The following is a 57,671-nucleotide window of genomic DNA, read 5'->3' as shown; positions in this document are numbered from 1 at the left end:
TCCCCATGCACTGCATGTTCCATAACACCTGCAGCTCCAACTACAGATGGAATTCCAAGGCTACGGGACATAATAGCTGTATGCGATGTAGGTCCACCAATATTGGTTACAAATCCTTTAACAAATTCTTTGTTTAATTGTACTGTTTGTGATGGGCTTAGATCTTGAGAAACAATAACGACTTCCTCGCTAATATTAGCTAAATCAGGTTCTTCTAAGCCATTTAAAACGTATAAAAGTTTTTTAAGTACATCTTTGATATCAGCGGCCCTTTCACGCATATATTCATCATCCATCATTTCAAAAGTACTTGCAAAACTCGTGTAAAATTCTTTAACAGCATATTCTGTTGTTTCAGAATTATTTTTAATATTATTTTCAATTGTTTCAATAGCAAAAGGATCATTGACAAAGCCAATATGTGCTTCAAAGATTGCAGCATGTTCTGGGTCTTGTGCCAGTTTTTTAGTTTGCTCAATTTTTGCTACAACTTTTTCTCTTGCTTCTTGATATAAATTAAGTTCACCTTGTACATCATTAGTTTTTTGAGTAATTTCAACCGGTAATTCTTCGATTTTGAAGATTTTTGAAATTGCTACACCTTTTGATGCTCCGATACCTTTAATATTCATAATATACCTCTCATATATTTTTAATTTGCTTTAAATTCTATAATGTTATATTTTAATAGAAAATATTAATAATTAAATAGATTATACAAAGAAAAATAAAAAAAGGTGGAATTGTTTCCATATTTTATTTTTCAAATATTAATTTAATTAATTCTTCTTTATTTAGGATTTTATATTCTCCTTCAGATAAATCATTAGACAAACTTAAAAACCCTATTTTAGTTCGTTTTAAGTCTGTTACAGTATATCCAAATTTTGCAAACATCCGTTTTACTTGGTGAAATTTCCCTTCAGATATTTTCAAGTTTGCATGAAATTTATCTAAAATAGTTAAGTAAGCTGGTAAAGTATAAAAATCTCCAAGGTCAAACCCTGCTTTGAAAATATTTATCAAGTTTTTATCTAAGGGTTTATCAACTGTTACAAAATACGTTTTCAATAAATCTTTTTTAGGGCTTGTTAACTTATGAGTTAAATTGCCATCAGTAGTAATAATTAATAGGCCAGTAGTATCCAAATCAAGGCGGCCAATTGTATGAATATTATTAAGTGATTTTAAATGTTCAGGCAGTAAATCAAAGACAGTTTGATGCATTTTATCAAAATTTGCACAAATATAACCTTTAGGTTTATTTAAAATCAGATAAATTTCTTGATTATTTTTTATAATTACATCATTAACTATAATTTGATCTTGTAATGCAATTATTAAACCTGGATCTTTAGCAATTACATTATTTACTTTAACTTTACCTTTATTTATTAATTTTTTTGCTTCATTTCGTGAATGATTAGTATTATGAGATATAAATTTATCAATCCTTTGTTTCATGTTTAAATTATAGTTCAATAAGTTAAAAATAACACTATTTGATAATAAAAAAAGTTATATGAAGATTTTATCTTTCATATAACTTTTAACTACATTTTAATCATTATAATATTTCTTATATTCGTTGTTATACCAATTATAGAGCTCAGCTTTAAACTTCTCTAAATAAGCGATTTCATCATCATTGTTTCTAGCGACTTTTATATTTTTAACTGTAATATCTTTATTTTTAGGAAAACTAAATACACCTCATGTTGTATGATAACTTAATGCAGCAGGTTCAACTCTAGGTATTACATCATCAATTATATTTAAAACTACTGAGTTATTCTCTTCAAAAGGCACGATGTATCAATATGCAAAATTAGAAGTAGAATCTGTGATATAAATATCATTGTTTTTTAAAAAATCATACACGTCTTGATTTTTTAAATATACTTTTTGAAAATACTCTCTTATTTCAGTTTCATCAGTATGTACATCATTACGATTATTTAATTCTTGAAATCTTTTGATAATAATTTGATCAAAATCATCCTTGTTTTGGATTTTAATCCAATCATGGAATTTTTTACTTTCAGCAACAGGATCAAAGAACCCAAAATTAATTATATTATAGTTACCATTCATAATTTTGTCAAAATTTTCGTTAGCTGTAGGAGGTATAAATCTAGCTCTAATTATAAATTTTGTGAATTTATCAAAAGCTTTCTTATAAATTTTTTCTATATCATCTTTAACTTTTTGTTTTCATGAAGCTTGTGGAGTTGTATATGTATATGTATTTGTGCACGAATAAACAGAGACTGAAATTAAAATTGATATTGAAAATAATACTATTTTTTTAATTTTTGATAACATGTGTAACCGCTATTAAATCCTCTACAGAATTATTAAATGTATTTTTATTGTATTTTTTTATTCTATATCTATATTTACCTGGTGAATTAACTTTAAACTCAATAAGTTCATCATTAGTTTGAGCAGCACTAATTTTTGTAGTTGTTACTCAAGATCCGTTTGAATCCAAGTGTTCAAGATATAAATCATAATCAGTAAACAAATTTCCACCTTGGCGCTTTATTGTTTCATCTTTTTTCAGCCTTGTTTCATTAATATGTGATTTATTTCATTCGGCTTGTTCATAAGTTGGATTAAAAGCCTTAATGGAAGGAAATGCATAATTTCAATAACCTGGACTAAGTTCATTATTTTTTAACTGTCCAGCATTAAAAGTTCAGGAACTAGAAATTTTAATTGTTTGATTTCTTTCTAAATTCAACTCTTGACTTGTAAATATAAAACCAGTTTCTTGTGTAGGGTGGATTTTAATTGTTGAAGAGTTATTCGCAGCATTGAGCATTTCACTAAAGTCAACAGTTCCGGCCCCATATTTTTGTTCATAACCACTTGATTTATAAATTAAATCATCAAGTTGTGGGCTGACTGCAGAAGCTGATAATATTGCTTTTATAAGTGGGGTTTTAAATTCACTATCATTTATGTTTGGCTTCAGTGCGAGTAAACTAGATATAAGTCCTGTTACTACAGGTGCTGCATAACTTGTACCGTTCATATACATTAATTTCGGATCGTCATATTTAGAATCATAAAAAATATTATAAAACTTAGCAGGAGCAACTACTAATGGTTTTGCCAAATTACTGTAAGAATCTTCTAATTTATAATTACTATATTCAGCAATTACATTAGTTTTTCTAGTATAACTTGATGCAAAATCATGAAGTGACCCAACCACTACAGAGTTAAAGGCAAGTGTTTTATTTGATATCAAGTGTTTTGAATGTTTAGCATCATTTCCTGCAGACATTACATTTATAACACCATATTTACGAGAAATATAATCAAGGAAATAAGCATTTTCTGTATATCCCATATAGTTTGCTCCATCCTTCTTTTTACCGATAGATGGTCCATAACTATGATTAATTACTCTTATACCATTATTTATCATTTTATTAATTGCTCGGTATCATTCATTATCGTTACTAAACGTGGATAAATGGACATGAGTATTTTTATCAATTCCAAAGCGACTTCCCAAAATCATAGAAACATTTGTTGAGTGATTTCTATATTTATAAGCATCCTCACCTACTCCGCTTGAGTTTAACTCATTTATGTTAATACCCTTATCGAAAAATTCCTTATATTTCTCATTAAATGATCCTTTCCACACTTCTAAGACACCAACTTTAATGGTAGGTTTGTTAGGAACATATATATCAGAACCACCCTTTACAATTCATAAATTTTTTTGGGCTGAATCGTGGAATTCTCTTAAATTTTTGCTAGGTGCTTGATTATTGTATGGGTATGCTCTACTGTAATAATCACTTTGATTATTTGTTCAATATAGATTAGGCTTAATTTCATTTTTGTACAATATGAATTTAAAAATCTCAGGCCAGTTCTTTATTTTTGCAACTAACTCTTTTCTATCTTGTTCATTATTAAAATACAGTCAAATAATTGGCATAATTGAACTAGTTTTTATGGACTTAAAAACCAATCCTGTATTAGTTATTTTTTCTTTAAAACTATTATTAAATTGTTTTATAAAATCTTCATTTGCTGATTGAAAACCAGGATTTAATAACAATTTAAGTTCAAAGTTATTATCAATTGCTATTTCTTCTTCTAATCTATTATAATTTTGGGCACTTATAATTGATTGACCTCTAACTTCTAATTTATCATTAGCAACATTTTCATACCAATTAGTTATTTTTTGCTCAGAATTATACGGAGCAATTGCAAATAAAGTTGCTAATCCTGTTAATGTTGTAACTGGTCATATAACCAATTTTTTCAATTTTAATTTAGTCATAATATCTCCTTAAATATTTATGTATTTACTTTAGCGAAAAACTTTAATATAAGCATTTTAATTAAAAGATAAAGTTTTTTTGATTCGCTTATAATAATTATAACATATGTGATTTCTGGATTTAGTTAATTTCATAATATCTACTAAATACAAGAATTAATACTTGTTTATTAAATAAATAACGTTAAATTAATTTGTCATCAGTATATATAAATGTTATTTAATTTTTTGGCACTATACATAAAGCTAAAAATAACATTTATTCATATGATTTTTGTTATTATTAATTTTAATGTATAATTTATATACTAAAGATATTGAACTTACACAACTAATAGGAGTATAATGAAGAAAAAAGTTATTGCTTTTTCAAGCGATCATGCAGCTTTTGCATTGAAAGAGCAGCTAAAAGAATATGTAGCATCACTAGGTTATGAAATTGTAGACTTAGGACCTGATACTGATGCTAATTCAGTAAGTTATGCTGAACAAGGTCATAAATTAGCCAATTACATTACTAAAGAACAACCAGATTTTGGGATTGCTATGTGTGGTACTGGGCTGGGCATCTCTTATGCTTTAAATCGTCATAAAGCAATTAGAGCAGCAAGAGTAGTATCACTTGAAGATGCTCACTTAGCAAAACAACATAACAATGCTAATGTGCTTGTATTTGGCGGGCGTCAAGTATCATTTGATGAAGCAAAGGCTATGGTTGATGAATATATTAAAACAGAATTTGAAGGTGGCAGACACCAAGTTAGAATAGAACAACTAGACCAGGAGGTGTAAAATGGAAGACAAAAAAGAATTAAGACCTGTTTGACATATCACAAAAGATAAAGAAAAAGATAAATGAAGAGTGTACCGTGAAGGAGCTGAAAGAGCGACTAGTTTATTCGATACACAAAAAGAAGCTATTCCTTATGCAAGAGAATTAGCTAAAAAACACAGTGGAACTTTTTATATTCACGGAGAAAATGGAAAAATCCGTGATGGCAAAGGCTACAAAGACAAATAATTTTATTTAGAAAACCAAGCCAATTTTACTTGGCTTGGTTTTTTCTAATTATTTTTTGTGGAGTTTGCTCAATTTCTTGTTTTGCTAATTCTAATTTTTGATTTAATAAAATAATAGCATGTAGCAAATTTTGTTTTAAAGTATTTAATTTAGCATCAAGGTTTTTAATATATAAATCAAATTTACTACGGCGCACAACTAATAAAAGTAGTTTGTTATAAAACTTATGTTGATTAGAAGGTTGTTTAGGATTAAAGTTGTGAGTTTCTAAATTTTGAATGGCTTTATTTAAATATTCCATTAATTGTTGCAAAGTCATATTATACGAGATTTTATATTCTGTATGAGCAATTTCTAGGTCTTTAATCCAACTAGATAATTTATTAATTTCATTAATAATTTTAGATTTATTATGGTTTAACTTCGTTATTTTATTAATAATTTCTGTGGTTTGCTGGCTATGCATATCCACATAATGTAATTTTAAAACATCATTTTTATTATAAGCTAAAATAACTGCTAAGATATCATCAATTTGTTTTTGTGTTAAGGGTTTAGATATTTTAAGGTTGCGAGCATAAAAACTATTTTGACAAGCAATGATTAAAGCACCTAGGCATGCTGCAATTTTTCCTTTGCTATCATTATCTTGAAATTTAATGCGCTTGGTAAGTTTATTGGTTTGCATATTAATTATAGTTTGAAAATTATCATCTTCAAATTCATTTAATGGAACTAATTTATCAAGTGAAATTGAGCGCCCTTTTGATAAGTCATTTGATTCAACATTAAAAAACTTTGTTAATAATTTTGATTCAAGCGAATTATTTCAAGAATAAAATTCAATTTGATTAAAATCTAGATTTTTAGTATGCAATAAAATCCTCAAATCTTTTAAAAATAATGTTTTTGCTTTAGTTCAAAAAACATCAAAGGGTTTAAACTTTACAATGGGTTTAAGATCAAAAGTTCGCGAGACTGTTTTTAATTTATTTTTTGAGTTTACAACACCAAGTGTATAACAAAAGGGCAAGTCAAGCTTTTGATCTTGTAATTCTTTAAAATATACATAATTTAAGGGAGTTAAATAATTAAAAGTAATAGCTTCAAAATCAATGTAAATTTTAGTTTTCATCTTTTAAACTATATTTATGATATTCTAAAGATTTATTGATTAACTCTTGTTCTAAATCTGGAAGTTGATTAAGTTCTTGTTCTAATAATTTTGCAACTGCAAGAGACGGCTTAGTTACAGGCTCTTTAGGTGCAAATAATTCACAAGTTTCGTTAGCTTGAACAATTGATATTTGGTATGTATTAATATCTTTAGCAATTTGAATAATTTCATTTTTATCAAATGTTAATAAAGGTCGTAAGATTGGTAAGGTAGTCACTGAGCCAATCACGTGCATTGATTCTAAGGTTTGCGAGGCAACTTGTCCTAAATTTTCGCCGTTTGAAATACCTGATATTTTATTTTTTAAAGTTATTTGCTCTGCAATTCTGTAAAAACTGCGGCGCATTAAAGTTATTTTATATGATTCTTTTGACACAAATGCAATATAATTCATCAAATGAGAATAATTTGCAATAATCAAATTACTCGTAATTTGATATTTATTTAAGGTTTTAACTATGTTGTGAATTTTATCTAATGTTAATTGATCAGTTTGCGGCGGAGTCATAAAACTTAAAAAATCAACTTTTAAACCTCGCTTCATTAATTGCCAAGCTGCAACTGGGGAATCAAAACCTCCTGATAATAAATGTAAGATTTTACCTGATGAACCTACAGGCAGCCCCCCTAGTCCTTTGATATAATTGCTAAACATATATGAGGCTTTTTGTCTTACTTCTAAATAAAAAATTTGATCAGGATCATGTACATCCACTTTTAAATCATAATTTTTTAATAAATATGATCCTAAATTATGATTTAACTCATTTGAAGTATATTCAAAAGCTTTATAATTACGCCTTGCGGCTATTTTAAATGTTTTAGTATTTTTATTCAATAAAACATTTAATGATTGTTTAAATTTATCTAAATTATTTTCAAGAACTAAAACTGGTGAATAAGAACTTATTCCAAAGACATATTTTAAATTTTCTAAATTTTCTTTGGAATAAGTTACATACATACGGTCAAATTCTACTTCTGGTGCTTCGCCTAAGATATGCTTTATATTATTTGCTAAATAATTAATAAAAGTTTTACGATTTTTCTTTTTTAAGACTAATTCTCCATAGCGAATTAAGATTTTTTGATACATATTACCTCCTTATAATATATGATAAAAATAGTCAACACGTTGACTATTTAGAATGTTTGGGTCCTTGTTGCGAGATTTCTCTTTTTAAATCTCAATCAATGCGGTATAAATAATCGTCAATTGCTTCAGCAAGTCCGGCTTGTTCTACGCTTGATGTATAATATTTAGCATATTGCATAGTTTCGGGATCTGTATTTTCCATTGCATATGAATATCCAGCCATTTGGAACATTGAAATATCATTTTGACTATCCCCAATTGCCATTGCATCGCTAACATCTAAATTAAAAATCTTTTCACAAAATCATTTAAGACCTGAACCTTTTGAAATACCTAATTTAGTTATTTCAATATGTCTTGCTAATAAAACAATGTTAAGGTTAATTTTTTGCTCTAATGCTTTATCATAAAATGCTTTTAATAATTTAGGATCACCATAAATTTCAATTTTATGCAAATCATCAGGAATTAAGCCACCTTCAATCCATGCTTCATATTCACAAAAATCTGTAAAGAATTGTTTTTGTTCTTTAGTTGCATCTTTTAAAAAAAATCTTTCTGTCCCAAAATAATACAATGGTAAGTTAAATTCTTTAGCTAAAGATCATATTTTTTGAGCCTCATTATGATCAATATATTCAATATTTAAAATTTCTTGATTTAAATTATCATATAAAAATGCACCATTAGAAAAAGATATATATCTTGCGCCCAAGGTTTTTGCAAGTTTTTTAATTTTTGGGTATGGCCCATTTCCTGTGCTAATTACAAAATTAACACCTTTTTGAACTATTTCATTAACTTTTAATTTATTTTTTTCAGGTAAGATTTTTGATGGAAATGGATAAATTGTTCCATCAACATCACTAAAAATTGCTGCGTTTCTCATATTAATTATTATTATAAACCATATATATTTTATTTGGTTGCAAATAACTAAAATAATTTGCATTATAAAAATATTAAATAGCTTTGATATTTTTATATTTTGTAATATAATAAACAAAACAAGGTATAAAGAAGGTGGTAGCTAGGCAGCTTTAACCATCGCCAACCTGCACAAAGTGTAAGGTGGATAGCCAGAAGTTGGATCAACTTAACATACTGTAAATGTCTTTATACCTCACATAAAAGAATGCGAGGTTTTTATTTATGAAAAATTTATTTACTAGTGAATCAGTGGGGCGTGGGCACCCTGATAAATTATGTGACCAAATCTCAGATGCAATTTTAGATGAGTATCTAAAATTAGACCCTGATTCAAAAGTTGCTATTGAAACATTAGCAAGTGGCAATATTATTTTTGTAGCTGGAGAGGTTCAATCAAAAGCGGATATTTATGTTGTTGAAATAATTATTAATATCTTAAAATCATTAAATTATTTTACCAGTCATACCAGTATTATTACTGATATACGCCGTCAAAGTCCAGATATTTCTCAAGGAGTTATTTTAGATAATAATGAAATAGGAGCAGGTGACCAAGGGATTATGTTTGGTTATGCCACTAATGAAACTAAGGGTTATATGCCCTTAGCTATTACATTAGCCCATGAATTGGTCAAAAAAGCTGAAACTTTAAGAGTTAGCCAGGATTTTAAATGAGCTAAAGCTGATATGAAATCACAAGTTACTTTGGATTACACTGATCCAAAGCAAATCTTAGTTGATACAGTTTTAATGAGTATTCAACATAGTGAAAAATATGTTGAAAGTGAATTTAAAAACTATATTAAAGAAAAGATTATTAAACCAGTTTTAGCAAAGTATGATTTGGATACTCCAAAACATACTTTAATTAATCCTACAGGTAAATTTGTAGTTGGCGGACCAATTGGTGATACTGGATTAACTGGTCGTAAGATTATTGTCGATACTTATGGCGGAGCATCTAGGCATGGTGGCGGAGCTTTTAGTGGCAAAGATGCTACTAAAGTTGATCGCTCTGGTGCATATGCTGCAAGGTGAGTAGCTAAAAACTTAGTTGCAGCAAATTTAGCTAGTAAACTTGAAATCCAAATCTCATATGCAATTGGAATCGCAAAACCAGTTTCAATTTTGATAGAAACTTTTGAAACTGAAACAGTTTCAAAAGATATTATTTACCAAATTGTGCACCAATTATTTGATTTAAGACCTAAAGCAATTATTGATACTTTAGAATTACAAAAACCAATTTATGCTAAAACAGCCTACTTTGGACATTTTGGGCGTGATGATTTAGATCTACCATGAGAAAGATTGAATAAAGTAACTGAGATTTTGGAATTAAAAGAAAAATTATTAAAAAGATAAAGATATTAATTCTTTATCTTTTTATCTGTTTATTTGATAGTTTTATTTCTTTTTTAAATATTTTTTTAATATAAAAAAATTAAAATTATTTCTTTTGTGCCTATATAATACGTTTTGGGGTTAATTTAATATTTTATATATATATATATATATATGCTATAATTAAACCGTGACAAATAATATTTAATTGAAAGGAATTTTATATAACACAAACATGAAAAACTCAATCCAGAACATGAAGGATAAATTGTCAAAATTAACTAAGAAACAATTAATCCTTATTGGTGGAGCAAGTGCATTAGGTATTTCTATTTTAACTACCATTATTGCAGTTAGCGCAACTCCAAGACGTTCACAAGTTGAAAATGTGGAAACAAAATATCGAAAGGACCATCAAGAAGTATTATCTAAAACAGAAGATAACATTACTTTAGAAGACAAATTTAAAGTAAATGTTGCACTAGTTAAATACGATGAACTCAGTGAGCAATTTAAAGATAAGTTGATTGCTGAGAAAAATCTTTTGGCAAGATTATTAGTTAAGATCACAGCTTTAGAAAATAATGCTAATAATCAAAATACTCCTCCTGTGAAAACAGATAATCCTGGCACAAATGAGGATAATGCTGAAAAGAACTTTAAACAAAAACATAATCTTATTCTTGGTAAGTCAGTTTTTGATATTACCACTAGTGATAAGCAAGATATCAACAATGCTTTAAGCGATTATAGTTTATTGGAAACTAGTACTAAAGCTAAGTTAAGTAACGAAAAACGAAATCTAGATGATAAAATAAAACGCGTTCAAGAACTTGAACAAGCTGAAAGTGATGAAAAAATACGTAATCAAGCAATTGATAATTTTAAATCAAAACATGCAACAATCTTGAATAAAGAATTAATTAATATCACTATAAGTGATAAAGATCTAATTAATGCCGCTTTAAGTGATTATGAACTTTTAGTTGATTCTGTTAAACCAAGATTAACAACTGAAAAACGTAATTTAGACGAAAAAGCAGCTAAGGTTGCAGAACTAGAAAAAAACCAAAATAACACTACTGGTGCCCAACCAGAAGATCCACAGCAAAATAATGGTTCTAATGGTGGCACTGTAACTCAGCCTGAAGAAGTTAAAAAACTCAAAGTTATTATAAATACCAAATCATTAATAACCACAGGTAATGGTGCAAATACAGATATTCGTATGTATATTGATGGTTGAGATAAACAAGATATGATTAATTATCTTGGTTATTTAAAACATCATGCCACTACAGAAGAAGTTACCACTTTTGCAACTAAGATGGCTGATATATACAATAACTCAGGATTATTCAAATCTGGTGGTAGAAACCAAAAATGAAAAATAACGTTATTTAAATCAGAAACAGATCAAGTTGCCTCAAGAGAACACCCGGTAGTTGGTTCAGTTAGTCCAAATGACCGTAATCTTGATTTAACTAATTATAAAACTTCTCAAAATACCACTATTACGATTCGAACTAATGAATTTATTTCAAATGTTAACTGGAAATTTAATGCTGATGCTCGTTTGCGTAAGTCTTTTGAATATACCATTTACAAGTATGATTGGCCTGCTTACCAATACACTAACGGCCAAGTAGCACCGAATTTTGCTGAAGTTGAAACAACAACAGTTAATGAATAAAATAAGCTACAAATCACCTAAAATACATTTTTAGGTGATTTTCTTAACTTTTTTATACAAAGTTGTATAATTTTTAAAGCATATTTTTTTACACTTTATATATATATATATATATATATATATATATATGCAATAGAAAGGATAAACATGAGTCAAGAGACTAAAAAGAAAAACAACAAGAAAAAAGCCATTATTATTGGTGGTGCCGCTTTTTTAACAACAGCAGCTGGTATCACCGGAGTTTTGGGCTATACAACAGTAACTAAACATAAAGAAAATGTTACCACATTTGACAACTTGAAAAAGTTAATTCAAAGTAAGTTAGAATTATTATCTGATGAAGATAAACTCATTTTAGGTGCTTCAGTTGATATTGAAAATATCAATTTTAGTGGAGTTCTAAGCAAAAAAACTATTCAAGAATTACAAAAGATCAATGCTAATTTAAATCAATATGCTTATGTGACAACCCAAGAAGTGCTTGAGGATGCTTCGGCAGCTTCTGGAATTGAAAGAGAATATTTCCCTGCATTAGGTAGTGAAGAAGAGTTTGCGAGAAATATAAAAAATCGTGATTTAATTAAAGCAAATAAAAATAACATTGCTAAGGCAAAAGATATTGAAGATAAAGATAAAGTTCGTGCATCTTTTAAAGATTTATTTGATTCTTCTAAAAATCCAACTGCAACTGAAGAATCATTTGTCAAAGCAAGTGCATTAATTAATGAAACTTTAGAAAAAGAAGCAAACCAAAGAACCACACTTGATGCTTTTAATTCAAGTGTGGTTGATAAACTATCTCCTGAAAACAAAGCTGAGTATTTAGATGAATTCAATAAAGCTAAAACAATTAAAGATAAAGAATCATTAAAAGGTTCACTAGAAAAATATAATGAAGCTTTATTACTTGCAGATCAAATTGAAAATCCAATTCAACGTCATAAATTATTAGAAAAAATTAGAAATGCTAATTTAAATGAATTACCAACTATTTTTGCTCAAGTTCAAGAACAAGTGCAAATTGATTATGTTGATGTAAAAGAATCATTTATTAAACAACTTGATTTTTTAGATAATGAAATTAAGGATCCAACTTTAAGAGATAAACTTGCACAGCTTAAAGCAAATACAAATGCTGATGATTTTATTAAAAAAGCACAAGACTTAAAAGATGAATATGAAAAATTATTAGAGGCTAATTCTGGAGAAGGTGCTTTAGCTAAATTCAAAAAAGATGAAATTGAGAAAATTATTAACAGTTCAACCTTTGATCAGCAAACTAAAGCAAAATTATTATCAGATCTCGAAAACGCATCTTCAAATACTGATTTAAATAACTTACGCACGGAAGTTATTAACCAAGTTAGATTACAAAGAGCTAAAGATAATACAAATGGAGTTTTAGACTTAATTAATGAACCATTAAAAACAAAACTAAAAGCAAAATTAAATGATTTAGCTTCAGTTGAGGATGTTAAAAAACTTCAAGATGAAGCATATAAAATTTATGATGATTCTAAAAAAGAATTTGACAAAGCAGTAGCTAAATTAGCAAATAATTCTAAATTAAAAAATAGTATTTTAAAAGACGTTATTGATCAAGATAATGTTGATGCTTACAAACGTGCTTTAGATTCAATTAATGATGTTTTACGTCAAGAACGTGATGCAGTTTTAAAATATGCTAAAGCCAATGATGCTTTATTAAATAATCCTGAATTTAAAGCAAAGTGAATTGATAATTTTGATGCAACTTTACCACTTAATTCATCGGAATCAGAAGTATTAGCAAAACTTGAAGAACTAAAAAAAGATGCTCTCAATTCTATTATTGATTCTAAATTACAAAATCAATTAGCGAATGTTAAAGAAAATGAAGCAATCAAAAAATTAAAAGAAGAAATTCAAGCATTAAGCAAAAATACAACTTTACCATATGAAGAAAAACTAGCACAATCTCAAGCAAAACTTAAAGAATTACAAACTGAAGTTAATAAAGCAAAATTTGCTCAATTAACAGATGGCGCTCTTAAAATTCCTGAATATAAAGAAAAAGCAAAATTATTAGCTGATTTAGAAGGTAGCGATACTGAAAAATTCTTAGCAATTGCTGAGTTTAATAACTTAAATAGAAATATTGAAGATAATGAAAATCTTGCCGCTAATTTAGCTAATATTACTCAGCTAAAAGAAGTATTAGATTCATATAATGCACAAAAAGATAAAAAATCTCCAACGGAAACCAGGGATATTCTTCTTGGTGCTTTAACTAAAATAAAATCTGATTCTTCAATTCCGGAAGACAAGAAAAAAGAAGCACTTGCTGCAATTGCTAAAGACCTTGGTTTTAAATTATCAAATGAGAAAAAACTGTCTTTAACTACTGAACCAGTTAATGATGCAACAATTGATAATTTATTAGATGAATTACAAAATAAAACACCACTTCGTAATCAAATTGCAAGTGTAATTCGCCAAGCTGGAGCTAACGCTTCTACAATTTTTGATAACCTTGAAGAAATTAATAATAAATTACTTGATCCAAATACAACTAAAGCTGAATTAGAAACAATTTATGAAAGTTTAGCACCAAAATTAAACGATGCATTTGCTGAAAATACAGCCTTAAAAGGTGATTTATTAGAATTATTAGGGGGCGCTAATGATTTAATAAGTGATTTAGGTGAACAATCTGGTGCCCAAAACTTTGATTTCATTAGTGATTATTTAAATCCTTCATTAGTTAATAACTTAACTAATACTAAAAATAATATTGCTAATGCTAAAGAAAAATTAGCACAAAACAAAGCGAAACTAGCAGAATTAGTTAATAATCTTCCAGATGGACATGAATCTAAGAACCTCGATTTAGAAGCATTAAATCCTGGTGAAGTGCAAGATAAATTAGCACAGTTAGAACAAGAAGTAACTAATGCTAAAAATGATTTATTAAAGAAAATTTATGACTTAGATTATGGTAACCCTAATAAAAAAGGTTTAGCATCATTAGCACAAGATATTAAGAGTCTTAACGATGTTGCTGCTATTGAAGCAAATATTGAAAAATCATCACAATTGCAAGAAGTTAAAAAAGAAACAGCACAAGAACTAGAAAAAATTAATGATCAAGTTTTAGTTAATGAATATCTTAAAAAACTTTCAACTGCTCAAGATAAAGACGCTGTTGACCAATTATTAGTTGAAGTTAAAGAAAAACTAGCTCAAGAAACTAGCTACGTTGCCCAAACTAAGGCAACAATTCAAGACAAATTAGCAAATATCCAAGACCCAGCAATTATTAAATTATATGAACAAGAATTAGCAAATCCTCATTCAATTGGTTCAATTGATAATTTATTGGCTAATGTTAATAATTATTTAGCATTACAAGAATCAAGAATTCAAGATTCACGTCGCGAGGGGCTTGCCACTTTAGCTAAATTAAGAATTGATAACCCGCTTCGCGAAGAATTGGAAAATGCGCTAAATAATGCTTCAACTTTTGTAGCCTTAGCTGATATAACCAAGCAAGGTCAAGATGTTTTAGATAATTTAAATAATGATTTATCTGATGCAATTGCTAAGCTTGCCCCTGAGCAACAAGCACAATTTTTAGAAGAACAAAAAACTTTAGAAACTCAAGCAGACTTAGAAGACAAAATTGCTCAAGTTAATAATATTTTAGCAAGAGCTAAAGATAACTTAATTGAGTCAATTAATAGCATTTTAAATACACAAGAAGTAGATAATTTAAAACATACATTATTAGCTAAAGCTAATAATGCAAGTAGTATTAGTGAATTTAATGCAATTGAAGCGGAGTTAGTAGCTGCTTTAAATACTGCTAAAAATGATGCCATTGATTTTGCCCAAAAACTAGATGACAAAACAGCTTTAAGTGAATTAATTAATCAAACAAGTGATTTTGCCACAATTAAAGCTTTAGATCAAGCGAATAAGACTAAGTTAAATAATTTATATAAAACAGCACAAGATGCTTTCAAAATTATTGCTGGTTCACCATTACAATCATCATATGAAAATAAATTAGCAACATTATCAAATATTTCTAGTGAAGCAGAATTAAATAACTTTATTAATCAAGCTCGCCAAGAATTAGCCGATGTTAAAGCAAGTTTACAAGCCCGTATTGATGCTTTAGATGATCCTGTGCAAAAAGCAGCTTTACAAGCGCGTTTAGACAATGCATCTAGCCTCGCTCAAGTATCAGCATTAACTCCAGCAATAACCTTACAAGAAGCAAAAGAAGTCCAAATTGCTAAAGTACGTGCAAATGCTACATACCCAGACCAAATTCAAGGTTTTATTGATAAAATCAATAATGCTAGTTCATTAGAAGATTTAGAAAGAACTACACAAGAAATAGCAACTAAAGAAACTTACAATAAAGAATTAGAAAAAGATAAAACACCTGTTAATGATTTACTTGCTAATATTAATGTTAATAATGAGTTAAAGGCTCAATTACAAGAACAATTAAACAACATCCGTGATAAAAATGACTTAGCGCCATTACAAACTCGTATTAATGAATATATTGATCAAAAACGTGCTAGCACCCAAGCTGCAATTAATCGCCTTGAAGGTGATGAAACACTTAAAACTTCAATGCAACAAGCAATGGGTGATCAAAAACAAGAAAGCAAACTTGATGAAATCATTGCTCAAGCCAATGCTGCATTTGATGGTGTAAAAGATAATGTAAATAACGAAATAGCTAAAATCAAAGACCCAGCTAAAAAAGCTGAGTTTGAAACTGCTTTATCAAACCAAAACACTATTAAAGATTTAAACAACCTTAAAGAGCAAGTTAAATTAGAACAAGATAAAGAAGCTCTTAGTGCATTACTAAAAAATGTTTTAGATCAAGCGGCAAAAGCAAGCTTGGATCAAGAAATTAGTGCTTTAACAAGCAGAGGAGAATCAGTTAAAGCACTAGAAACAAAGATTAATGAACAAATTAAAAAAGATAAAGGTGAATTAGAAGCAGCGAGAATAGCAGCTCAACAAGTCTTAGATCGAATTAGTCCTGATAATGCAAAATATTCTGAATATCAAGAGAAAATTAAATCAAACCAAAAACTAGATCTTGAAACATTAAAACAAGAACTTGAACAATATTTAGATCAAAAAAACACTGCAGCTTTAGAAAAACTAAAAAAATTAGAACAACCTTCAGGCGTTGTTGCTAATTCAAATCCTTTAAGTAGAACTTATAACCAAATTAAAGATAATTTAGACCAAAACAAAGGAACCCTTACTGAAGCTGAATATGCACAACTTGAACAAGAAATTCAAAATGCATTTACTGCGACACAAACTCAAATTAGGGAGCAACTTGCTAAATCCTTTGTTGATGTAACTACTCAAAAAGAAGCAAATGATCAAAAAACTTTTGATTCAAATACAGCAAAAGAATTAATTGCTAATTATTCACAAGCTTTACAAGCTATGAAAGCTGATTTAGTAAGTAAGCTAGATGGCTTTAAAAAAGATGGTGATTCTAAAAAACAAAATTACCAAGCCCAACTTGATGCACTAGTTTCAAGTTCTAGCCCAGTTGCTAATTGATCAAATAATTTAGTTGATCAATTACTTGAATTAAAACAGCGTCTTGAACAAGATTTAGAAGCTGATAAAAACGCTTTTGAAGTTGAAAAACAACGTTTATTAACTAAAAAAGACTCTTTAAGTCCACAAGAAATTACAGATTTAGAATCTCGTATTAATGCAGTTCAAAAATTTGAAGATTTTGCAGCTTTAGATAGTGAAATTGATACTAAATTAGCAAAACATAAAGAAACAGCAAAACAAGAAGTAACTAAAGTTCTTGATGGTCACCCTGAAAAAGACGCCTTGCTTCAATTGATCAACAATAAAACATCTTATACTGAGATACAAAATGTTTTAAATCAAGCGAAAACCAAATATAGTGAAAAACGTCAAGCCTTACTTGATTCATTAAATGATCCATTACTTACTCAGGCTCAAAGAGCAACGTTACTTGAATCATTAAAAGAAGAAACTGCCACTTCATTTGCTAAGTTATTAGAAGTTGAAAGCAATATTTTAGTTGAAAAACAAAAAACAGCTCTTCGAAATAAAATTGCAAATATTGAAGATCAAAACAAAAAAGCAGAATTTGCATCTGCTATTGATAAAGCTACTGATTTAAATACCTTAAATGAATTAGAAACCAGAATTGATGAACATAAAAACCAAGAAGCAAATGAATTAGCGGCTAAAAAACAAGAAGCTAACGATTTTGCTAATAATATGAACAATGTTCATGAATTTAAAGCACGAATTGCATCTGCAACAACTAAGGCACAAGTGGATACAATCCTTGCTGAAATGAAACAATCTTTAGCTGAGAAACAAACTAAAGCTAATACAGCATTAGCTAAACTTGCTGGTCATCCTGATTACAACAACTTTGCTGCTAAATTTAATGCTAATTTAACTGAGCAAGAGGCTGATGCTTTAATTGCTGAATATACCCAAGCATTTAATGATCATAAAGCTCAAGTCTTAGAAGCTTATAATAAATTAACTGCTCAAGATACTTTTGATACAAATGGCTTTGATACCAAAATTAATGCAGAAAATGCAACAATTGCTGATTTAGACTTTGCTCTTAAATCAAAACAAGCTTCAAGTGAGCAAAAAACCTTACTTGAAGAAATTAATAAACTTCCTGAAAGTCTTAAAAACCAATTTAATACTCAATTACAAAATACTTTTGGACCAAATGATGATCCAAATGCTTTAGATACCAAAGTTGCTAATTTAGCACGTTTAAAAGATGAAATAGTTGATGCGGTAACTAATTATGAAGCTCAAGCTGCTATCTTAAAGCAAGAAATTGACGCGTTGCTTGCTAGAGTTCAAGAAACAAATAAATCAAATGAATTTAATCAAACTAAAATAACTATTAACTATGATCAATTACCTGAATTAAATGCTTTAAATAATTTAAAACAAGATGCTCAAAACTACTTAGTTAACTTACAAGCTAATGCTCGCGCTTTATTAGAAAATTCAATTGATAAAGATGGAACTTCTCAAGTTAAATACAATGAGTTATTAGATAAAGTAAGTGATACTTCTTCAGATACAGACTATAATTCAGTTATTACTGAGCTTAATAATTTGAAAACTGAATACAAGAAAAAATCAACAGATGCTTTATCCAAAATTGAAAATGCTCCTGAATACCAAACTTTATTACAAAAAGCTAAAGATTCAGAACTTGAATCAATTCATAATGATGTAGTTACTCAAGCAACGAAACTTTATGAAGATAAAAAAGCTTTAGTAATTGCTGAATTAGAACAATTAGAACTAGATGATAAAGCAGCCTTACAAACTGAATTAAATGATGCAGATACTTGAACCAAACTAAATACTTTAGAAACTAAGATTCGTGAGCAAGCTAAAGATCAAGTTAATTTAGAAATTAATAAATTACCAGCAAATGAACGTAGTCAATTTGAACAAGAATTAGCTCTTGCTACTAGTGTTGCTCAAATTAATGAAATTAAAGCAAGAGTTAAAGAGCAAATTGTTGATAATGAAGTTAAAACAGCAAGAGCTCAAGCTTTAGTTGAAATTAATAAACTTTGAGACGCAGATAAAGATAAGTTAACTCAAGAGATTTATAACACTAGAGATATAGACCAAATTAAACAAAAAGCCGAAGAAGCTAAACGTCTTTTAACTGAAGAAAAAGCTAAAATTGATAAATTAATTCAAGCTTTACCAGAAGCCGCTAGAAGCGGATTTGAAAACCAAAGAGATAATGAAATTTATCCTGCTGGTGGTAATGCAATTAAGGCTTATACAACTACTTTGGAAACTGTTAAAACTAGAGTTGATGAATTTAAAAATACTTACTTGCCTACTGTAAGTCATATTCAATCAAGACAAAGCGAAGTAGAAAAAGAATTAACTTTTAATAATATTAAATCTGATACTAACTTACAATTACTTAAAGATAAATACACAGATTTAAATAATACTATCGAAACCTTTAAAACTACAGTTGAAAAATTACCTACAAATAATAGTGTAAGAACTACTCTTACTCCAAGCATTAATAATAATTCTGGCGCAGATGCTTTAAACAAATCATTCTACGAAACTAAAACCCAAGAAGCTTTAGCTGAGCAAGCTACTTTAGATGCTGAATTTGCTAAAGTCAGTGATCTTGCTAATTCATGGCCCTATGCAGCTGAAGCTAAAAAAACTGCTTTAAATGCAATTAATGATAAAAGTGCAGAATCAGTTAACTCAACAACTAAAATTCGTCAAATCTACGACACTTTATTAGCTGCTAAAAATGCTCATGATCAAAAATTAGCACAACTTTCAAATAAATTAAATGATTTACCTGAAGGGCATGCTTTAATTGGCCAAATTAATGCATTAATGACAAGTCATTCAGATGAATTAAATTCAACAGATAAAATTGATGCTAAGATCCAAGAAATTGAAACTGAATTACAAAATCTTTATACAAAGAATAATGAATTAACTCAAGAGTTAGCTAAGGTTCATAAACTTAACCCTCGTTTCCAAGAAATTCAAAATCTTGCCTTCAAAGACCCAGCCAAAAATTCAGAAGCAAAAATTCAAGCTTTAATTGATGAAGTTAAACAAGAGCAAGAAAAACTAAAAAATAAAGCAACTGAATTAAAAAATTATGTTGAAGCAAATTTTGCTCAAAATTCAGAAACATACAATGAATTTAGCCCTTATTTCCCAGATACAGCTAATTTCAATGATCTAACTGAAACAGCAACTGCAGATAAAATTAATGAATTAATCCAAAGAGCACAAGACAAACGTAATTTATTAGATAATAAGATTAATCAAATTAAAGCTAAAGTTGATAATATTTTAGATGACACTCAAAAACAAGCTTACTTAGATATTTTAAATAACAAGCAACATGAAAAAACCCAAAGTATTCTAAAATTAGAAGAATTAGAACGAGAAATTGATCAAATTCTTGATCAATTCCAAGTTCGTAAACAAGAGGTTTTAGATAAGTTTAATCAAGTTCCTAATAACAATGATGCACTAAACTCCCTTAAAGCAAAATTAGAAGATTTAAACCAAACCAAAACCTTAGACCACATTCAAGCTATTGAAACTGAGCTTGAAACATTTATCAGGGATTGAAATGCTAAAAAAGATCAACTTCGTTTAGATTTAACTTCAAAACTAGGTTTAGAAAATGATACCCGTAAAGGACTTGAGCCTAAACTTAATGATTTAAATGAAGAAAGTCTTAATAGCGTTGAAAAGCTTGATGCACTTATTACCCAAATTACTACTGAGCGTAGTAATTTGGATGCCTTAATTTTAGAATTTAATACTATCTTACCTAAGATACCAAATGGTGGCTATACCTTCCCATTTGGTAGTGAATCAGCTATTTATGCTAGAAGTAAAGAAGATACCCAATGAAATTTAGCTAATATTGGTGATGATAGCAAAGGATTAACTGGTATTGTTAAATTTTATAAAGAGCATCGAGCTAGCTTAGAAGCCGAAGTAACTAAACTTGACAATGCTTTAAAAAACAATGTTTTAACTACTTTTACTAACGATACATTATTAAATGAAAATAAAGATTTAATAACTGATTTTAATTCAACAAGGGTAACAAGAGAAGATTTAAATACCGTTGCTAAAATTCAAGCAAGAATTACTCGTGTTAGCGAATATACTAACCGTATTAATGCTGCTCAAACTAAACACCAAGAATTTAGCAATAAATTACATAATACTAATGAAGTAGTAATGGCTAATCCAATTACTAATTTAAATGTGGCTAATACAGCTAATGAATTAGAAACAAGAGCTAATAATTTAGAAACTGAATACAATAAATTATTAGCAATATATAATGAAATTAACAATATTGCTAATACACAGATGCATAATAATAATGAAGTAGCAACTACTTGAAAAACTGCCTATGTTAATAATGTAGCTAGTGGTAATGAAGTAAATAAAGAAGCTTTATCAAATGAAACTAAGCTTTTAGCTGAAAAACAAAAGTTAACTACTGAAATTGCTAGTGTTACTCAAAAACGTACTGAATTACATACTTATATTGAATCACACTATCCAATTATTGCAAATTTAACTAATGATTCATTAGTTGATGAAGAAGTTAAAAAGATGGTAGAGGCTCATGCAACTCATAAAACTGAATATGATAAATTAGTTAAAGATACTAATGCTAACGTTAAATATTGATCAAGCGCAAAGTTAACTACTGAAATTGAAGAATCTAAGAAAAAGATTCAAGAATATGATGCAAAAATGAAACCAAAAGAATTTGGTAAGAATGCTAGTGAATTTACTAATACAGGTGTTATCGAAACAGAGAATTTACCAACTTTAACACGCCGCAGATACTATGCAACTTTAGGAACTAACCGGTTCTTCTCACAACTTTTACCTGCCCCTCCAGTAGGTGGTTGATACGAATGAACTCAAACACCAGATCAGCAAAATTCATGGAAGTTTAAAGAAGACGGCACAAGTACCAATAATCAAAATGATGATAATGCCAAATTTAATACTTTAGCGTTGCCAGTTAAAGAAGGACTTTGATACTACCGTATCAAAGATTCAAGTGGAAACATCGTTGATGATAATCTCTCAATTGTTGGAAAACAATTGAACCTGTCTACCCAAAATGCGACGAGCAATAATAGTGCAAATATGACTGATACCATTTTGTATACTAAAGTTGATATAACAACCGAGAACTCACTGAGTACAACCTACCAAGCACAAAATTTCTCCAAATTGTTCGATGGCGACACGCTAGAAGCGTCAAGGTGGGACAACTGGGAATCCTGAAAATTTACAGCAAGAGAACAAGAAACGAAATACAATTTCATTACACTTAAAAAAAACACTGCAGACAGAACTACCTGGGCAAAAATAGAAATGCGGGTAAGAGCGCACAACTTCGGATTAAGACAAAGCGGAGGGAGCTCAATACCTATGGAGTACACAATTTGGTACGGAGACGACGGCAAAACATGGACCCCAGTGGACGACCAGAGCGCAAAACATCCATGGGACTGGTTCACTTATACACGCGAAAATTGAAACAAAAACGAAGTAAACCACTCAGCAAACCTGAGAAACGGAGCTGTCAGAGACCACAGCGGAGGTTCAATCTACATGCTACCGATTTCCTTTAGACCAGTTAAAGCAAAATACATTAAACTAACCTGAAAAGCAGCTGTTATTCAAAATACAGATAATGCACGCCTAACTGGTTTTTCAGATATTAAACTCTACTCAGTAGATGAAAATCATCAAAAAGTCAAAGAATGGATGGAGTGAAGTTCGCTTGAAACTCATAAAGATAATATCTTAACTAAAGACTATAACTTTACAGTCAAATATAATGATCAAGAAATTTACAAAACCCAAATTGTTGGTGAGCCGTTAAGTGCTGCACATAAAGACTATTTACTTAATTCTTTATTAGTAACAAATAAAGCAACTACACAAGAGAGTAGCAATTCTCATCCATTAAATGAATATAATTCATTTAATGAAAATCAAGCTAATACTGGTAGCACATCAACCCAAACAACTTATACTAATTTAAATACTCATAATTCAATTGCCCAGTTCTATAAAACATATAAAGTTAGTGGCAATGATTTAGCACAAACTGATGCTAAGGAAATCTTGAAAAAAATTAAATTAGAATTTAATAAATTAGATATTCAAAATAATAATAGTGGAACTCAACAACAAAGTTCAACAACTACAAATAACTTTAATGAACCTTATGTATACTATGATATTCATACTTTAGCATTGAAAAGAACCGCAGCAAATAACAATATCACCCACGCTTCATTTGTAATTAATATATATGATCCAGCTACTAAACAAGTGGTTTCAAAACACTTCCTTAATTTAGTCTCTGATGATGCATATACTCGTGCTGATCAAACAACTCATACAACTTTTAATGATACAACTACTGATCAAGCCGCTAATACAACCCAAAGTACCAAGCATATTAAAGCAGCTGATGTAACTAGTGCATCTAAGTATTCAAATACTAATACAAATAATGCAAATACTGAACTAGGAGCTTATAACTTATTTGCTAATAGTATTTATGATAAAAATGGTGCTTTACGCCGTTTTAAAGTTGAAATAGATGAATTAGAAAAATTATTAGTTGAACCGAAATTTAAATTACTTAAAGAAAGATATGAATCAAGTTTTAAAGCATGGTGAGCTGCTATTCCAGAAGATACTAAAGCTAAATTCTTTGAAATTAGTAAAACAAATGATACAACTCCAAAATTAACAGCAACCCATATGAATTTAAATGCTACGATTAGTAATAAAGGTCAATATACTGATGTTAACTTAAATACTTTAATTAATGAATTCTTTATAATTAAAAATCAATATATTACCGAAAAATTAATGGAAGTTAATATCCAAGAAGCATTAAATACTAAAATCACAGAAGCAAAAGAAAAATTCAAAGAATATGTAACCCAAGTTGCTAACTTTGAAACAACCTTAAAAACTAAGATTAATTCATTAGATAATAATGCAGCTGATGGTTCAGATAAAAAAGCCAAATACTACAAAGAAGTTATTAAATTAGCTAAAGAAAAATATGGTTTTGATTTAAACCTTAATCAAGTTTCTGGACTAGTAAATAATAACTTTATGTATAATAGTATTTACCAAGAAATAATGAACTCTAATATTAAATCAGTTGAGTTATTAGATGAATTTATAAAATTATTAACTAAAGAAAAATTTGATAAATTAATTGAGCATATTGCACAAACTGCAAAAGGAACAATTGATGGAACTATTGTTAATAATTCTACACCACCAAAATCAAATGCACAACCTTCAAGTGGTTCAGGAAGTTCAACTGCTCAACCAACTACTAGCGGAACCTCTACCACCCCTTAATAAATACAAAAACTAGGTTTTAAACCTAGTTTTTTTCATATAAAAACCCTTCAAACAAAAGTTTTGAAGGGTTTAAGGCATTACATCACTATCAGCTTTACCTTGCGCTTTTCATTTTTCTAATAACTTGCTTCATTCTTGCTCGTTAGAGCATGCCAAGTATTCTAAATCATCAGCATGAATCGACATATTGAATTTAGGTGAAGTTTGCTGATTAGTATATTGAGTATATCAATTTTTAACATATTTAATGTCATCTAAAACTTCGTTTTGGTTAACGTTAAATGAATATACTTTAATTTGTCTTTGATATAAATTAACAAGACCAGGAGTTAAATAATCATTAATATTTTTAGTTTTATCTTCTTGTAAAAACGCTGCAACAATTGCATATTTATTAATCTGCTTATTTAATTTTTTGCTCATTAAATAAGCATATAATTGAGCTTGCTTACGGTATGAAGGGTCAATTCCTTCTTTGGCTCATAACTGGTATTTTTTTGCTCCAGCTGTTTTAATTTCTAAAATTGTTTCTAAACTTGGGATATAACCATCTGGTACTCCGCTGATTACTTCATCAATACCTTCAAAATAATCGTAATTTACTTCCTGGGCAACAAAGTTTTGAATTTCTAAATTAGGATATTTATCTCTCAATATATTAAAGATTTTTGGTTCTAAGATTATCCCAGCATTAATATACTTTTTGCTTAATACTGGCATTTTAATTCTGGCTATATGGCAATATGCTTTAAAATCACTTTTAAAGATATTTCCTTTAATTAAAATATCGCCAACTGAACTACCACCTATTTTCTTAAATCCCTTTCATTTATCAAAGGTTTTAAGTTCATTATAAAATTCATCTTTAAGATGAATTACTGAGTTATCTCAATCAATAGTATAATGAACATTATTATAATATTTACGCTTTATGTTTTCCATTGTTTTTAATAAAGTTTTCAACTACTGTTTTGGCGACTACTTCAACAGCTGGGAAATTAGCAGCTCAATTGCGGTCAATTAAAATATCTTGGGGAACAATATGGTCAAAGGCAAAGGTTAGTTTATCAAAACTAATTTCAGTTGAATTATCATCAACACCAGTAACAAATTTTTCAGCATCCATAAATTTCTCAATACGAATTGAGACTACTCTGATGATATGATTATCATCAGAGTTTTCGTTAATTAATTTAACGTTTTTAATAAAATAATCTAATTCATTAGGAAAACGTAGATCATCAATTAAATATAAACTATTTTTATGTTGTGGTTTGATAGTATTAACAGTATCTTTAATTTTTTCAAATACTTTACCACACCAGATATTACTATCAATATTTCGACCTACTTCGCCCATTGCTATTCAAAGAGGGCGAACTACTTCTTTGTTTTGTCCGTCCCAACGAAGTTCATTTAAAATAGGTTGGGTAATATCTTTAATTGGCTGAGCAAAAGATAAGATATAAATATGTTCCCCATAAAGTTTAGTGCATTGTTCTTTAATAGCATTAGTTAATAAACCTTTACCGCTGCGACGTTTTCCATTGATTAAAATAATTGTATGTGTGTTTTTTTTCATTGCTATGCTCCTTAATATATATAAATTTTTTAAAAGTAGTGAAATAAAAAAGATTTTTAGTAGGCAAAGCCTCTAAAATTCTTTTTTATGATATTTAATTAAACTAAATCAAATAAGTTTTGACCAACTTTAACTTGATCCTGCGCTTTATTAATTACTGTTTGTAAGGTAGAACTATGCGTTGCACAAATGATGATATGTGTATCAATTTGTTCTTTACTAAATTGATCTAAATTTAATTCAAATAAGTCTTGACCTGCTTTTAGCTGGCTATTAACTTGCGCTAATAAATTAATTCCAATTCCATTTAATTTATAACTATCTTGACCTAAGATTATAATAACTTCAATTCCACATTTAGTAGCAAATAAGAATTGGTTTTTGCTTGCTGGTAAATTACTGATGCTGCCATCAAACGGCGCTTTAAGAACTATTTTACCGGAAGTTTGACTTAATTTAATTGCTAGCCCTTGGCCAACTAATCCTTCTGAAAAAATACCGTTTTTAAGCTCGTTTAAAGCAACGATTTGTCCATCTACTGGGCTTAAAACATTTAAAGTATTTAAAGTGTGTTTTTTAGTGTTTTTTACCTCATTATTTGCACTAACTAAATTATTAGGATTAGCTATTTGACTAGCTAATTTTTGTGCGTATTTTCTAACTTCAAAATTAAGTTCTTCAACTACATCACCAAACTCGGCTTGAACATGTTTTGTATCTTGAAAAATAGTTACTTTACTTGCTCCTAAGGTTTTTAATGTTTCACTTTGCACAAGTGAAACATCCTTTAAGTCATATCTTAATTCTGAAACGGAATTACTAAAAGCATTAATATTGTGAATTCCTCCAAAAGCTTCAACAATTTGAATTACTTTGGCAGGAACTTCTTGGTTGCAAACACATCCAAAGAATGGTTTGCAAATACATGTATTGTTTTGATTTGACATTGCTATGCTCCTCTAAAATTATCTTTTAAAATATGTAAGTATTTTACCAAATTATTACTGTTTTTTAAAAGAAAATTATCATTATCTTATTCTTGAATAATCATGTATAATAATAAGATAATGATAACAAATTACAAATATAAAAATAGTCTCACTTGAGACAGAAATTTATTTTGGGGTATTATTTTCATTGGCTTTGCATTAGGAATGTTAGTTTTTAGCGGACTATTATCATTCTTTATGAAAATCATTGTAAATAATAATGGAAACCAATTAATTTTATTTACATCTGTTGGATCGCTTGGAATCTTTGTGATTTCAATGGTCCAATGGTTTATGTCAACTAAACGCTCGCAGGTTTGGAATTGGCTTAGACTTGCTTTAAGCATTGTATTTTGAGCAATGTTATTTAGCGGATTATTCCACTTGTTATTACTTAAAGAAGTAGCTAACTTTAGTCCTAGTTCATTAGTCTTAATTATGCTTGCACCTGTTCTAATAATGGCTCTTGCTGCAGTTTTATCATTTTTTGATATTGCAGTGCATAAATTATCAATAGTAATGGGGATGTTATTTGTTGCTTTTTTAATCATGGCAGTTATTTCGATTTTTGCCTACCGTGCATACTTTTGAGTTTTACTAATTCAAGGAGCGATCTTTACAATTAATAGTATCTTTGCCTTTAGACAAATTCGCCAAGCTGAATTATTTGCTAATAACAAAGTAGTATTTCATGCCATCTTTTGAACTACTGAATTATTAAATAACTACTTCCACTTATTATACGTCGTAGTACGTTTATTATTAATTCGTTCAAGGGATTAGAAAAACCTGGGATTCCCCAGGTTTTTAACTATATTTTAAAGAAAATGAAAACCAGCATAATGATGAATGCTGGTTTAATTATTATTTATTGAATTTGTATTATTATGTGTTGTGATATAAAAATAAAAATAAAAACAAAAAAATTAATTAAAAAACTTTAAAGGAGATCATGAAATTAAAACATTCTAATCTTTAGTCGAGATAAAAAAATGATTAATAATTATAATAACATGCTCTATGATTAAACAAATTCAATGTTACAAGTTGGAATTTCCTCTACTACAATGATTTCCAAAATGATATAGATATATAAAAATATAAAAAATAAAAATTAAAAAAGTGGTGCACGAAGAGGGACTTGAACCCTCATACCCGAAAGTACTAGAGCCTAAATCTAGCGTGTCTGCCAATTTCACCATTCGTGCAAAATATAAAACATGTAAATTTGGTGCCGTCTATAGGACTCGAACCTACGACCTACTGATTACAAGTCAGTTGCTCTACCAACTGAGCTAAGACGGCATGGTGGAAGATAAGGGACTCGAACCCATGACATTCGCCTTGTAAGGGCGACGCTCTCCCAGCTGAGCTAATCTTCCATAAATGGCAGTCTGTACGGGGATCGAACCCGTGCGTGCATGGATGAAAACCATGTGTGTTAACCGCTTCACCAACAGACCATATAATGGCGCCGATTATTGGGATTGAACCAACGACCAACTGGTTAACAGCCAGCTGCTCTACCGCTGAGCTAAATCGGCACTCTTTGCTTGTTTGCTAGAATATTATAGCACAAATTTTAAATAACAAAAATATTTTTATAATTTTTTAAATGTTTTTTGGAAAAGTCGTTTGCGAGTTATTAACAAAATAATTATGGTTTAATTTTATCATAATTTTTTACTTAAAAAAGATATGGAAAAATAGAAAACACATAGTGTTTTCTCGTTTGTTTTGCTTACTTTTTCAAAAAGTAAGGCACCCTTAATTGCAATTAAGGGCGGGGGGGGATTAAAAATATTTTGGTTTGCTTTGGTATTTTTTAACAACTTGGCGGTATTCATTAATCTTGTTCATCATATAGTCAATTTCAGCTTGTGTGTAATTGTCAAGACTTTTACCTTTAGGAATGTAATACCTAATCAAGCGGTGCATATTTTCAATTGTCCCTTTTTGCCATGAACTATAAGGCTGACATCTAAACAACCGTTCTTTTGGAATAAGTTCGTGCAGTAATGTGTTTTCCTTGCAATTGTCAACAGTTAAGGTTTTAATGTCTAAATTATGCGTTTTGATAAGCTTTTTAACAGCTTGTTTTACGGGCTTGGCCCCTCTTTTGCACAACATAGCATATGCCAGGCGTGATTTTCTTTCAATAAGTGTTACCATAAAAAATTTATCATCAATTTTACCAATCACAGTGTCTAATTCATAATGTCCATATTCACTACGGTCATTAATAAAATCTGGTCGCTGAGAGATATCAGTAGCATTTTTTAATTTTCCGGGTTTAGTTGTTTGCTTTTTCTTACGTTTGCCATATTTTCCGATTGATTTTTTAATAATGTGGTCAAATTCAAGGAAAAAAGGGTGTTTTTCAATCATTTTATAAACTGTACTAACTGAAGGAATAAACTTATCGGGTGAGATATTTCTAAAAGAATTAACCAAATATGTAACTGATTTCTTTACTTCTTTTAGTTGCAGGTTTTTCTTATTTTTATATTTGTTGTATTTATCAAGTTCTTCATTTCAATATTGTTTGTAAGGGATTCATTTAGCTTTTAATTTATCATTTGCAAAGAACATTCTTGAATATTTATAGCCTACTAAATGATCATATATTTTTTTAAAATTAAGTACTCTAACTCTTTTAATTCGTTTGGAACAAAATTGGCAAACAAAGCGATTTGCTCTAGTTAGATCCTTTGCTTTTCTAAGCGTTATACATTCGATCTTAGATTTTATTGTTCTAACATCTTTTTTAAAAATTTTGGCTACTTCTTGGATTGAGAAGCCTTCTTTAAATTCTTGTAATATATCATAAAGCGTTAGAAGATCTATTTGATTTTTTGGAAGTTTTCGTTCTATTTTTTGGAAAAGTCACTTGCGAGATATTAACAAAATAATTGCGTTTTAATTTTAACATAAATTTTACATAAAAAATGTATGCGAAAACAGAAAACACGGCAGTGTTTTCTCGTTGGTTTTGCTTACTTTTGCCAAAAGTAAGGCCCCTTTGATTGCAATCAAAGGCGGGGGATTAAAAAAATTTTAGGTTATCTTATATTGCCGGACAACTTGCCGATAGTTATTTATTTTATCCATCATATAATCAATTTCTTGCTGAGAGTATTTATCTAGACTTTTTCCTTTGGGAATGTAATACCTAATTAAGCGGTGCATATTTTCTATTGAACCTTTTTGTCATGAACTATATGGTTGGCATTTAAATAATCTTTCAGTTGGAATTACCTGGTGTAATAAGACATTTTCACTACCATTATCAACAGTTAAAGTTTTAATGTCTAAGTTATGTTTCTTGATTAGTTTGATAAGAGTTTGTTTGATAGCTTTGGAGTTGCGTTTTGAGAGCATAGCATAAGACATTCTGGTTTGCCGTTCAATTATGGTCACAATACAATAGGTATCATTGATTTTACCAATAACGGTGTCTAATTCAAAATGGCCGTGTTCAGAGCGATCATTAATATAAGATGGACGTTTCGAAATTTCTGTTGCATATTTTAATGTTTTAGGTTTGGTTTGCTTTTGCTTCCTTATGCCATATTTTCCTTCAGATTTTTTAACAATATGGTCAAAATCAAGGAAATAAGGGTATTTTTTAATTATTTTATAAATTGTACTAGGCGAAGGAGCAAATTCATCAGGGGATAATTTTTTAAAAGAATTCACAAGATAGGTAACTGATTTCTTAACTTCTTTTTGCTGCAAATTCTTTTTGTTTCTATTTTTATTGTATGTATTAAGCTCACTATACCAATACTTTCTGTAGGCCTTTCATTTCTCTTTAATTGCATCACTTACAAAAAAGAGTCGCGAAAATGAATAACCTAATAAATGTTCGTATAGCTTGGTAAAATTAAGGGTTTTAACCCGCATTACTCTTTTTGAACACTTAGCACAAACATAGCGATTTTGTTTATCTAAACTAAGTGGTCTGCGATTTGTAATAATTTGGATTTTACTTTTTATACTTCGAATGTCTCTATCAAAAATCTTGGCTACTTCTTGGATTGAGAAGCCTTCAGAAAGTTCTTGTAAAATATTATAAAGTTGCTCTAGATCGATTTGGTTTGTTCGTAATTTTCGATGCGACTCAAGAGCTCCTTGCATTTTCAAAATAGTATTATGATTCTCTTCGATTTTAAAGTGTTGATATTTATTTTCTTTTCGATATTTGTCAAAAACACAAATATATTTTTCTAAATTTTTCATATAATTTTAAGGTCTCCTTTATTTTTTGAAAAATTATCAATACAACTATTTTATTACAAGGCAGACAAAAACAATGTCACATGCAAAAAACTTGCATGTGACATTTCCAATTAATAGAAGTTTTCGTTCAAGTCTAAGGTCAATCTCTTTGTTTTTAATAGTGTCGTAATTTTCTTCGATTTCAAAATGTTGGCATTTATTTTCTTTGCGATATTTATCAAAAACGGATATATATTTTCCGAAGTTTTTCATTATAATATTAAAGTGTCCTTTCGTATTTTCATATAATTATTTTATTACAGGACACGCAAAAACAAAGTCCTATGCATAAAAACTTGCATAGGACTTTTCTAATTTATAGCTTTTAATAACATAAATGGCTAAATTAAGATTGCAGTAATCTCAGAAATTAAAAAAGGTCCAAAGTGGCGGCTATCTAATGAATTAGCTAAATTATCACCTAAAGCAAAAAATTTGTTTTGGCTTAGTGTAATATTAAGATTATTAAATGATGAATTATTTAATTTTAAGAAAAATTTACCATTCAAAAATAGTTCATCATTTTTAATTAAGATATTATCACCAGGCAAGCCAATGACCCTTTTAATTAATAATTGCGATTTAAAATTAATAATTGCGATATCATTATAGGTAATTTGGTTAGAGCGTTTTGCTAATTTAATTTGATTATTCGATAAAGTGGGCTCCATGGATTGCCCATCGATTTTCACAATAGTATAAAATTGAAAAAAGATTATTAAGGCAATTAAACATATAATTATGATAAAAAAGAATCAAAATACTCAAGATCTTAATAACTTTTTAAGGTTAATCTTTGTTAACATCATAGCTTATCTTAATAATTTATGGGTTGCTTTTTTATATTGTGAATATGACATTATTCCAAAGACAATTAAAGCTGCCAGTGATAAAAATAATCATGAACTACTAAAGTTAATAAAATTATTTAGTAAATCTGCTTCTAAAGCATTAAGACCCGTAATTGCATTAATAGCGATATTAATTAATGGTAAGGTAATTATTAAACCAAGAACTAATGTTAAGATTAAAATAACTAAGACATGAATTGAATTATAAAAAATAATTCAATTTGGTTTTGCTCCCAGGGTTTTTAAAATACCAATACTTTTGCGTTTTGAATCAGCCAGTGATTTTAAATATGAGACTAAAAAACTTATAAACAATACTATAAAAACCACAAAGAGTCCAAAAGTAATTAATTGTGTTAATTTGGAATTTTGTAATAATTGAAAGATTGTGGAACTTGGTCCATTGATTATTGAATATTTAGTTGATAAATTATTTAAATATTCAATATTATAAGCATCTGACCCAAGGTCAGTTTTGAAAAAGACATTTAAAATTTCATTATTATTTTTTAAATATTCTGAAATTAAGTTTTCATGGTATCTAAATTCTAGTTCTTTAGAATCATATATACCAACAATTTTTAAAGCAAGCATTGCTCTAGTTGCAAGCCTTGCTAAAATAGTTTCATTAAGTTGAAAATTAAAGTTTTCTTTAGCAGCATCTAAAAGAGCATTAGAAACTATGATTTCATAATATTTGGTTGGCTTTGTACCTTGGATCAATTCAACATTTATATCTTGAATTGTTTGCGTTGGGTGAAAACTTGCTCCTATGAAAAAATCATCATTAGTGCTTTGGAGTTTTGAAATATCTGAGAAGAGTTTTTTATGTTTTTGATAAACATTAAAGGTTTGAGTTTGTGAATCTTTTAACAGGTCTTGGTGAACTCAAAAGTCAACTTGGTTTTGATATTCTGGAGTTGTAAATTGTCCAACTATTTTGACTTGGTAATTTATTGCTTTTAAATCTTCAGTTAAAGAGATTGATTCATTATTAGTATTTAAATAAGGTTGCAATGAAATTGTTTGATTTAATGGATTTACTAAACCCAGTTTTTTGGCAAATTTTTGATTAATAACTATTTCATTTTTATTTTGGATAAATCTCCCAGTTGCTTCACTAAGCGTTTTAAATCTTTGAACAAAAAAATCATGATTATTAACTTCAAAATATTGATGGCTGATTGTGGAATTATTGTTATTTTTGAATTCAAAATTTCCACTAGTATGAGCTTTATTAAAAACATATTTAACATTTTTATCATTTTTTAATTCATCTATTTCTTGTGGTGCAAAATAATTTGAACTTTTGTGTCTAATAGTTACTAAATCTAAATTATTACCAGAAACAAAACTTTGTGAAAATCGCGTTGTTCCAATATTGAGGTTATATGAAATTAAGGTTGAAAATAAAGCTAAAATAAATGTTGTTATAATTAAAATAACTTGCCAAGTTTTAGTTTTTAAATCATTTTTAATAAATTTAGAGGCAATTCAAAATTTATTAAAAAATGTCTTTTTTTCTAAAGTGTGTGAAAGATTAGTGTTATTGGTAATTTCAAAAGATTCGCTGACCTCTTTTTCAACTACTAATTTAGAATCTTGAATTCTTACAATTTGATCTGCATATTCTTTAACTAATTCATAGTTGTGACTAACTACAACGATTGTTTTAGTTTTAGATAATTCTTTTAAAGTGTCAAAGATAATTTTTGAATTATCTGAATCTAAATTCCCAGTTGGTTCATCTAGTAAGATAAAATCTGATTCACGATTTAAAGCTCTTAAAAGAGCAACGCGTTGCTTTTCTCCTCCTGAAATTTGTTTAACATCACTTTTTAAATTTTCCGGGGTTATATTGATTATCTTTGCTTGTTTAACCAAATTTTCTTGATTAAGTTTTAAACCTAAAACCCCATTTCCAACTTGAATATTTTCAAGAACACTTAAATTTTCAAATAAATTAAAATCCTGAAAGACTAAGTCAATTTTGGGGTTTTGAATTTCTTGCATGTTTGCATCATAATATTGGATTAATCCGCTATGCGGTTTAAATATTTTAGCAATATTGTGCAATAGCGTAGTTTTTCCAATACCAGAAGGGCCAATAATGGCCGTTATTTTATTGTGAGGAATTTCTAAATTAGCATCATTAAGTAAAACTCTTTGATCTTTTGTACCAACTAAAGTTGTTAAGTTATTAATTTTTATCATAACCCTCCAAGATGTTTAAAATTTGTTTTGAGTAAAAATAGCCAATGATATTGATATGTTCGTAATTTGCTAAATATAATTTAATTCATTTTATAATTTGGTCTTTATCTATTTTTATATCTGAAGGTATATTGTCAAAACCTTCAGATAAATATAGATAAATTCCATAAATTGATCAATGATTAGTCCAGATCTTTGGATTATTTTTAATTAACTTATTTATTTTGGTATTTAAAGCATTAATATGAGACCTTTTTACCTCGTTACTTAAATTATCAAAAAATAAGTACTCTATTGCATCATGTATTTCGGTATAATCTTTGAAAATTAATTGTTTTTGCTCATTAATGTGATATAGGTGATTATAAGATACAGGAGCATTTTTATTATCTGAGTTTAATAATAAAGAGTGAGCTTTGAAAGTGTCAATGACAGAAATTGGATTAACTAAAAAGAAGTTTAATTCTGTTACTAATGAATGTACAGTTGGTAATTCTGGCAAGATTGACAAAATCTCTTCTTTTTTATGGTTAAATATATTAATATCATAATTTTTATAAAAAATTAAGTATCAATATATTTCGCTAGCGTATTGTTCTTTTATTCCAATTTTACTGCTAACCCTTAGGTATATTTCGTTATAAGTTTGGTCAATTGCTTCTTTGAGTAGTTGAAGATTAATTTTAGGATTTTTGTGATCTTTAAACATTAAGTAAAATTGTGTTAAATATTGAATACTATTTTTTGTATCTTTATATGAGATTATTTCAAGATCAACATCTTTATAATAATCATCATTAACTTTTGTATTAAATTCCTCGTTTTTAAACACAAAATCATTACCAAAATGTAAGCGCAAGAGATTTATATAATAAATTCAAAAACTTCCAACTTTGATTAGATTTGTTGTTCAATTTGCCAATATATGTTCTAAATATTTTGATTCTTTGATATCAAAATATTTTTTTAATACATGGTACATTAAAATTTTATGTTGTGTTTCAAAAACAATTGGTTTAGTTAATTTCAGGAAATAATTATTATCGACATCTTGATATCATTTTAATAATTGATCTTTTTTAGATAAAAATACTTCTTTTGCATCATTAAAAGGTAAAATGTCAATGAATTTAATTATCTCAGCTCCGTCGATAACTTCAATGCGAACACTATATTGATCTGGGTTTTGATCTAAAGGATAGTTAAATGTAGTATTATTAAGCAAATAATAGGCCATTGGCGTTAAATCAAAATAGTCTCCAAGGTTAAAGCCAAAAGTTCGATAAGCTTCATTTATATCGCGTATTATGTTTGCACTATAAAAGTATATTTCTTTTTCAGTTCTTGCGTTAGATGTAGTTAAATTCAAGATTTTACGATCATTATCTCAAAATTGTTGCAGGTATTCATTAATAGTTGTGATGTCTGCTAGATCAAATGATAATAAAAATTTAGCATAATGACCAAGTTCAATTAGTTGAATATTTGAGAAAGTTGGAATTGTTTTTACCCTTTTTTTAATGATATCAAGCATTTTTTGATTATTGGTAACTTTGTAGTATAAACTATGATCCATTACCACGTTGTAGTTGAAAAAAATAGATGAATCATAAGTATAAGATATTTGTTTTTCCCCATCTGGATAAACTGCATCTATTAATTTTTTACTCAAATTGTTTTCTAATTCATTATTAATATTATGGTTTTGTAATTTTAAATCATTTTTTTGGTATTTTATATATCTGTTTTTAATAATATTTTCGTTTATAAATGGAGCAATAACATTCACTAAAATTGTTCCAAATGAAAAAAATCCAAAAAAAATAAACCATGCTATGATAATTTTCTTTCGTTTATTAAACATGTTTATTTTATTTTAACCAACTTGGCTTTAGAAGAAATATGATGCTATTTGGTTTTATTGCAGGACTTGATCTAAATGAAAATGAAGTTGATTTTGCCCTATATCTTGCATTTAGTGCCTGTGAAAAACTTCACAATGTCCAAATTCAAGCTCTATTTGTTGATTGTGTCGCTAGTTCAGGTGCTTTTTGTGTTCACAATGTTTCAGATATTGATTTACCAGAAATATTAGTAGAAGACCCGAAACTAAAGGAAGGTTCAGAAGATATACCAAACTCAAGGGTAGGAGTACCGATACCGCTTAGACTACTGGTTAATGTTTGTTCAAGGCCATCAATCACAAACTTATTACCATTTAAAAATTCAATATAACTTTGGGCTTTTGAACTTCAATCTACATAGTCTTGTCTAAAAATATTTGTTTTATAAGTTTGGTATTGGTAACTAAGTTTTGCACGGGCATAGGCCTTTATTTTTGAGCGAGTATTCCCATCTCCATATACATCATGGTAAGTTAGTCAAATATCTTCATTTATTTCTTGATATCCCTCACCATCGTATCACTTGAAGGGATGATGCCATAATCATGATAAAGGCGCGTATGAACCATACGGAAAATATGTTGAATATTCAAAATCTACTAGGCTCAAAGATTGGGCTTTTTTTGTATTTGTGTATACAATAGTTCCAACAGCTCCAGCAGTAGTTACTAGAGCAGTGCTAACAAATAATAAATTTTTATTTATTTTCATATAATCTCCTTTTTTTAATAAAAGATATTATTTTAATAATTAAGTATATATTGGTTAAAATGGTTTATTTCTTATTTAAATTATACTATATATATATATATATTAAAACGAGATTTTTAATTTTTTTATATACTATACAAAAACCAACCACTTTAGTTATATAAGTGGTTGGTTTATCTTTATTATCATATTTTTACGCGTTTTGCTGGTTCAACATACATTCCATCACCGGGTTGGATCTTATAGTGATTACTAAAATCATCATTATTGGCTAAAATAACATTAGCCCTTACTTCAGTTGGTGAGTGTACATCAGTTTCTAACTGGCGCTTTGCTGCCCCTTCTTTATAAATTGAACGCCAAATAGTTGCTCAAGAAACAAAGAATTCTTCAAGTGAAAAATCTGGTTCTAATTTAGCTGATTCTAAAGCGCAGCTAAAGCCTCCTAAGTCAGCAATATTTTCAGATACTGTCAATTTACCATTAACTTTACCATATTGAGTTTGCCTACCATCAAATAATTCAATAGCAGCTTTAGCTCTTTCTTGGAATTGTGCTAAATCTTCCTTTGTTCATCAATTATTTAAAGCTCCAGTTTCATCAAATTGTGAACCATTATTATCAAAACCATGTGAAATCTCGTGTGCAATAACTGCACCAATTCCACCAAAGTTAGCTGATGAAGAGCGATCTATGCTGTAAAAAGGTCAAGCTAAAATAGCAGCAGGGAAAACAATTTGGTTTTTTAAAGGGCTATAGTATGCATTAATGGTTGCTGGTGACATACCTCAATATCTACGGTCTTCTTGTTTTAAGTAAAATGATAATTTATATTCTGTTATTAACCTTGTAAAGTTTTGGACATTTTCAAAGATATTGCCACCATCTTGATAAGTTTTAACTTTAAATTGACTGTAGTATGGTTGGATAACTTCTGGATATCCAACCATTACTTCAATGGCATCTAGTTTCACAATTGCTTTTTTAATAGTTGTTTTTGAAAGTCAGGTGTTAGCTAATAATCTTTGTTTATAAACATTAATCATGCTTTGAACCATTTTTTCAACATCTTCTTTTGCATTTTTACCAAAGAATGTATTTGCATAATACATTCCTAAAGGCATCCCAAAAAAGGCATTAGTTTTATCATATGCAAAATCTTCGAGGCTGCGAGCTTTATCAATTGAATATAAGGCTTTTTTGAATGTTGAGGCTTGATTTCTAATTTCTTCAGTTAAATCATTTGTGACACTTAGTAAATTAAAAATAAACATATGGGCTTTAAATTTAGCAAAGTTATCTTGGCTATAAATTTTGTCAAAATTTTCAAAGAATTTAACGTTAATAATTGAAGCACTTGTAACTTCTTGTTTGAAAATTGCATCGATAACTTTAAAAAGATCATATTGTTTTGAATAATCCTGAATTTGGTTTCTTTGTTGTAAATTATAAAGGGCTACAAAATCAGCTTGCTCAACTGATGAAAGTAAGTAATCTTTATAAAATAAATCAAATTCAACCGCTTGATTAATTAAAGAAGTTGCTTCTATATCTGATTTACCATAACTAGTTAAGAGTTTGAAAACCATTTGTTTTCAAACTTCAATTAATTTATTTGCTTCATCTTGATTTTGATATGTTTCTTTTGATGGTAAGATTGTTCTGGAAGGGTTTGATAATCATAAAATACGTTTTTTATTATCAATGAAATCTTCAAAGATATCAATATCAAAAGGTAAGTTATGGTATGAAATTCAAAACTCACGATCTTGATCAAAAAGATCATGAAATGATGTTAATTGTTCAATTTTAGATAAATAATTTCTAACTGGATTTCACCCTAATTCATCACGTTTTTTTATATCTAAAATCATGCTATAAAATTTTAGATATTCATGCATTGCTGGATCTTTAGGTAAAGTCAAATTATCTTGGTGCCATTGGTTAATTTGTCCTTTTAATAATTCTTCTAATTTAATATCCATTTCAACAAAGGATCCAATTGATGAACGATCTGCTGGAATTTGTGTTGTTTGTAACCAATCATGGTTAATATGTTTAAAAAAGTTATCTTTTAAATTTGGTTTCATATTTCTCCTATTTCTTTGAGTCAATATTTGTTTTTAAAATTGACAAGAAGGCTTCTTGTGGCACATCAATGCTACCAAGTTTTTTCATTCGTTTTTTACCTTCTTTTTGTTTTTTAAGTAGTTTTTGCCTTCTTGTGACATCACCACCGTATAATTTAGCAGTAACGTCTTTGCGAAAGGCTTTAATTGTTTCTCTAGCAATAATTTTACCACCAATAGTAGCTTGGACTGGTACTTCAAAGTTTTGACGCGGAATTGCATTTTTTAGTTTTTGACATAATTCCCTTGCATTTTCATATGCATTATCACGGTGTGTAATCATTGAAAATGCATCAACTTTATCTCCATTAAGTAAAATATCTACTTTTACTAAATCACTTTCTCTGTATCCGATTCATCCATATTCAAAGCTAGCATATCCCTTAGTTGTAGACTTTAAACGATCAAAGAAGTCAAAGATCGTTTCGGCTAGGGGTAATTCATAAAGAACTGAGCTGCGGCGCGAATCAATCATTTCTAATGATTTATAAATTCCCCGCTTATTTTGGCATAGTTCCATAACGTTCCCGATATATTCATTAGGAATAAAAATATGTGCTTCAACGTATGGTTCTTCAATTTTATCAATAAAAGTTCGATCTGGCAATAAAGTTGGGTTTGCAATCATTTCAACTTGTCCATTAGTCATAGTTACTTTATATTCAACACTAGGACTTGTGGCAATGATTCCAACTTTATATTCACGGTCAAGACGTTCTTGTAAAATTTCCATGTGTAATAAACCTAAGAATCCAACTCTGAATCCAAAACCTAAGGCTTTGGAGGTCTCTTGTTCTCAAGTAATTGATGAATCACTTAAAGAAATTTTTTCTAAACTCTCTTTAAGTTGTGAATAGTCCCTGGTATCAACTGGATAAAACCCAGTGAAGACAACTGGTTTCATTTTTTTATATCCTGGCAATGCCTGGTTTGTTGGATTTTCAATATGGGTGATTGTGTCTCCAACATTAACTTCCTTTGCATCCCTGATAGCTGCTGATACTCACCCTACTTCACCTGCACTTAAAAAATCTTTCTTAGTTTCATAAGGATTTCTCACCCCCAGTTCAATTACATGGTATGAATTATTTTGGTCAGTGCGTGACATAAATTTAAATTTATCACCAGTTTTTAAAGTTCCATCGAAGATTCTTACAAGCATGACTACTCCCCGATAAGGGTCAAAATAACTGTCAAAAATCAAAGCTTTTAATGGTTTATGATCATCAGCTAAAACAGGGCTTGGAATATGTTTAACAATTGCTTCAAGCAAATTATCTACTCCTAAACCTGTTTTAGCTGAAACTAATACTGCATTTTCAGTTGATATACCAATTACATCTTCAATTTCTTGTTTTACTTCATCCACATTTGCGCTAGGCAAGTCAATTTTGTTAATTACTGGAATAATTTCTAGGTTATTTTCTAAAGCCAGATAAACATTTGCCAAAGTTTGAGCTTCAATACCTTGCGTTGCATCAACAATCAATAATGCACCTTCGCTTGCTGCTAATGAACGAGATACTTCATAAGTAAAATCGACATGTCCTGGTGTATCAATTAAATGAAAAACATAATCTTTATACTTAATTTGTACTGCATTTAATTTAATGGTAATGCCGCGCTCTTTTTCTAAGTCCATTGAATCTAAAAATTGATCTGTTAAATTGCGATCACTAACTGTTTTAGTTAATTCTAAAATACGATCTGCTAAAGTGCTTTTTCCATGATCGATATGTGCTATGATTGAGAAATTTTTAATTTTCGATTTATCCATAATTAATTTATATTATATTATAAAAATAAGCTTTTATTAACAATGCGATAAAAGTAATTTTTATTTTTAATTTAAATCTTATAGTCTATAATATAAACATGACACAAACCTATCAAGTATTTAGCCATAAAAAACAAAACGCAATTTTAGCCTTAGGTATTTTTGTTTTGCTTGTTTCGGCTTTCTTAATTGCATTTAATGCATTAGTTTCGACATTTGATGGAATACCAATTCATCCAAAGTATTGAGAGTTTAAAACTGTTTTTGGACCTTGATATCATTTATTATATTTTACAAATTTATCAAACCTATTTTTAGGGGTTATGATTATTTGAATTGGACTAAAACCAACATGTAAAATAGTTAAAAACTTATTCTTTGTTTCGGTGATTTGCATTAGTATTACTTTTGCTGTTTATTGAGCCTTAATTTCATGAGTGCAAGTTTGAAATTTTTCACTAAATAATTTTACAAGTGTAATTACACATGGAGTTAATCCCTTAATGGGATTTATCGTGCTATTTTGAGCTCGTAGAGAAGTTAAAATTAATAAACCTGTTTTATTAATTTCATCAAGTATTGTATTTGTATACTTTATATTCGCACTATTAGTATACTTAGTAACAGGTGCTCAGTATGAATTTAAAAATGGAGCAATCATTTACTCATTTATGCATTTTTATCGTCCGTTCTTTATATCAACAACTAAATTATGATTAATTATTCTTTTAGATCTTTTAATCTTTGTGATGGGTATTTTAATTCCAATTGTCTTTGCTTTCTTTTGAAAGGCAATTTATGGAATTAAATTACAACTAAGAAAAGAATCTAAATAAAGATCTATCATAAAACCCTCCAATAGGAGGGTTTTTGTTATTTAATTACTTTTGCATATTTTTTATTATATTTATGTGAGATAAATCAAACTAAATATCCAAAGATCATTGTGGCTACGTATGAGATTAGTGGCAAGAAGTTTTCAAATGAAGTTTTATTTTCAATAATAAACGATATTTGTGATCCAACTAATGTAAATAAAATGGCAATCATTCCAATAATGTAAATAATTTGTTCTCAAACTGGAATTTTTTCTTGTTTTTTTAATGATCATAATCACACGGTGAAAATCGTTAATAAATATTGAATTAAGTATGAAATATTTGCAGCATTTAAGATTTTGCCAAATGTATTATTAACACCTGCAAGTGTTGGAATAATGCTAAAAATAACAGATGATAAAGTTCCTACTATTGCATAAACAATAATGGCATTTTGATATTCATTATGTTTATTAGTTTTTGCTCATGCACTCGGGAAATATCCATCATTAGCTAAAGCTGCAATCATTCTTGCTTTTGGTTGCACACCCCCCATCGTTGCAGAAATACGGTTAAAGAATAAACCAACTGCAAAGATGGTTGTACCAGTTGCTCCTCACACTACTTTATAAGCGATATCTAAACCAAACCCTGAACCTAAATTACTTCTTGATAAACCTAAGAAAATAAAGTAAAAGATAAAGTATGCGACAAAGACAATTAAGAAAATAAAAAGCATTATTTTCTTAAAGCGCTTGGTCTCGATATCTTTTGATATAGTTGCTAGTGATTCAAAACCACCATAGGCATAAATAAAGCTTAAAACTCCACCAGCAAAGGCGCTTAAACTAAAGGGTCCAAGTTCACGTAAAGTTGAACCATATGAATTACTTTGTGCAATTAAGTAGATAATTAATCCAAATCCTAAAATAAGAGTAATTCATTTAAAAATAGCTGTAATAAAAATAAAATTTTTAGATAGTTTATAACCAAAAGTACCAAGTAATACAAATAAGATATAAACTACAACTGAAATAATCGTATAAACTATTTTATTATTTGGATCAAATTGTTCTAATAATCTTGCAAAAAATAATGGTGTAGTAGCTGCAAATAAGATAATTTGACTTGCTTGGTTTCAACCTTGGAAAAAAGTCATTTGTTTGCCAAAAGTCTTTTTTGCATATAAATATGAACCACCAATTTCCTTTTGGTACTTTTCACCAGCACGAGAAAAGGCAAAGATTACAGCTACAATAATGATTGATGTTAAGATAAAAATCAAAATTCCTCAAACACCTTGGTTTATTAAGCTTGAAATTGTAGCAATAAATCCAAATCCAACAATATAATTAAGAGCATATAAAATAAAATTAACTTCTGAAAGTGAATTTTTCTTTGTTTGACTCAATTAAACCTCCTATATATAAATCTTTGGTTAATTATATATTAATTTTTTAAATTTGTAGTAAAAAATAAACATTATTTATTTAATTTTCAAAAAAATGCCCCTTTTTATAATATTTGTGGGTAATAATAAATCCAGAGAAATTAGGTTATAAAATTTAAATCATTTTTTTAAAAAAACATTTTGGAATTTTATAATTTATATTATAATTAAATCAATGCTTACCTAGGTAAGAGTGTATATTTCAGTAATATACTTCTTGAGCTATAATAAATGCTCCTTTCCCATAATAATATCTTTCCCTCTAATTTAAATTAGAGGGATTTTTTTATTAATTGGAAATGTCACATGCAAGTTTTTTGCATGTGACATTGTTTTTGCCTGCCTTGTAATAAAATAGTTGTATTAATAATTTTTCAAAAAATAAAGGAGACCTTAAAATTATATGAAAAATTTAGAAAAATATATTTGTGTTTTTGACAAATATCGAAAAGAAAATAAATATCAACATTTTAAAATTGAAGAGAATTACAACACTATCTTGAAAATGCAAGGAGCTCTTGGGACACAACGAAAATTACGATCAGATCAAATCGATCTAGAACAACTTTATAATATTTTACAAGAACTTTCTGAAGGCTTCTCAATCCAAGAAGTAGCCAAGATATTTGATAGAGACATTCGAAGTATAAAAAGTAAAATCCAAATTATTACAAATCGCAGACCACTTAGTTTAGATAAACAAAATCGTTATGTTTGTCCTAAGTGTTCAAAAAGAGTAATGCGGGTTAAAACCCTTAATTTTACCAAGCTATACGAACATTTATTAGGCTATTCATTTTCACGACTCTTTTTTGTAAGTGATGCAATTAAAGAGAAATGAAAGGCCTACAGAAAATATTGGTATAGTGAGCTTAATACATACAATAAAAATAGAAATAAAAAGAATTTGCAGCAAAAAGAAGTTAAGAAATCAGTTACCTATCTTGTGAATTCTTTTAAAAAATTATCCCATGATGAATTTGCTCCTTCACCTAGTACAATTTATAAAATAATTAAAAAAACCCTTATTTCCTTGAATTTGACCATATTGTTAAAAAATCTGAAGGCAAATATGGCATAAGGAAGAAGAAGCAAACCAAACCTAAAACATTAAAATATGCTACAGAAATTTCGAAACGTCCAGCTTATATTAATGATCGCTCTGAACACGGCCATTTTGAATTAGACACCGTTATTGGTAAAATCAATGATACATATTGTATTGTGACGATAATTGAACGGCAAACCAGAATGTCTTATGCTATGCTCTCAAAACGTAACTCCACAGCTATAAAACAAACTCTTGTCAAACTAATCAAGAAACATAACTTAGACATTAAAACTTTAACTGTTGATAATGGTAGTGAAAATGTCTTATTGCACCAGGTAATTCCAACTGAAAGATTATTTAAATGCCAACCATATAGTTCATGACAAAAAGGTTCAATAGAAAATATGCACCGCTTAATTAGGTATTACATTCCCAAAGGAAAAAGCTTAGATAAATACTCTCAGCAAGAAATTGATTATATGATGGAAAAAATAAATAACTATCGACAAGTTGTCCGGAAATATAAGATAATCTAAAATTTTTTTAATCCCCCGCCTTTGATTGCAATCAAAGGGGCCTTACTTTTGACAAAAGTAAGCAAAACCGACGAGAAAACACTGCCGTGTTTTCTGTTTTCGCATAGATTTTTTATGTAAAATTTATGTTAAAATTAAAAGACAATTATTTTATTAATATCTCGCAAGTGACTTTTCCAAAAAACAAATTTTAATTGTTTTATTTTTTGGTTATTTTCTTATAATATTTCAATATGAAAAACAGCAAAGGTAACATTGAACAAGATGCCAAAACAAAGAAAATTAGTTATAAAGGAATTTCAAAATTAGCTGGGGTTTCAATATCAACGGTTAGTAGATTTTTTAATAATGGTTATATTTCTGATAAAACTACTAATAAAATTCAAAGCATTATTAATAAATATGGTTATATCCCCAATTATGGGGCTAGCATTGTAAGGGGTAAAAGTCGAACAATCTTTGTAATAATGCCAAATGCCATTCAAAATAAGTTTAATTTAATTACAAGCGGTCTGGTGCTAGAAAGTGCTAAGAATGATTGACATGTAGTAACTACTTATAGCGAAACAGCTTCTAATGATTATATTGCAACGATTAAATATGCCCTTAGTTGAAAGCCTTTAGCAATTGTTGCATTAATTCCTGATTACCATAAAAGAGTTTTTGATTATTTGAAAAATATTTCTAAAGAAACCGCAATTGTAATCTATGGACATAATATTGACGAGTTAAACTGAATTAAAACTGATTTTGAAACAAGTTTTTATAATAGTGTTGAAGTTTTCAAACATAACCGTAACCAGCAACTAGCCCTTATCTTAGATGAAAAACTTTCTGACACAGAAAAAAATGAAATTAAAAATGGCTTTAATGCTGCTTGCCAAAAAAATGATTTAAATTGTTCAATTTACTATTTAGAAACAAAGAAAAATTGAATCAATATTCAAAATCTTAATAAAAAGTTAAAATTTGCCGGGATTAAAAATATTGTTTGTTCAACACATGAGGTCTATGTGTCAATTATGAATACTTTAGGTAATAAAGAATTTAAAATGACAGATATAGGTTATCAATCAATCTTTGATGTAGTGAAAAATTACAAAGCAAAAATCTTTGTTGATTATCCAAAGATCGGGATGATGATTATCCGAATGATACATGATTATTTAGAAACACAACAACAAGAAGGTGTCTTAGTAGATACCTTGATTATTGAAGATGAAAAAAATAGGAGTAAATATGATTAAATTAGGTTCACATATTTCATTTAAAAAACCAGGTTATTTACCAGCTGCAGTTCAAGAATCACTTGATAATGGTGCAAATACCATGATGATTTATTTAGGGGCTCCACAAACAACTATTAGGGTACCAAAAGAAAATTATAAACTTGAAGAATATCTTGCGAATTATAAAGATAAAATTTCACAAGAAGACATTATTGTACATGCTCCATATATTATTAATCCAGCTAATCCATCAAAAGCTACTTTTTCAAATGATTTTTTAATTAAAGAAATTGAAAGGATGAATTATTTAGGTTTAAAATATTTGGTTTTGCACCCTGGCGCTTATACTACTTATGAAGTACAAGAAGCATTAGAACAATTAGTAGATAGTTTAAAATATATTATTAGTCAAACTAAGGACGTTGTAATTTGCATTGAAACAATGAGTGGAAAAGGAACAGAAATTGGAATTAATTTTGAACAAATTAGATATTTATTAGATTGAACTAATGATCCAAGAGTCCAGGTTTGTCTTGATACTTGTCATTTATGGGATGCAGGTTACGATTTGAAAAATTACCAAGAATTTAAGCAAGAATTATTTAAATATGATTTATTAAAACATGTTAAAGTTATTCACTTAAATGATTCTAAAAATCAATTAGCCAGCCATAAAGATCGCCATGCTAATATTGGATTAGGAACTATTGGTCTTAAAACATTACAAGAATTTGTACATGATCCAGACTTTGATAATATTCCGATTATTTTAGAAACTCCATATTTAAATAATAAACCAATTTATAAAGAAGAAATATCAATGCTTTTAGATAAATAAATGGAAAATACCAAGAATTACTTCTTGGTATTTTTTTTATAAATTGTAATTAATTTTCAGGACAATTTAATAATATTTTTTAAATTCATTATAATATCAACTTAGCATCCTTGAATAATATGTTTCACGAGGTTCGTAGTCAATATTATTAAAGATCACCTCTTTATTCTTTGGAACCTTAAAAACTCCTCAAGAGTATGCAAGAGGTGCACGATCAGGAACAATACTATAACGTTTATCACCAAAAGTGTTAATTACTACTTTTTCTTGATCTATAAAAGGTATAAATTTAAATCCTCATTGTGCAGCTGTTTCGTATCCATAACGGTCTACACATATATATAAATCATAATTTTCCAGCACTTGATAAACTTCTTCATTCCCTAGATATAATTTCTCAAAAGTTTCTTTTAGTTCACTATCAGTTACTTTGGTTTCTGCCCTAGGGTAAAGCTCATGAAATCTATCGATAATAATATTTTGAAATTCGTTTTTATTTTTAATTGTTATAAAATTATTATTAACTTTATTTTGGTCTTTAAAGTAATTATCATTAAAACTACCAATATTATATTTTAGTCTAAGTTTAGTAATATTATCCTTTGATAAGGATCCAGGAATAAATCGCTTTGCTTGTATATAATCATTAAATACTTTATCAACTTCGGTAAATTTCTTTTCAAATTCATAAAAGGAATTTTGATTATTACACGAAATTAGTGCAAAAGGCATGGATAATGGTAAACAAGTTAAAAATATTTTCTTAATCATTTTCATCTCGCACCAAATGTGTAACTGCAATTAAATCATCAACTGAATTTGTGAAAGTATTTGCGCTAAACTTTTTAATTCTATATCTATATTGACCTGGTACATCAACTTTAAATTCAATAAGTTCGTCATTAGTTAATACTGAACCAACACTTTTAACAATCACTCATGAACCATTTGCATCCTTTCGTTCAAGATATAAATCATAATCACTGACCCATTTACCTCCTTGGCGCTTTATTAACTCTTCTTTTTTGAGTCTTGCCTCATCAATGTGGGCTTTATTTCATTCTGATTGCTCATAGGTTGGATTAAAAGACTTAATGAAAGGAAATGCATAATTTCAATAACCTGGACTAATTTCATTATTTTTTAACTGTCCAGCATTAAAAGTTCAGGAACTAGAAATTTTAATTGTTTGATTTCCTTTTAAATTTATTGTATTACTAATAAATACGTCACCATATTCACGAGTAGGGTGAATTTGAATTGTTTGAGCATTATCTGCTGCTTGCAACATTGCTTTGAAATCAACAGTGCCTGCCCCATATTTTTGTGCATATCCACTTGATTTATAAATTACATCATTATGTTTTGGAGTTATAGCAGAAGCAGATAAAATTGCTTTGACAAGTGGAACTTTAAAATCACTATTTTGTATGTGGGGTTTATAGTTAAGTAAATTTGATATAAGACCTGTTACCATAGGTGCTGCATAACTTGTTCCCCATTGGTTGTCATTTATATTGTACACAGGGTTATAAAAGTACGAAGGGGCAACTACAAGAGGTTTGCCCAATGTATCAAATTTATCTTGAATTTTATAATTAGATCTGAAATGAACCTTATTTCCGTTTAAATTATTTTTCGTTGCTGACTCAGAAAGTGCTCCGACAACTATAGAATTAAGAGATAATTTTTCATTTGTAATTAAATGATCTGGTTTATTTCCGTCGTTGCCAGCTGAGATAACATTTATGACTCCATATTTACGGGAAATATAGTCTAGAAAATATGTTTCATCATTATAACTTTCGTAATTTGCGAATACTGGCCCGTAGCTATGATTAATAATTCTAATTCCATCATTAAGAACCATATTTTCAATAACTCTAGTTCAATCACCATTTTTTCCAGAACTTGTAAATGTTGAAAGATGTATTTTTGAATTTCTAGATACTCCATAGTAGCCGCCAGCTATCATTGAAACAATTGTGGAATGCTCTTTGTAGTTATGTTGATACACACCTTGCGTTGATGCGCCACCAATTTTAATTCCTTTTTTAAAATATTTTAGATAATTATTATCAAAAGGATAGGTTCAAACTTCTAGTACACCTATATTTGTAGCAGGGAGGTTTTCTGCAGTATAACCAACAGTATTAACAATTTCTAAATTTTTATCCATCGAATTTTTAAAATGATAATAACCTTTATTACTTTCATATGGTTCTACGTAATTATCAGGTTTATAAATATCTGTAAGCCATTCTTCAAGGGTTATTGGTCGTTCAGAAACTGCCCATGTATTTTCATAAATTAAGAATTTATATATTTCAGTTCAATTTTTAATTGATTTAGTAAAAATTTCACGATCTTTTTCGCTCTTAAAATAGAACCATGTAACAGGCATCATTTGGCTTACTTTATATTCGGAAAAGTTAAACCCATGAGCTTTAATTTTACTGATAAATTTCTCGTCATCACCTAAAAAACCAGGATTTAACAATAATTTTAATTCATAATCATTACTTAAATATTTATGGTGTTCAACTCCACTAGAATTTGTAATGGTTATTGATTTTTGAGCTCTAAGTTCAAATTTATCACTTGTAAGATTATCATACCAATTGGTAATTTTTGATGAATAATTGTGTGGCAATATTGCAAATAAACTAGTAAAACTACCTAATGTTGCAATAGGTCATATAAGCAGTTTTTTAATTTTTGTTTTAAGCATTTTTCTCCTTTTTTCTTTTGTTTATGTATTTTGCAAAAAAACTAAATACAACTATTTAATATGAATATTTAAGTTTTTTTTGCATACATTATTATACATTAAAAAAAACATGGCATTTAGTAAATTACTATAAATCTACTACATACAAGGTCTACTAGTAGATAATTAGTATGTAGTTATTTTTCTTAGAAGTAAAAAAGAAAGTAATTATAAGCCACACAGAAATTTTAAGGTTTCTGTGTGGCTTTACTATCTAAAATATTTTTCCATTTCCTTTTTGGTGTAAAACTAATAATACAAAGCAGATGTAATAGATTTGTATGCAAATTAACTCCTTTATATTTTTTTAATTATAATAAATTGCATAAAAATGTCCATTATCAACTAAATAAAAAGCAGAATTTCACTGCAAATTCTGCTTTAATGAATTATTTTAACCACTCATATTCCATTTCAATTTTTAAATCTTTATAATCATTTAAACTAGTTTTATCTACAATGATAAAGAAACTACGGTATCAATAATTAGACCCCAGAGCTTTATCAGAAACTCAAATATTGTTATATCCTATTCATGTATACTTATGATTTTGCTGATAATTTTTATCTCAATTTAGTTTTAATGTTTTAGTTGAATCATTATAATTATAATTTTTTATATCTCAACCAAGTTTGCGGCGATCTCCCGCACCTGGCATACTTGTTGTAATATAATTATTTAATAAAATAATATCTTTTTGGTTAAAATCTACAGTATCAAGTAGCTCTTTAAATTCTCTATTTATAAAATTCGCATCTTTATAATAATTAGGATTTATCTTTAAAAATAAATTTATAAATTCATTTTTATTTTTAAATAAATATGTGGTATTTTGGATGTTTTTCTTCGCATAAACTCAATTGTCATCACTTTGATCAACATTTTCGCTAAGACGTTCAGGTGTATTACCATATTCCCAATGAGAATACAAGATATTTTGGTCACTGTTTGCATATCTATCATTATCTTTTGAAAATAATTGTGGCGATAATCCTTCTAGAGTAAAAAGCGAACGATCTTTATTTCAATAAGTGTTTGAATTAATATTAGAATGTGATATGAATTGATTATATTCAACTCTATATCATGTATATAAACTTACAGGAACTATTACTAAAGTACTTGCTAAAAATATACTTGAATACTTAATAACTTTTTTCAATGTTTTTTTCATTAGTTTTCTTTTACGTAGGTAATTGCAACTTCAATTTGATTTGTATTATTTGAAAATCTTTGAGCTTCAAAGGTATATCAACCTGATTCTGGAACAGTAAATTCTAAAACTTCAACATTTTTATTGGAAGACATAGAAGATGCAATAACCGATCCTGACGAATTCTTCACATAAAAATCTATATCAGTTTTATCTAAAGTACCATTATATAAAAATGCTAATGATGACCTAATTTTCTCGCCTTTATTAAGATAAACTGATCTTGAGTTATTAAATGAGTTTTTATTTTTATCCGTAGATTTTAATAAAATAAGTGATTGTAATGCTTTTTCAATTTTCTTGTAATCAGGAATGCCAAAGCCTGTTTCATTAGTATAAATTTCCTTTACATCTTTTGGTTTTCTTGAACCAGTTATTAAAGCAGATTTAAAGATAATCGAGTCTGAGCCTTGATCAAAATAAGATCTGTATTTTTGTTTCAGCATTCCAGCTATTGCGGTAACTACTGGCGCTGAAAAACTTGTTCCTCGTGCATAGTTTTCTTTTTCGACAAGCTGACCATTTTCTCGAACTTGAGTTTTATCAGTAAATCAATAATAACCACCTGGTGTTACAACAGAAAGATGATTTAGGTCATTCCCAATTTGACTATAAAATGCTTTTTTTTCTAAATTTGAAGAGTCAGTCGAACCAACTATAATACTATTTTTAGATAATGAAATTTCGAAAAGATCATTTTTTCGATCATTAAATCTATTACCCGCTGCAACAATATTGATTAATTCAGGATTATTGTAAATTAAATCATCTAAATATTTTGATGCCCAATTATATGTCAATAGATCTTTAGAAATTATGTTATTATTATAACCAGGTAAACCTCAACTATTATTCACAATATTTGTGTGCTTTAGTAAGTAATTCATTTCACCAGATATACCATTTCAATTAAAGGCTAATTCAACTGAGACAATACCTAGAGAGGGATTGATTCCCATTTTTCCGGCAATTAATTCTGCAACCTGTGTTGCATGTCTTGATCAATCCTCTCAGTAGAACAATTCATTTCTTCACCATAACCCATTACCGTGTTTTCTGTTTCACTCGAAAGCTTTTGAATGAGTTTCGACAACCCCGTATTCCAAAACACCTATATTTAATTTTGAATTAATAAAATTTCTAAGGTGATTAGATCTTGTTTCTTTATCCAATCCAACATATGAAAAATAATAATTATTCAACATATTTAATTCAAAATCACTATGGTTATAGCGATTATCAGGAAATGATTTATTTTGTACTATTGGATTTGCTAATTTGTTCTTAACAAATTCATCATAGTATACCCCAGTTGTAAAATTATAAATTTTTCTATATTCTTTTTGAGTATCCTCAAAAAATTTATCTATTAAATTTAATAAATACTTATAGTCAATTCCACGGACATGTGCGATTGATATAACTCCTACATGTTCTTCAAACTTCATTTGAATCTGTTTGCCTAATTTAGTTTCTAAATGTGTTTTTAATGATTTGATAAAATCAATTGAAAACGAACCAAAAACATCAAATCTATTAACACCGTAATTGATTTTTTTTGTTTCTGATTCGTCTGATTTATTTGATATTAATAAGTTTGTAACATTTACATGTTCAACTTTATTATTTTTAAAGTTTTCTGTTTTCTTACTTTCTTGTTCTGATATAAAACTAAAACCAAGTGGTAATGCAAAAAAACCAGTTGATAAACTTGAAAGTTTTAAGAAAGTTTTAAGATTTTTGATATTTTTCATTTTGCACCTCCATAATTTTCTAAAAATATCATAAAAATTATAACATAAGTTTACAAATTTTTATTTTTGTTTTTTGGAAAAGTCATTTGCAAAATATTAACTAAATAATTGTTTTTCAATTTTAATATAAATTTTGCATAAAAATATATGTGTAAACAAGCGAACACGATAGTGTTTTCTTGTTGGTGTTGCTTGCTTTTGCTGAATATGACCCTCTTTGATTAAAAAAAAAAAAAAGAACACAAAAATTAATATATTCATATCTCGTTTTAAATCCGGACAGAAAAGTTAACATGAAAATGTTAACTTTTCTGTCCGGATTTATATTAAAAATTATTTTAATCACTCATATTCCATTTCTATCTTTAAATCTTTATAATCGTTTAAACTTGTTTTATTAACTATTATAAAAAAGCTTCTGTATCAGTAATTTGAACCTAATGCTTTATCAACTACGCAACCTCACTTGCAATTTGACTTTCACCAATATTTTTTTTGCTCATAATTTTCATCTCATTTTAATGTGAGTGTCTTATTACTATCATTATAACTATATTCTTTAATATCTCACCCTAGTTTTCTCCTGTCTCCGTCCTTAGGCATGAATATATTGACATAATTATTAAGTAAAATAAGATCTTGTTGTGCAAAATCAACCTTATCTAACAATTCTTTGTATTGCTTAGTTATATAATTTTCATCTACATCCCTTTCAGGTTGTAGCTTTAAAAATAAATCAATAAACTCTTTTTTAGTCTTAAAAAGGTAAGTTGTGTTTTGGATGTTTTCCTTGGAATAAACCCAATTATCGCCATTTTTGTCAGATTCTTTGTCAAGGCGTTCAGGGTTATTGCCGTATTCTCAAGCTGAAGAAGGCTCTACTTGTTTATCTTTTGAAATTCTATCATTATCTTTATAAAATGTTGATGGATAAGCGCCTTCTAAAGTAAAAAGGGTATGATTATCATTTCAGTAGTTGTTAAAATATATTTTAGAATGCTCAGTTCATTCTTTATGTTGAATTCTATACAAAGTATAAAGAGATGTAGGTATAATTAACAATGCTGATCCTAAAAATATAAGAGAATACTTTAAACCTCTTCGCATTTTTCAAGCCATTTTTAGTTATTTTCCTTTGCTTATGTAATAGCTACTTCCACAGGATTTGAATTTTCTGAATATCTATATGCCTCAAATCTATAAAATGCTGAATTGGGAACTACAAATTCAACAACTTCAACATTTTTGTCCGAAGAGTTAGAAGAAGCAACAATATTACCATTTATATCTTTAATTCTAAAATCAATATCAGTTTTATCATTTGTTCCATTGTATAAGAAGGCTAAAGAAGCACGTATTTTATCCCCTTTGTTCAAATATACCTGGCGAGAGTTTTTTGATAAATCATTACTTTTGGCAGTTTTAGGTAAGATTATTAAAGACTGGATTGCTTGTTCAATTTTTTTATAATTTGGAATCCCATATCCAGTTTCATTTGTATAAAGCGAATTTATACCATTAGGCTTTCTTGAGCCAGTTATCAGAGCAGATTTGAAAATAATCGAATCTGACCGTAAATCAAAATGTGTTTTCAATGACTTTATAAAATCAATTGAAAACGAACCAAAAACATCAAATCTATTAACTCCGTAATTGATTTGCTCAGTTTTCGATTCGTTAGATTTTTGTGAAATCACTAAATTGGCAAGATTCACATTTTCTATTTTACTAAGAATTTCATAATTTTCAGTTTTTTTGCTCAAAGTAGGGTTCGAAAAACTAAAACCAAGCGGCAACGCAAAAAAACCAGTTGTTAAACTAGAAATTTTTAAAAATGTTTTAATATTTATCATTTCATACCTCCATTATTTTCTAAAAATATCATAAAAATTATAACATGAATTTACTAAATTTTTATTTTAGAATTTTAAAAAAAACATTTTTGTTTTTTAGAAAAGTCACATGCAAAATATTAACAAAACAATTGTCTTTTAACTTTAACATAATTTCTATATAAAAAATGTATGTGTAAACGATCAAACACAGTAGTGTTTTTGTTGGTTTTGCTTACTTTTGCCCAATGTAATTCCCCCCCTTTGGTTAAAACAAAAAAATTCGCAAAAAATTAATATATTCATGTCTCTTTTTTGTCCACCTATATAAAAACCCACTTCTGAAAAATTCAGAAATGGGAATCATATTTATTTTAATTTGGATATTTTTCTGGGTGAAGTTGTTTCATTTTTTCAATGAATTCTTGCTTAGGTAAGTGTCCATATTCTTTCATTAAATTGACACATTCATTATATTCTTGGATTGCATATTCAAAACCTTCAAAACCAGAAACAACTGTAATACCTTCACGTTTTCAATTTTTATATGTGCTAAAGAATGTCTTAATACTATCTAAAAAAGGCAAAGGAAGTTCTTTTAAGTTTTGAATATGATCCAGGCGATAATCATCACTGTGCACGGCGATTAATTTTGTATCAGTTTCACCATCATCGATCATTTTCATAGCTCCAATAATACGGGCACTGAGCTTTGCCCCAGGATGAAATGTTTCACTTGAATATACTAAAACATCAAGTTCATCACCATCTCAATCTAATGCATTTGGGACAAATCCATAATTACATGGATAGACAAAATCTCCTCTGAGAATTCTGTTTACTTCTATTTCGCCAGTTTTTCTGTTATATTCATATTTAATTCTTGAATTTTTAGGTATTTCAATTTTAACGTCTATCTTATTCATGTATAAATTATAATAAAAAAATTAGAAAGAATACTTTTCTAATTTTAGATTTTTATTTTACTCATTAAATAAATTGCAGCTGTTTCTGCTCTTAAAATACGTTTTCCAAGACTAACACATTTAAAGCCATGTTTTAAGGCTAATTCGATTTCGTGTTCACTAAAGCCGCCTTCTGGCCCAATTACAAATAAGGTATTTTGGTTTATATCATTTAGCATTGCTCTTGAATAATCTTGCTTTTCGTGTGCAATTATTTTTAAACTAGCTTCATGGTGAATTAAATTCTTAAAGTCCATTGGATCGCTGAGCACAGGTAAAATATTACGGAAGCTTTGTTCAGCTGCTCCTTGGATAATTGATTCAAAGCGTTTTTTGCGCCTTGTAAATTTGTCATATTTATATAATTCTCCATTAGTATATGAAGTAATTAGGGGAATAATTTTAGTTACTCCTAATTCAACAAGTTTTTGCAAAGCTCATTCAAAACGCTCGTATTTAATTAGGGATAAGGCAACTGTTACATCAAAATCAAATTCATGATTTTGATGTAATTCATTTATTATTTTAGCCTTATCAACCTCCAAAACACACTTGTAAAATTTAGATTGATAAACGCAAATAAATGGATTATGGTTAATACGGATAACATTTAAATGTTTTAGTGTTTCTTTGGGTAAAATAAAATAATCATCTTCTTTTTCAAATACAAAAAAGCGGTGCATTTTAGTCCTGTTGCAATTCTTCGTATTCTTCTAAGGTTCCTCTAAATAAAAAACTATTTTGAGGGCTTTGTAATTCTAAGATTACATTAGCACACTGGTTAACAAAAGCGCGGTTATATGTTGTAAAAATTGCTCCGCCCTTATAATTATTAATACCCTCAATAACTGAGTCAATGCTTTCGGTGTCTAAGTGATCAAGAGGTTGATCCAAAATTAAGAAGTTAGATTCTAAAAGCATCATTCTTGAAAACATTAAACGAGCTTTTTCCCCTCCGCTAGTTACTTTGACTTTTTTAAAGACTGTGTCATTGCTAAAGAGCATGCGACCTAGGAATCCCCGCATACGAGCATCATCATTTTCTTGGTTTATTTTTTCTTTATTTTCTAAAGGCCATTTCGAAATTCATTCTAAGATATTTTCATCAGTTTCAAAATATGAATTATTATCATTTGGGTAATAACTTGGCGTAATTGTCTGACCTCACTCAATAGTTCCGCCCGTGGGTTTTTTAAGACCAATTAAACATTCTAATAAACGTGTTTTAGCAATATCGTCATCACCAACAATAACCATTTTTTCTCCTGGTTTTAATGAAAATGAGACGTTTTCAAATAATAATTCTCCATTTTCATTATGGTATGTTAAATTATCAACATTTAAAATTTGTTTACCATGATCACGGTTCATTTCCCAACGAACATATGGATATTTACGGTTGGATGGTTTAATTTCATCAAGAGTAATTTTTTCTAAAGCTTTTTTACGACTAGTAGCTTGTCGAGATTTAGATGCATTAGCACTAAAGCGAGCAATAAATTCTTTTAGTTTTTCAATTTGTGCCTCTTTTTTAACATTGCTTTGTTTCATCATTTCACGAGCTAATTCTGAAGATTGTTTTCAAAATGAATAATTACCTGTATAAATTTTAGCTTCATTATAATCAATATCAACAATATGGGTACAAATTGAATCTAAAAAATCACTATCATGACTCACGACAATTACAACGTTTGGATAATCAATTAAAAAGTTTTCTAATCATTTAATTGAGCGAAGATCTAAGTGGTTGGTTGGCTCATCCATGATTAAAATATCTGGATTACCGAATAAGGCTTTTGCTAACAAAACCTTAATTTTTTGGTTCGCTGTTAATTCGCTCATTTGTGACATTCATTTATCTTTAGGAATTGCTAAATTACTTAGTAGTTCTTGGGCATCGTTTTCAGCTGTTCAACCACCTAAGTCACCAAATTTCTCTTCTAATTCACCAGCTCTGGTGTAATCTTCTATTGTTGCATCTGGGTTTGCATAAATTGCATCTTTTTCTTGCATAATAGTATATAAATCAGTATTACCCATAATAACTACATCAGTAACATTATATGCGTCATATGCATTGTGGTCCTGACTTAAAACTGAAATACGTTTATTTTTTTCTTTAATGATTTGACCACTAGTTGGTTCCACTTGCCCAGCAATTATTTTTAAAAAAG

The 57,671-nt window shown here is 28.5% G+C and carries 40 protein-coding genes and 5 tRNA genes (2 of these 45 cut by a window edge); 11 read left to right on the top strand and 34 right to left on the bottom strand.

What is annotated here, in order from left to right; translation table 4 throughout:
• The 4 genes from ptsP to AC0B4N_RS03920 all read right to left on the bottom strand — a co-directional run.
• Window positions 1-632, bottom strand: partial view of a phosphoenolpyruvate--protein phosphotransferase gene (gene ptsP, locus AC0B4N_RS03935; RefSeq protein WP_465102538.1) — the 5' portion only. It extends 1,072 nt beyond the left edge of the window; only the first 632 of its 1,704 coding nucleotides appear in the window; the start codon lies at window positions 630-632; the stop codon falls past the left edge of the window.
• Window positions 633-756: 124 nt separating this feature from the next.
• Window positions 757-1,464, bottom strand: coding sequence for a pseudouridine synthase (locus AC0B4N_RS03930; protein ID WP_465102537.1), 708 nt, complete (start codon window positions 1,462-1,464; stop codon window positions 757-759).
• Window positions 1,465-1,560: 96 nt separating this feature from the next.
• A complete protein-coding gene (locus AC0B4N_RS03925; protein WP_465102536.1) occupies window positions 1,561-2,325 on the bottom strand; it encodes a hypothetical protein in 765 nt (254 codons plus the stop codon).
• A complete protein-coding gene (locus AC0B4N_RS03920) occupies window positions 2,309-4,315 on the bottom strand; it encodes a S8 family serine peptidase (protein WP_465102535.1) in 2,007 nt (668 codons plus the stop codon). The genes AC0B4N_RS03925 and AC0B4N_RS03920 overlap by 17 nt, the downstream gene beginning before the upstream one ends.
• A 345-nt stretch (window positions 4,316-4,660) precedes the next feature.
• On the opposite strand from AC0B4N_RS03920, the gene AC0B4N_RS03915 reads away from it, so the two are divergent.
• On the top strand, window positions 4,661-5,107 hold the full coding sequence (locus tag AC0B4N_RS03915; RefSeq protein WP_465102534.1) for an RpiB/LacA/LacB family sugar-phosphate isomerase: 447 nt from the start codon (window positions 4,661-4,663) through the stop codon (window positions 5,105-5,107).
• 1 nt (window position 5,108) lies between these two features.
• Window positions 5,109-5,336 (top strand): DUF2188 domain-containing protein, encoded by a 228-nt coding sequence (locus AC0B4N_RS03910; RefSeq protein ID WP_465101735.1) that lies wholly within the window; start codon window positions 5,109-5,111, stop codon window positions 5,334-5,336.
• 25 nt (window positions 5,337-5,361) lie between these two features.
• Here AC0B4N_RS03910 and AC0B4N_RS03905 read toward each other — a convergent pair whose 3' ends face one another.
• From AC0B4N_RS03905 to AC0B4N_RS03895, 3 genes are read right to left on the bottom strand one after another with little or no spacing between them, the layout of a single operon-like run.
• Window positions 5,362-6,471, bottom strand: coding sequence for a hypothetical protein (locus AC0B4N_RS03905; protein WP_465102533.1), 1,110 nt, complete (start codon window positions 6,469-6,471; stop codon window positions 5,362-5,364).
• Window positions 6,461-7,609, bottom strand: a complete 1,149-nt coding sequence (gene thiI / locus AC0B4N_RS03900; protein ID WP_465102532.1) for a tRNA uracil 4-sulfurtransferase ThiI — start codon at window positions 7,607-7,609, stop codon at window positions 6,461-6,463. Before thiI ends, AC0B4N_RS03905 begins: the two co-directional genes overlap by 11 nt.
• Window positions 7,610-7,652: 43 nt before the next feature.
• Window positions 7,653-8,498 (bottom strand): Cof-type HAD-IIB family hydrolase, encoded by an 846-nt coding sequence (locus AC0B4N_RS03895; protein WP_465102531.1) that lies wholly within the window; start codon window positions 8,496-8,498, stop codon window positions 7,653-7,655.
• Between the two features lie 263 nt (window positions 8,499-8,761).
• Here AC0B4N_RS03895 and metK point away from each other — a divergent pair, with 263 nt between their 5' ends.
• From metK to AC0B4N_RS03880, 3 genes are all read left to right on the top strand, one after another.
• The gene (metK, locus tag AC0B4N_RS03890) at window positions 8,762-9,904 is read left to right on the top strand and encodes a methionine adenosyltransferase (protein ID WP_465102530.1); all 1,143 of its coding nucleotides are present in this window, start codon (window positions 8,762-8,764) and stop codon (window positions 9,902-9,904) included.
• Window positions 9,905-10,118: 214 nt separating this feature from the next.
• Window positions 10,119-11,576 (top strand): hypothetical protein, encoded by a 1,458-nt coding sequence (locus AC0B4N_RS03885; protein WP_465102529.1) that lies wholly within the window; start codon window positions 10,119-10,121, stop codon window positions 11,574-11,576.
• 147 nt (window positions 11,577-11,723) lie between these two features.
• Window positions 11,724-24,596: a hypothetical protein gene (locus AC0B4N_RS03880; protein ID WP_465102528.1), complete on the top strand. Its 12,873-nt coding sequence runs from the start codon at window positions 11,724-11,726 to the stop codon at window positions 24,594-24,596.
• A 72-nt stretch (window positions 24,597-24,668) separates the two neighbouring features.
• On the opposite strand, the gene AC0B4N_RS03875 is transcribed toward AC0B4N_RS03880, so the two are convergent.
• The 3 genes from AC0B4N_RS03875 to AC0B4N_RS03865 form a co-directional block, all read right to left on the bottom strand.
• Complete coding sequence (locus AC0B4N_RS03875; RefSeq protein WP_465102527.1) at window positions 24,669-25,541, bottom strand: MAGa7180 family putative nuclease; 873 nt, start codon at window positions 25,539-25,541, stop codon at window positions 24,669-24,671.
• Entirely contained in the window at window positions 25,522-26,181 is a 660-nt protein-coding gene (locus tag AC0B4N_RS03870) for a hypothetical protein (protein ID WP_465102526.1), read from the bottom strand. The genes AC0B4N_RS03875 and AC0B4N_RS03870 overlap by 20 nt, the downstream gene beginning before the upstream one ends.
• A gap of 98 nt (window positions 26,182-26,279) precedes the next feature.
• Complete coding sequence (locus AC0B4N_RS03865) at window positions 26,280-27,128, bottom strand: PTS glucose transporter subunit IIA (RefSeq protein ID WP_465102525.1); 849 nt, start codon at window positions 27,126-27,128, stop codon at window positions 26,280-26,282.
• Window positions 27,129-27,248: 120 nt separating this feature from the next.
• On the opposite strand from AC0B4N_RS03865, the gene AC0B4N_RS03860 reads away from it, so the two are divergent.
• Window positions 27,249-27,953, top strand: coding sequence for a hypothetical protein (locus AC0B4N_RS03860; protein WP_465102524.1), 705 nt, complete (start codon window positions 27,249-27,251; stop codon window positions 27,951-27,953).
• 340 nt (window positions 27,954-28,293) lie between these two features.
• Here AC0B4N_RS03860 and AC0B4N_RS03855 read toward each other — a convergent pair.
• The 14 genes from AC0B4N_RS03855 to lepA form a co-directional block, all read right to left on the bottom strand.
• Window positions 28,294-28,378: transfer RNA gene (locus tag AC0B4N_RS03855), tRNA-Leu, on the bottom strand.
• A 21-nt stretch (window positions 28,379-28,399) separates the two neighbouring features.
• A tRNA-Thr gene (locus tag AC0B4N_RS03850) sits at window positions 28,400-28,475 on the bottom strand.
• Between the two features lies 1 nt (window position 28,476).
• Window positions 28,477-28,552: transfer RNA gene (locus AC0B4N_RS03845), tRNA-Val, on the bottom strand.
• Between the two features lie 5 nt (window positions 28,553-28,557).
• Window positions 28,558-28,633: transfer RNA gene (locus tag AC0B4N_RS03840), tRNA-Glu, on the bottom strand.
• Between the two features lie 6 nt (window positions 28,634-28,639).
• A tRNA-Asn gene (locus tag AC0B4N_RS03835) sits at window positions 28,640-28,714 on the bottom strand.
• 250 nt (window positions 28,715-28,964) lie between these two features.
• Window positions 28,965-30,077 carry an IS30 family transposase gene (locus AC0B4N_RS03830; RefSeq protein ID WP_465102523.1) on the bottom strand — a complete coding sequence of 371 codons (1,113 nt, stop codon included), beginning with the start codon at window positions 30,075-30,077 and terminating at the stop codon, window positions 28,965-28,967.
• Between the two features lie 150 nt (window positions 30,078-30,227).
• Window positions 30,228-31,412, bottom strand: a complete 1,185-nt coding sequence (locus AC0B4N_RS03825) for an IS30 family transposase (RefSeq protein ID WP_465102103.1) — start codon at window positions 31,410-31,412, stop codon at window positions 30,228-30,230.
• Between the two features lie 45 nt (window positions 31,413-31,457).
• On the bottom strand, window positions 31,458-31,664 hold the full coding sequence (locus AC0B4N_RS03820) for a hypothetical protein (RefSeq protein ID WP_465102522.1): 207 nt from the start codon (window positions 31,662-31,664) through the stop codon (window positions 31,458-31,460).
• Window positions 31,665-31,792: 128 nt separating this feature from the next.
• Window positions 31,793-32,260 carry a signal peptidase I gene (gene lepB, locus AC0B4N_RS03815; protein WP_465102521.1) on the bottom strand — a complete coding sequence of 156 codons (468 nt, stop codon included), beginning with the start codon at window positions 32,258-32,260 and terminating at the stop codon, window positions 31,793-31,795.
• A 3-nt stretch (window positions 32,261-32,263) separates the two neighbouring features.
• Window positions 32,264-34,516: an ATP-binding cassette domain-containing protein gene (locus AC0B4N_RS03810; protein WP_465102520.1), complete on the bottom strand. Its 2,253-nt coding sequence runs from the start codon at window positions 34,514-34,516 to the stop codon at window positions 32,264-32,266.
• Entirely contained in the window at window positions 34,503-36,380 is a 1,878-nt protein-coding gene (locus tag AC0B4N_RS03805) for a hypothetical protein (RefSeq protein WP_465102519.1), read from the bottom strand. The genes AC0B4N_RS03810 and AC0B4N_RS03805 overlap by 14 nt, the downstream gene beginning before the upstream one ends.
• Window positions 36,381-36,387: 7 nt before the next feature.
• Window positions 36,388-37,131 (bottom strand): hypothetical protein, encoded by a 744-nt coding sequence (locus AC0B4N_RS03800; protein WP_465102518.1) that lies wholly within the window; start codon window positions 37,129-37,131, stop codon window positions 36,388-36,390.
• 182 nt (window positions 37,132-37,313) lie between these two features.
• Window positions 37,314-39,221, bottom strand: a complete 1,908-nt coding sequence (locus AC0B4N_RS03795; RefSeq protein ID WP_465102517.1) for a M13 family metallopeptidase — start codon at window positions 39,219-39,221, stop codon at window positions 37,314-37,316.
• 7 nt (window positions 39,222-39,228) lie between these two features.
• Window positions 39,229-41,037, bottom strand: coding sequence for a translation elongation factor 4 (lepA, locus tag AC0B4N_RS03790; RefSeq protein WP_465102516.1), 1,809 nt, complete (start codon window positions 41,035-41,037; stop codon window positions 39,229-39,231).
• A gap of 98 nt (window positions 41,038-41,135) precedes the next feature.
• Between lepA and AC0B4N_RS03785 the strand changes: the two genes are divergently transcribed.
• Entirely contained in the window at window positions 41,136-41,873 is a 738-nt protein-coding gene (locus tag AC0B4N_RS03785; protein ID WP_465102515.1) for an MAGa3780 family membrane protein, read from the top strand.
• 37 nt (window positions 41,874-41,910) lie between these two features.
• On the opposite strand, the gene AC0B4N_RS03780 is transcribed toward AC0B4N_RS03785, so the two are convergent.
• On the bottom strand, window positions 41,911-43,266 hold the full coding sequence (locus AC0B4N_RS03780) for an APC family permease (protein WP_465102514.1): 1,356 nt from the start codon (window positions 43,264-43,266) through the stop codon (window positions 41,911-41,913).
• Between the two features lie 442 nt (window positions 43,267-43,708).
• Here AC0B4N_RS03780 and AC0B4N_RS03775 point away from each other — a divergent pair, with 442 nt between their 5' ends.
• The 4 genes from AC0B4N_RS03775 to AC0B4N_RS03760 all read left to right on the top strand — a co-directional run bounded on the left by AC0B4N_RS03775 (window position 43,709) and on the right by AC0B4N_RS03760 (window position 46,959).
• Window positions 43,709-44,386: a hypothetical protein gene (locus tag AC0B4N_RS03775; RefSeq protein WP_465102513.1), complete on the top strand. Its 678-nt coding sequence runs from the start codon at window positions 43,709-43,711 to the stop codon at window positions 44,384-44,386.
• Window positions 44,353-44,892, top strand: coding sequence for an IS30 family transposase (locus tag AC0B4N_RS03770; RefSeq protein WP_465102567.1), 540 nt, complete (start codon window positions 44,353-44,355; stop codon window positions 44,890-44,892). The genes AC0B4N_RS03775 and AC0B4N_RS03770 overlap by 34 nt, the downstream gene beginning before the upstream one ends.
• Window positions 44,893-45,125: 233 nt before the next feature.
• Window positions 45,126-46,139 carry a LacI family DNA-binding transcriptional regulator gene (locus AC0B4N_RS03765; RefSeq protein ID WP_465102512.1) on the top strand — a complete coding sequence of 338 codons (1,014 nt, stop codon included), beginning with the start codon at window positions 45,126-45,128 and terminating at the stop codon, window positions 46,137-46,139.
• Entirely contained in the window at window positions 46,132-46,959 is an 828-nt protein-coding gene (locus AC0B4N_RS03760; RefSeq protein ID WP_465102511.1) for a deoxyribonuclease IV, read from the top strand. Before AC0B4N_RS03765 ends, AC0B4N_RS03760 begins: the two co-directional genes overlap by 8 nt.
• Before the next feature lie 66 nt (window positions 46,960-47,025).
• Here AC0B4N_RS03760 and AC0B4N_RS03755 read toward each other — a convergent pair whose 3' ends face one another.
• The 9 genes from AC0B4N_RS03755 to AC0B4N_RS03715 all read right to left on the bottom strand — a co-directional run.
• A complete protein-coding gene (locus tag AC0B4N_RS03755; protein WP_465102510.1) occupies window positions 47,026-47,730 on the bottom strand; it encodes a hypothetical protein in 705 nt (234 codons plus the stop codon).
• Complete coding sequence (locus AC0B4N_RS03750; protein ID WP_465102509.1) at window positions 47,723-49,690, bottom strand: S8 family serine peptidase; 1,968 nt, start codon at window positions 49,688-49,690, stop codon at window positions 47,723-47,725. Before AC0B4N_RS03750 ends, AC0B4N_RS03755 begins: the two co-directional genes overlap by 8 nt.
• 428 nt (window positions 49,691-50,118) lie before the next feature.
• Entirely contained in the window at window positions 50,119-50,904 is a 786-nt protein-coding gene (locus tag AC0B4N_RS03745; RefSeq protein WP_465102508.1) for a hypothetical protein, read from the bottom strand.
• Window positions 50,904-52,697: a S8 family serine peptidase gene (locus tag AC0B4N_RS03740; RefSeq protein ID WP_465102507.1), complete on the bottom strand. Its 1,794-nt coding sequence runs from the start codon at window positions 52,695-52,697 to the stop codon at window positions 50,904-50,906. The genes AC0B4N_RS03745 and AC0B4N_RS03740 overlap by 1 nt, the downstream gene beginning before the upstream one ends.
• Window positions 52,698-53,030: 333 nt before the next feature.
• A complete protein-coding gene (locus AC0B4N_RS03735) occupies window positions 53,031-53,816 on the bottom strand; it encodes a hypothetical protein (protein ID WP_465102506.1) in 786 nt (261 codons plus the stop codon).
• 20 nt (window positions 53,817-53,836) lie between these two features.
• Window positions 53,837-54,550 carry a hypothetical protein gene (locus tag AC0B4N_RS03730; protein WP_465102505.1) on the bottom strand — a complete coding sequence of 238 codons (714 nt, stop codon included), beginning with the start codon at window positions 54,548-54,550 and terminating at the stop codon, window positions 53,837-53,839.
• A gap of 353 nt (window positions 54,551-54,903) precedes the next feature.
• Complete coding sequence (locus AC0B4N_RS03725) at window positions 54,904-55,455, bottom strand: inorganic diphosphatase (RefSeq protein WP_465102504.1); 552 nt, start codon at window positions 55,453-55,455, stop codon at window positions 54,904-54,906.
• 44 nt (window positions 55,456-55,499) lie between these two features.
• The gene (locus tag AC0B4N_RS03720; protein ID WP_465102503.1) at window positions 55,500-56,177 is read right to left on the bottom strand and encodes a 16S rRNA (uracil(1498)-N(3))-methyltransferase; all 678 of its coding nucleotides are present in this window, start codon (window positions 56,175-56,177) and stop codon (window positions 55,500-55,502) included.
• A 1-nt stretch (window position 56,178) separates the two neighbouring features.
• Window positions 56,179-57,671, bottom strand: the 3' portion of a protein-coding gene (locus AC0B4N_RS03715) for an ABC-F family ATP-binding cassette domain-containing protein (RefSeq protein WP_465102502.1). It continues 124 nt past the right edge of the window; 1,493 of the gene's 1,617 nt are visible here — the last part of the coding sequence; its start codon lies off the right edge, out of view; the stop codon is at window positions 56,179-56,181.

The sequence above is a fragment of the Mycoplasma sp. 13536 genome (assembly GCF_055523495.1).
The sequence above is the reverse complement of the archived record's forward strand: the minus strand, read 5'-3'. Positions and strand labels throughout refer to the sequence as shown.